This window comes from Tolypothrix sp. VBCCA 56010, from assembly GCF_050875635.1.
GTDB lineage: Bacteria > Cyanobacteriota > Cyanobacteriia > Cyanobacteriales > Nostocaceae > Hassallia.
The window spans coordinates 1-56,876 of the sequence record NZ_JBPAOH010000004.1; the positions used below are offsets into that span (position 1 = coordinate 1).

At 41.6% G+C, this 56,876-nt stretch carries 63 protein-coding genes and 1 pseudogene; 37 read left to right on the forward strand and 27 right to left on the reverse strand.

The window, feature by feature from the left end; all coding sequences use genetic code 11:
• The 4 genes from AABK37_RS02025 to AABK37_RS02040 form a co-directional block, all read right to left on the reverse strand.
• The coding region (locus AABK37_RS02025; protein WP_432549942.1) for a hypothetical protein at positions 1 to 378 on the reverse strand (378 nt) is incomplete at its 3' end.
• Positions 375 to 2,021 carry a tetratricopeptide repeat protein gene (locus tag AABK37_RS02030; protein ID WP_432549943.1) on the reverse strand — a complete coding sequence of 549 codons (1,647 nt, stop codon included), beginning with the start codon at positions 2,019 to 2,021 and terminating at the stop codon, positions 375 to 377. The genes AABK37_RS02025 and AABK37_RS02030, both read right to left, overlap by 4 nt.
• 522 nt (positions 2,022 to 2,543) lie before the next feature.
• Positions 2,544 to 3,362 (reverse strand): DUF4114 domain-containing protein, encoded by an 819-nt coding sequence (locus AABK37_RS02035; RefSeq protein ID WP_432549944.1) that lies wholly within the window; start codon positions 3,360 to 3,362, stop codon positions 2,544 to 2,546.
• Positions 3,363 to 3,487: 125 nt separating this feature from the next.
• A complete protein-coding gene (locus AABK37_RS02040) occupies positions 3,488 to 4,441 on the reverse strand; it encodes a stage II sporulation protein M (RefSeq protein WP_432549945.1) in 954 nt (317 codons plus the stop codon).
• A gap of 79 nt (positions 4,442 to 4,520) precedes the next feature.
• Here AABK37_RS02040 and AABK37_RS02045 point away from each other — a divergent pair, with 79 nt between their 5' ends.
• Positions 4,521 to 5,369 (forward strand): DUF975 domain-containing protein, encoded by an 849-nt coding sequence (locus AABK37_RS02045; RefSeq protein ID WP_432549946.1) that lies wholly within the window; start codon positions 4,521 to 4,523, stop codon positions 5,367 to 5,369.
• A 20-nt stretch (positions 5,370 to 5,389) separates the two neighbouring features.
• Positions 5,390 to 6,190 carry an RDD family protein gene (locus AABK37_RS02050; RefSeq protein ID WP_432549947.1) on the forward strand — a complete coding sequence of 267 codons (801 nt, stop codon included), beginning with the start codon at positions 5,390 to 5,392 and terminating at the stop codon, positions 6,188 to 6,190.
• Positions 6,191 to 6,344: 154 nt separating this feature from the next.
• Here the strand turns inward: AABK37_RS02050 and AABK37_RS02055 are convergent, their stop codons facing one another.
• Positions 6,345 to 9,218, reverse strand: coding sequence for a tetratricopeptide repeat protein (locus AABK37_RS02055; RefSeq protein WP_432549948.1), 2,874 nt, complete (start codon positions 9,216 to 9,218; stop codon positions 6,345 to 6,347).
• Positions 9,219 to 9,764: 546 nt separating this feature from the next.
• On the opposite strand from AABK37_RS02055, the gene AABK37_RS02060 reads away from it, so the two are divergent.
• A complete protein-coding gene (locus AABK37_RS02060; RefSeq protein WP_432549949.1) occupies positions 9,765 to 10,958 on the forward strand; it encodes a pyridoxal phosphate-dependent aminotransferase in 1,194 nt (397 codons plus the stop codon).
• Between the two features lie 110 nt (positions 10,959 to 11,068).
• Here the strand turns inward: AABK37_RS02060 and AABK37_RS02065 are convergent, their stop codons facing one another.
• Positions 11,069 to 11,563 carry a DUF2243 domain-containing protein gene (locus AABK37_RS02065; protein ID WP_432550066.1) on the reverse strand — a complete coding sequence of 165 codons (495 nt, stop codon included), beginning with the start codon at positions 11,561 to 11,563 and terminating at the stop codon, positions 11,069 to 11,071.
• 286 nt (positions 11,564 to 11,849) lie between these two features.
• Between AABK37_RS02065 and AABK37_RS02070 the strand changes: the two genes are divergently transcribed.
• Positions 11,850 to 12,320, forward strand: coding sequence for an NADAR family protein (locus tag AABK37_RS02070; protein WP_432549950.1), 471 nt, complete (start codon positions 11,850 to 11,852; stop codon positions 12,318 to 12,320).
• A gap of 259 nt (positions 12,321 to 12,579) precedes the next feature.
• Entirely contained in the window at positions 12,580 to 15,354 is a 2,775-nt protein-coding gene (locus AABK37_RS02075; RefSeq protein WP_432549951.1) for a GAF domain-containing sensor histidine kinase, read from the forward strand.
• A 211-nt stretch (positions 15,355 to 15,565) separates the two neighbouring features.
• Here the strand turns inward: AABK37_RS02075 and AABK37_RS02080 are convergent, their stop codons facing one another.
• From AABK37_RS02080 to AABK37_RS02125, 10 genes are all read right to left on the reverse strand, one after another.
• A complete protein-coding gene (locus AABK37_RS02080) occupies positions 15,566 to 17,917 on the reverse strand; it encodes an ATP-binding protein (protein WP_432549952.1) in 2,352 nt (783 codons plus the stop codon).
• A 28-nt stretch (positions 17,918 to 17,945) separates the two neighbouring features.
• Positions 17,946 to 18,479: a Rab family GTPase gene (locus tag AABK37_RS02085; RefSeq protein ID WP_432549953.1), complete on the reverse strand. Its 534-nt coding sequence runs from the start codon at positions 18,477 to 18,479 to the stop codon at positions 17,946 to 17,948.
• 81 nt (positions 18,480 to 18,560) lie between these two features.
• Positions 18,561 to 20,714: an OmpA family protein gene (locus tag AABK37_RS02090; RefSeq protein WP_432549954.1), complete on the reverse strand. Its 2,154-nt coding sequence runs from the start codon at positions 20,712 to 20,714 to the stop codon at positions 18,561 to 18,563.
• Positions 20,715 to 20,907: 193 nt separating this feature from the next.
• Complete coding sequence (locus tag AABK37_RS02095; RefSeq protein WP_432549955.1) at positions 20,908 to 21,552, reverse strand: hypothetical protein; 645 nt, start codon at positions 21,550 to 21,552, stop codon at positions 20,908 to 20,910.
• Positions 21,553 to 21,827: 275 nt separating this feature from the next.
• Positions 21,828 to 23,885, reverse strand: a complete 2,058-nt coding sequence (locus AABK37_RS02100; protein ID WP_432549956.1) for a hypothetical protein — start codon at positions 23,883 to 23,885, stop codon at positions 21,828 to 21,830.
• Positions 23,886 to 23,897: 12 nt separating this feature from the next.
• Entirely contained in the window at positions 23,898 to 24,122 is a 225-nt protein-coding gene (locus AABK37_RS02105; RefSeq protein WP_432549957.1) for a hypothetical protein, read from the reverse strand.
• 84 nt (positions 24,123 to 24,206) lie between these two features.
• Positions 24,207 to 24,659 carry an orange carotenoid protein N-terminal domain-containing protein gene (locus tag AABK37_RS02110; RefSeq protein ID WP_432549958.1) on the reverse strand — a complete coding sequence of 151 codons (453 nt, stop codon included), beginning with the start codon at positions 24,657 to 24,659 and terminating at the stop codon, positions 24,207 to 24,209.
• 113 nt (positions 24,660 to 24,772) lie between these two features.
• Entirely contained in the window at positions 24,773 to 25,279 is a 507-nt protein-coding gene (locus AABK37_RS02115) for an orange carotenoid protein N-terminal domain-containing protein (RefSeq protein WP_432549959.1), read from the reverse strand.
• Positions 25,280 to 25,773: 494 nt separating this feature from the next.
• Positions 25,774 to 26,265: an orange carotenoid protein N-terminal domain-containing protein gene (locus AABK37_RS02120; RefSeq protein WP_432549960.1), complete on the reverse strand. Its 492-nt coding sequence runs from the start codon at positions 26,263 to 26,265 to the stop codon at positions 25,774 to 25,776.
• 43 nt (positions 26,266 to 26,308) lie between these two features.
• On the reverse strand, positions 26,309 to 26,485 hold the full coding sequence (locus AABK37_RS02125) for a hypothetical protein (protein ID WP_432549961.1): 177 nt from the start codon (positions 26,483 to 26,485) through the stop codon (positions 26,309 to 26,311).
• On the opposite strand from AABK37_RS02125, the gene AABK37_RS02130 reads away from it, so the two are divergent.
• Positions 26,478 to 27,413, forward strand: coding sequence for an SDR family NAD(P)-dependent oxidoreductase (locus AABK37_RS02130; protein WP_432549962.1), 936 nt, complete (start codon positions 26,478 to 26,480; stop codon positions 27,411 to 27,413). The two genes, AABK37_RS02125 and AABK37_RS02130, sit on opposite strands and share 8 nt — an antisense overlap.
• Here AABK37_RS02130 and AABK37_RS02135 read toward each other — a convergent pair.
• Together AABK37_RS02135 and AABK37_RS02140 are read right to left on the reverse strand one after the other, a co-directional pair.
• Positions 27,398 to 27,532: a hypothetical protein gene (locus AABK37_RS02135; RefSeq protein WP_432549963.1), complete on the reverse strand. Its 135-nt coding sequence runs from the start codon at positions 27,530 to 27,532 to the stop codon at positions 27,398 to 27,400. The genes AABK37_RS02130 and AABK37_RS02135 overlap by 16 nt on opposite strands.
• Entirely contained in the window at positions 27,513 to 27,974 is a 462-nt protein-coding gene (locus AABK37_RS02140; protein ID WP_432549964.1) for a DUF6335 family protein, read from the reverse strand. The genes AABK37_RS02135 and AABK37_RS02140 overlap by 20 nt, the downstream gene beginning before the upstream one ends.
• A 311-nt stretch (positions 27,975 to 28,285) precedes the next feature.
• Here AABK37_RS02140 and AABK37_RS02145 point away from each other — a divergent pair, with 311 nt between their 5' ends.
• The 12 genes from AABK37_RS02145 to AABK37_RS02200 all read left to right on the forward strand — a co-directional run bounded on the left by AABK37_RS02145 (position 28,286) and on the right by AABK37_RS02200 (position 39,820).
• Entirely contained in the window at positions 28,286 to 28,684 is a 399-nt protein-coding gene (locus AABK37_RS02145; protein ID WP_432549965.1) for a DUF2267 domain-containing protein, read from the forward strand.
• An 81-nt stretch (positions 28,685 to 28,765) separates the two neighbouring features.
• Positions 28,766 to 29,848 (forward strand): DJ-1/PfpI/YhbO family deglycase/protease, encoded by a 1,083-nt coding sequence (locus AABK37_RS02150; protein ID WP_432549966.1) that lies wholly within the window; start codon positions 28,766 to 28,768, stop codon positions 29,846 to 29,848.
• 111 nt (positions 29,849 to 29,959) lie between these two features.
• The gene (locus AABK37_RS02155) at positions 29,960 to 30,658 is read left to right on the forward strand and encodes an SRPBCC family protein (protein WP_432549967.1); all 699 of its coding nucleotides are present in this window, start codon (positions 29,960 to 29,962) and stop codon (positions 30,656 to 30,658) included.
• A 159-nt stretch (positions 30,659 to 30,817) separates the two neighbouring features.
• The gene (locus AABK37_RS02160; protein ID WP_432549968.1) at positions 30,818 to 31,987 is read left to right on the forward strand and encodes a zinc-dependent alcohol dehydrogenase; all 1,170 of its coding nucleotides are present in this window, start codon (positions 30,818 to 30,820) and stop codon (positions 31,985 to 31,987) included.
• Between the two features lie 64 nt (positions 31,988 to 32,051).
• Positions 32,052 to 32,603 (forward strand): hypothetical protein, encoded by a 552-nt coding sequence (locus AABK37_RS02165; RefSeq protein ID WP_432549969.1) that lies wholly within the window; start codon positions 32,052 to 32,054, stop codon positions 32,601 to 32,603.
• Positions 32,604 to 32,803: 200 nt separating this feature from the next.
• Positions 32,804 to 33,130 carry a hypothetical protein gene (locus tag AABK37_RS02170; RefSeq protein WP_432549970.1) on the forward strand — a complete coding sequence of 109 codons (327 nt, stop codon included), beginning with the start codon at positions 32,804 to 32,806 and terminating at the stop codon, positions 33,128 to 33,130.
• Between the two features lie 187 nt (positions 33,131 to 33,317).
• Positions 33,318 to 34,487: a zinc-dependent alcohol dehydrogenase gene (locus AABK37_RS02175; protein ID WP_432549971.1), complete on the forward strand. Its 1,170-nt coding sequence runs from the start codon at positions 33,318 to 33,320 to the stop codon at positions 34,485 to 34,487.
• Positions 34,488 to 34,491: 4 nt separating this feature from the next.
• Positions 34,492 to 34,629 carry a histidine kinase gene (locus AABK37_RS02180; protein WP_432549972.1) on the forward strand — a complete coding sequence of 46 codons (138 nt, stop codon included), beginning with the start codon at positions 34,492 to 34,494 and terminating at the stop codon, positions 34,627 to 34,629.
• 7 nt (positions 34,630 to 34,636) lie between these two features.
• The gene (locus AABK37_RS02185) at positions 34,637 to 35,800 is read left to right on the forward strand and encodes a Gfo/Idh/MocA family protein (RefSeq protein ID WP_432550067.1); all 1,164 of its coding nucleotides are present in this window, start codon (positions 34,637 to 34,639) and stop codon (positions 35,798 to 35,800) included.
• Between the two features lie 76 nt (positions 35,801 to 35,876).
• Positions 35,877 to 36,218, forward strand: coding sequence for a cupin domain-containing protein (locus AABK37_RS02190; RefSeq protein WP_432549973.1), 342 nt, complete (start codon positions 35,877 to 35,879; stop codon positions 36,216 to 36,218).
• Positions 36,219 to 36,378: 160 nt separating this feature from the next.
• Entirely contained in the window at positions 36,379 to 38,550 is a 2,172-nt protein-coding gene (locus AABK37_RS02195; RefSeq protein WP_432549974.1) for a catalase, read from the forward strand.
• A 355-nt stretch (positions 38,551 to 38,905) separates the two neighbouring features.
• The gene (locus tag AABK37_RS02200) at positions 38,906 to 39,820 is read left to right on the forward strand and encodes a manganese catalase family protein (protein WP_432549975.1); all 915 of its coding nucleotides are present in this window, start codon (positions 38,906 to 38,908) and stop codon (positions 39,818 to 39,820) included.
• 79 nt (positions 39,821 to 39,899) lie between these two features.
• Here the strand turns inward: AABK37_RS02200 and AABK37_RS02205 are convergent, their stop codons facing one another.
• The 4 genes and pseudogenes from AABK37_RS02205 to AABK37_RS02220 form a co-directional block, all read right to left on the reverse strand.
• Positions 39,900 to 40,157, reverse strand: a complete 258-nt coding sequence (locus AABK37_RS02205; RefSeq protein WP_432549976.1) for a hypothetical protein — start codon at positions 40,155 to 40,157, stop codon at positions 39,900 to 39,902.
• A 12-nt stretch (positions 40,158 to 40,169) separates the two neighbouring features.
• The gene (locus tag AABK37_RS02210) at positions 40,170 to 40,334 is read right to left on the reverse strand and encodes a PEP-CTERM sorting domain-containing protein (protein WP_432550068.1); all 165 of its coding nucleotides are present in this window, start codon (positions 40,332 to 40,334) and stop codon (positions 40,170 to 40,172) included.
• Positions 40,320 to 40,556 (reverse strand): annotated as a pseudogene (locus AABK37_RS02215) (hypothetical protein); the annotation flags it as partial. The gene AABK37_RS02210 and the pseudogene AABK37_RS02215, both read right to left, overlap by 15 nt.
• A 254-nt stretch (positions 40,557 to 40,810) precedes the next feature.
• Entirely contained in the window at positions 40,811 to 41,011 is a 201-nt protein-coding gene (locus AABK37_RS02220) for a hypothetical protein (protein WP_432549977.1), read from the reverse strand.
• Between the two features lie 181 nt (positions 41,012 to 41,192).
• On the opposite strand from AABK37_RS02220, the gene ureE reads away from it, so the two are divergent.
• Genes ureE through ureG form a run of 3 tightly spaced genes read left to right on the forward strand, consistent with a single transcriptional unit; the run spans position 41,193 to position 42,943 of the window.
• The gene (ureE, locus tag AABK37_RS02225) at positions 41,193 to 41,630 is read left to right on the forward strand and encodes an urease accessory protein UreE (RefSeq protein WP_432549978.1); all 438 of its coding nucleotides are present in this window, start codon (positions 41,193 to 41,195) and stop codon (positions 41,628 to 41,630) included.
• Positions 41,614 to 42,294, forward strand: a complete 681-nt coding sequence (locus tag AABK37_RS02230; protein ID WP_432549979.1) for an urease accessory protein UreF — start codon at positions 41,614 to 41,616, stop codon at positions 42,292 to 42,294. The genes ureE and AABK37_RS02230 overlap by 17 nt, the downstream gene beginning before the upstream one ends.
• A gap of 52 nt (positions 42,295 to 42,346) precedes the next feature.
• Positions 42,347 to 42,943, forward strand: a complete 597-nt coding sequence (gene ureG / locus AABK37_RS02235; protein WP_432549980.1) for an urease accessory protein UreG — start codon at positions 42,347 to 42,349, stop codon at positions 42,941 to 42,943.
• Between the two features lie 145 nt (positions 42,944 to 43,088).
• On the opposite strand, the gene AABK37_RS02240 is transcribed toward ureG, so the two are convergent.
• Positions 43,089 to 43,592 carry a hypothetical protein gene (locus AABK37_RS02240; protein ID WP_432550069.1) on the reverse strand — a complete coding sequence of 168 codons (504 nt, stop codon included), beginning with the start codon at positions 43,590 to 43,592 and terminating at the stop codon, positions 43,089 to 43,091.
• Between the two features lie 281 nt (positions 43,593 to 43,873).
• Positions 43,874 to 44,110 carry a hypothetical protein gene (locus AABK37_RS02245; protein WP_432549981.1) on the reverse strand — a complete coding sequence of 79 codons (237 nt, stop codon included), beginning with the start codon at positions 44,108 to 44,110 and terminating at the stop codon, positions 43,874 to 43,876.
• Between the two features lie 221 nt (positions 44,111 to 44,331).
• Here AABK37_RS02245 and AABK37_RS02250 point away from each other — a divergent pair, with 221 nt between their 5' ends.
• From AABK37_RS02250 to AABK37_RS02280, 7 genes are all read left to right on the forward strand, one after another.
• Entirely contained in the window at positions 44,332 to 45,297 is a 966-nt protein-coding gene (locus tag AABK37_RS02250) for an acetamidase/formamidase family protein (RefSeq protein ID WP_432549982.1), read from the forward strand.
• A gap of 23 nt (positions 45,298 to 45,320) precedes the next feature.
• Positions 45,321 to 45,692, forward strand: coding sequence for a TSUP family transporter (locus AABK37_RS02255; RefSeq protein ID WP_432549983.1), 372 nt, complete (start codon positions 45,321 to 45,323; stop codon positions 45,690 to 45,692).
• A gap of 264 nt (positions 45,693 to 45,956) precedes the next feature.
• Positions 45,957 to 47,096, forward strand: coding sequence for a BMP family ABC transporter substrate-binding protein (locus tag AABK37_RS02260; RefSeq protein WP_432549984.1), 1,140 nt, complete (start codon positions 45,957 to 45,959; stop codon positions 47,094 to 47,096).
• Between the two features lie 58 nt (positions 47,097 to 47,154).
• The gene (locus AABK37_RS02265) at positions 47,155 to 47,295 is read left to right on the forward strand and encodes a hypothetical protein (RefSeq protein WP_432549985.1); all 141 of its coding nucleotides are present in this window, start codon (positions 47,155 to 47,157) and stop codon (positions 47,293 to 47,295) included.
• A 58-nt stretch (positions 47,296 to 47,353) separates the two neighbouring features.
• Positions 47,354 to 47,722 carry an ABC transporter permease subunit gene (locus tag AABK37_RS02270; RefSeq protein ID WP_432550070.1) on the forward strand — a complete coding sequence of 123 codons (369 nt, stop codon included), beginning with the start codon at positions 47,354 to 47,356 and terminating at the stop codon, positions 47,720 to 47,722.
• 81 nt (positions 47,723 to 47,803) lie between these two features.
• Positions 47,804 to 48,763, forward strand: a complete 960-nt coding sequence (locus tag AABK37_RS02275; RefSeq protein ID WP_432549986.1) for a polysaccharide deacetylase family protein — start codon at positions 47,804 to 47,806, stop codon at positions 48,761 to 48,763.
• A complete protein-coding gene (locus tag AABK37_RS02280) occupies positions 48,732 to 48,914 on the forward strand; it encodes an ABC transporter permease subunit (protein ID WP_432549987.1) in 183 nt (60 codons plus the stop codon). Before AABK37_RS02275 ends, AABK37_RS02280 begins: the two co-directional genes overlap by 32 nt.
• Position 48,915: 1 nt before the next feature.
• On the opposite strand, the gene AABK37_RS02285 is transcribed toward AABK37_RS02280, so the two are convergent.
• Together AABK37_RS02285 and AABK37_RS02290 are read right to left on the reverse strand one after the other, a co-directional pair.
• Positions 48,916 to 49,410, reverse strand: coding sequence for an ureidoglycolate lyase (locus AABK37_RS02285; protein WP_432549988.1), 495 nt, complete (start codon positions 49,408 to 49,410; stop codon positions 48,916 to 48,918).
• A gap of 64 nt (positions 49,411 to 49,474) precedes the next feature.
• A complete protein-coding gene (locus AABK37_RS02290; protein WP_432549989.1) occupies positions 49,475 to 49,924 on the reverse strand; it encodes a DoxX family protein in 450 nt (149 codons plus the stop codon).
• A 133-nt stretch (positions 49,925 to 50,057) separates the two neighbouring features.
• Here AABK37_RS02290 and AABK37_RS02295 point away from each other — a divergent pair, with 133 nt between their 5' ends.
• The 9 genes from AABK37_RS02295 (at position 50,058) to AABK37_RS02335 (ending at position 56,260) form a co-directional block, all read left to right on the forward strand.
• Complete coding sequence (locus AABK37_RS02295) at positions 50,058 to 51,104, forward strand: BMP family protein (RefSeq protein ID WP_432549990.1); 1,047 nt, start codon at positions 50,058 to 50,060, stop codon at positions 51,102 to 51,104.
• Positions 51,105 to 51,177: 73 nt separating this feature from the next.
• Positions 51,178 to 52,671, forward strand: a complete 1,494-nt coding sequence (locus tag AABK37_RS02300) for an ABC transporter ATP-binding protein (protein ID WP_432549991.1) — start codon at positions 51,178 to 51,180, stop codon at positions 52,669 to 52,671.
• A gap of 67 nt (positions 52,672 to 52,738) precedes the next feature.
• Positions 52,739 to 53,008 (forward strand): type II toxin-antitoxin system HicA family toxin, encoded by a 270-nt coding sequence (locus AABK37_RS02305; protein WP_432550071.1) that lies wholly within the window; start codon positions 52,739 to 52,741, stop codon positions 53,006 to 53,008.
• Positions 52,995 to 53,318, forward strand: a complete 324-nt coding sequence (locus AABK37_RS02310) for a type II toxin-antitoxin system HicB family antitoxin (protein ID WP_432549992.1) — start codon at positions 52,995 to 52,997, stop codon at positions 53,316 to 53,318. Before AABK37_RS02305 ends, AABK37_RS02310 begins: the two co-directional genes overlap by 14 nt.
• Before the next feature lie 84 nt (positions 53,319 to 53,402).
• On the forward strand, positions 53,403 to 53,783 hold the full coding sequence (locus tag AABK37_RS02315) for a zeta toxin family protein (protein ID WP_432549993.1): 381 nt from the start codon (positions 53,403 to 53,405) through the stop codon (positions 53,781 to 53,783).
• Complete coding sequence (locus tag AABK37_RS02320; protein ID WP_432549994.1) at positions 53,761 to 53,970, forward strand: hypothetical protein; 210 nt, start codon at positions 53,761 to 53,763, stop codon at positions 53,968 to 53,970. The genes AABK37_RS02315 and AABK37_RS02320 overlap by 23 nt, the downstream gene beginning before the upstream one ends.
• A 1-nt stretch (position 53,971) precedes the next feature.
• Entirely contained in the window at positions 53,972 to 54,163 is a 192-nt protein-coding gene (locus AABK37_RS02325) for a hypothetical protein (RefSeq protein ID WP_432549995.1), read from the forward strand.
• A gap of 36 nt (positions 54,164 to 54,199) precedes the next feature.
• Entirely contained in the window at positions 54,200 to 55,255 is a 1,056-nt protein-coding gene (locus AABK37_RS02330; RefSeq protein ID WP_432549996.1) for an ABC transporter permease, read from the forward strand.
• A gap of 72 nt (positions 55,256 to 55,327) precedes the next feature.
• Positions 55,328 to 56,260, forward strand: coding sequence for an ABC transporter permease (locus AABK37_RS02335; RefSeq protein WP_432550072.1), 933 nt, complete (start codon positions 55,328 to 55,330; stop codon positions 56,258 to 56,260).
• Between the two features lie 5 nt (positions 56,261 to 56,265).
• Here the strand turns inward: AABK37_RS02335 and AABK37_RS02340 are convergent, their stop codons facing one another.
• A complete protein-coding gene (locus AABK37_RS02340) occupies positions 56,266 to 56,670 on the reverse strand; it encodes a DUF2294 domain-containing protein (RefSeq protein WP_432549997.1) in 405 nt (134 codons plus the stop codon).
• Between the last annotated feature and the right edge of the window lie 206 nt (positions 56,671 to 56,876).

A 56,876-nucleotide genomic window follows, 5' to 3' on the forward strand; every position in this document is an offset into this window, starting at 1 on the left:
AAATGTTGCAAAAAAAATTTGTAGGTTGAGGGTAAGTAACTGTAACTTAATATCTAACCAAATCTCCCATTTATCCTCATATTTGGGTAATCCAACACCAAGAACCTGTCGTTTATTGAATTCGGGCAGTCGTTTATCGAATTCGGGCAGTCGTTTATCGAATTCGGGCAGTCGTTTATCGAATTCGGGCAGTCGTTTATCAAATTCGGGCAGTCGTTTATCGAATTCGGGCAGTCGTTTATCGAATTCGGGCAGTCGTTTATCGAATTCGGGCAGTCGTTTATTGAATTCGGGCAGTCGTTTATTGAATTCGGGCAAGCACGGATAATGCACGCATTTAGCCAAGCCACACCCTACAAAGCTAAAAGCTAATTTCATTGATTTAACGAAATCCCCCAACTACGCAATTGTTCTACCACAATATCCATGCTGTAAGCAAAACCAAATCCCCCGGTCGCGGAAATTGGCGGTTGATTTGTACTGGCTTGTTCCTTAAAATTTTGACTGGGGTCGCTAATTTGCACCATCAAACCGACAACCTGGTTTTGCGAGTCGATTACAGGTCCACCGGAATTACCTTGTGCGAGGGTTGCTTGTATTTGCAACTTCCGGTCTTGGGAGAGGAAATTGCTAACTTGCCCGGAAACAACAGTCCAGTCAGCACCATTGCTGGGATGACCAATGACCCGCACCTGGGTAGTAAGGGGAACTCGACCAGAAGCAATTGGCAAGGTTTTGATATCATCGGGGATGCCAGTAACTTCGAGTAAGGCTAAATCTAAGGGGTTGTTGGTATCGGTGATATTAACAATTTTGGCTGCGTAACGAGGTTTAAATTTACCAGGAGGTGGTTCGCTATAAAATTCCAACTCGATTTTTTTGCTTTGTTGTCCGCTTGTTTCAGATGTCACCACATGACGGTTTGTGACTATCCAGGCTTTATTTCCCTCGCGTTTGACTACCCAACCAGCACCAACACTATTACCAGTGGGGATTTGGGCAATAACCCTTACCACAGAACGGAATACATCAACTAATGATTGCTGTTGGGTAATGGGTGGTACCCATTTGCGATCGCCTTCCACTTTGTGTGGGAGAGGGCCTTTTCGTATTGCTAAGAGTCGTCGTGCTTCCTTGAAATTGTTTTGGGCAGTAGCATATTTGGGGTCTAGTTTGATTGCTTGCTGATATTCTTGGATTGCTTCTTCATACTTGCCTTGTTGTTGTAATACTAAGCCTAAATTATTGTGAGCTAAAGTATGAAAGCTTGCAGGAGTAAAAGAATTATCTTCCGGCAATTGTAGGGCTTTGCGGTATACTGCGATCGCTTCCTCTAGTTTATTCTCTCCTCTCAGCGCAAAACCCAAATTGTAGTAAGCAAGTGCATAGTTGGGGTTGAGTTGGATGGCTTCGCGGTATGCTGCGAACGCTTCCTCTAATTTATTCTGGTAATAGAGCGCATTGCCTAAATTGTTGTAAGCAAGTGCATAGTTGGGGTTGAGTTGGATGGCTTCGCGGTATGCTGCGATCGCTTCCTCTAATTTATTCTGGTAATAGAGCACATTACCCAGAGGAACGTAAGCATCAGCATCGTTGGGGTTGAGTTGGATGGCTTTGCGGTATACTGCGATCACTTTATCTAAGTAAGTCGGTATTCTGTCGGATGCGTAAAACGGTATTCTGTGGGATGCTGGTGGGATCGCTACCTCTAATGATTTTTTCTGGTCATCCAGCGCAATACCCAAACCAACAACATAAGCCTTGGCAAGCCCGCGGGGCGGCAGTATAAGAAACTCCTCCCTGTAGCGATACGCTTGCCCTAATGTACTATTGTAATAGAGCACATTGCCCAAATTCTTGTAAGCAGTGGCATTGTTAGGGTCTTTTTTAATTATCCTGCGCCAGATATTTTCAGCCTCCCAGTAGTCTCCAGCTTCTTGGGCTGCATTACCCTGTTGAAATAACTGTTCGATACTTTGGGCAACTGCCACCAAAGGTGTTGCTGCCAGAGATAGACTCAAAAATAAAGCAACAAATTTTAAACACCGCATGTCTCTTATAAAAATGGGGAGCTGGGAATGGAAAGACCTCAGAACCCCAACTTTTTCAAAAAGTCGGGGATATTCTTCTTTAAATCTCTAACTTTTGATAGATGCGAATAATATAAATTAAGTAATTTTTCATAAAACTCAGATTTCAAACTCCTTGTCAGTTAAAAGAAAGAAAGCTTTCTGCTCTATTGTGGTTGCAGGATAGAAGTTGGTTTTGAAAGCATTAGTAAAAAGCAATCATTTTGACGATTATGCTGAAAAATAGTTCTTTCTGAATACACATATTCTACAAACATAAGTAGCCAACAAGTTCCTGCATACAGCAGGACAGATTAAAATTTCTTTTTCTCTTTCCCCTTGTCCCCTTGTCCCCTTGTCCCCTTGTCTCTTTCTTCACTGGGCACAGGCGTAAAAAAGAATGTAGAGACGTAGCAGTGCTACGTCTCTACAAAGGTTTATGGATAAGGTATATTTAAATTCGGTCGATGTATCTTACCGAACAGCTTGACGGCGACGAGTTTTCATTAAGCCCAATGCGGCGATCGCAAACATTGCCGCAGCCGCAGAAGGTTCTGGTACTGCTGCACGAACATTCGCTTTACCAATATCAATCGCAAACACTGTATCGTTATAATCTTGATCGCCACCGCCCCATAAATCCTCGAAACCTAACACCACATAGTCCTTGTAGTAGTAAGCTATAACGTGTTGTAAATTATCTGGGTTGAGATCTTGATCTAAACCAAAGATACCTTTAACTCCATTTTCGTAGATACCGCCGTTAATATCGTTAGGAACTAACTGGAAATCCAATTTTGTACCAGCTTTAAACGAGCCTAAATTCACCCAGTCACCGACATTCAAAGGTTTATAGGGTGCAACTTTGCCTGGTAGCGCCTCGTTCGGGTTTGGGCAAAACTGGCTAAAATTAGGGAAACTGCTATCACCAGTATTACAAGAGGTATCGCCGAAAATTATTTGACCTGTCTCGACTTGAGAGCCGGTAGTAGCTTTGAAATCTAAGCGATCGCGATATAAGTCAGCCGTTTCGCCGATAAAGAATACTTTGGGATCGTAGTCAAATTTCAACGTTAGGTCAGACAAATTAACCTGTTTTGCCTGAATGGTGTCAGGAGACAAATAGCGACGTTCTTCGCCAACAAAAGCTCTAAAGTCTTGAAGAATATTTTTGAAATCAGCAGGAGCTTCATCTCGGCTTTTGATTTCAAAAGCGCTTGCAGGTGCAGCGATTGATAATAAACCAGTTCCTAAAGCAGCAGCAAGTAAGCTAGAAAAAAATTTCTTTTTCATAATTCCCTTTATTTCACTAACGTGTCAATTTTGTTCGCTAAATACATTTATAGTTTCCAATCTAATTTTTTATGCATAGTCAAACGAGGTGAAAGTGAATCTGGCTATTTTTCAAATGTAAATACTTAGCCCCGCTTGCGATTAGAATACACTAGCAAAACCACAAACAAACTCATCCCCAGGAGATATTTAAAAGTACTTGATACACTAGGATTGGGAGAAAAAAATCCTTCGATAGTACCAGCAATTATCAACATTGGGATAATGCCAAATAGTAACTGCACCGCCAGAGAACCGTAAAATTTGAGTGCGTCACGACGGTTGTATTTTCCGGGAAATAAAATTGCCCTGGCGAGTAAAAAACCCGCACCACCAGCAAAAAAGATGGCGGGTAATTCTAGGGAACCGTGCGGAAATACAAACGCCCAAAAGGGATAAGCAAGATTATTTTGACTGACTAAGGTGGCAAGGGCACCAATTAATAAACCATTGAACCATAACAAAAATGTGGTGTAAATTCCCCCTGTCATGCCACCTGCGATCGCTCCAAACGATACTGATAAATTATTAATCGTAATATTGCTCGATGCTAAAGGTTCAATTCCGACTATTGACCCCATCCACAATTCATGCTCATCTCGTACCTGGGTAATTAAGCTTTCCGGGACGAGAAGTGATATAAAAGTCGGATCTTGCCACGCATACCACCAAGCAATTAATGCCCCCAGCAGAAATGTCGCAGTAGCGGCAGCGATGTATAAAAATGTTTGCTGCACCACTGCTGGTAATCCCCAACTATAAAATTCCATCACCGCTTGCCATTCTTGTCGTCTTGAACCTTGATAAATCTGCGTATAAGCGCGAGTTGTCAATAATTGTAAACTTTGTGTCAAAGTATTGCCTACTTTCTGAGTTTGAGCGCGGGCTAAATCTGCTGCTACTGAACGGTATAAACTCGCTAACTCTCTAATTTCCGTTGCTTGCAGTGACTTGATTCCTTTTTTTTCTACTTGTCTTAATAAAGCATCTAAACGTTGCCAGTTTGGTTCTCGTCGAGAAATCCAACGTTGAATATTCATAAACTTTGGGAATACTTAACTGAAGTTATCTTAAGATAGCCTCAAATCTAGAACTTACTTTACAAGAGAATTTGACATTATGTCTTTTAATCAGAGTTCTCCCAGCCCAATACAACCACTTAGCCTCGGTAATGTCGTCAGTGCCGGAATCCGGCTATATCGTTCTCACCTCAAGTCTTATCTTAAACTGGCATTTAATGCTTATTTGTGGATATTTATACCAGTTTATGGTTGGGCAAAATGTGGAGCAATTTTAGCTTTAATATCCCGGTTAGCCTTCGGGGAATTGGTGGATCAACCGGAATCTGTTGAAGGAGGTCGCAGAATCGTAAATTCGCGCATGTGGCAGTTTTTCATTATGGGTTTGTTAATGTTTGGAATCGGTCTGGCTTTAATGCTTCCGTTTGCTATTTATATCGGGATTGTTACCGCTTTTTTTGTTGGAAGTATCGCCACCGGTGGAAGTCTAAATCCTGCTATTATTCTGGCTGTTTCTTTATTAACATTCATTTTGATCCCAGTTTTATTCGTTGCTTTTCTGTGGGTACAAGCTCGCTTTTTTGTTGTGGAACTTCCGCTGGCTGTTGAAGACAATATTGATGGAACCTCAACAATTGGTCGCAGTTGGAAATTAACAAAAGGACACGCTTGGCGAATTGTCGCGATTTTATTTGTAGCTTATTTAATTACGATACCGATACAAATTCCCTTTACTATTATTAGCACTATTCTTCAGGCAATTTTAGCATCTTTAGCTGAAGAAAATTCGGGTTACGCTTTTCTTTCGCAACTGTTGAACCTAATTCTTACTCTAATAAGTGCCGCGTTGGTTGTACCGTTTTGGCAGTCAATCAAAGCAGTAGTTTATTATGACTTGCGGAGTCGTCGGGAAGGTATGGGATTGAAGTTACGAGACCGGGATATTTAAATATTAGTACAAAAACTGCTATGCACTTATTCAACAAAATTAAATTCCGCACACCAGAAAGTGTAGAACTAGAATTTACTCTTGCCGGCATCGGTAATCGCGCTTGGGCATTGTTAATTGATTATCACGTTTTGGCTGCGATAATGACGGTGTTTGTTGTTGTCTGGGTAACTGTTGCTGTGCAGTTGGCGGATTTGTGGACACGGATTTTTGGCAAGCAGGTGAGTTTGTGGTTAATAGCGATCGCTTTCATCACTGGCTTTGCTATTTACGCAGGTTACTTTGTCTTCTTTGAAACTTTATGGCATGGTCAAACCCCCGGCAAACGCTTTGCGAAAATTCGCGTTGTTCGAGATGATGGTAGACCTGTTGGTTTGCAACAAGCAACATTACGCGCTTTGCTTAGACCGATTGATGAGTTTTTCTATGTTGGGGCTTTATTTATCATCTTTAATAATAGCGAAAAGCGCCTAGGCGATTTAGCCGCCGGCACAATTGTCATTCAAGCCCAAAGACCGCTTGCATCAACGACTTTGACAATTTCCGAACAGGCAAAGCCGATATATGAACATTTGCTGCAAGTTGCCGATTTATCAACATTATTGCCCGATGACTTTGCTGTTATTCGCGAATATTTACTCAGACGGAGTGTCATGTCAACAAAAGCAAGAATGAATCTGGCTTTAGAGTTGACTCAGCAGGTTCAAGACATTATCGATTTAGAAAAGCTACCAGAAGCCGTTGTCCCCGATGTCTTTTTGGAAGCTGTTTATTTGGCTTATAAAGAGACTGGGGAGTGGGGAGTGGGGAGTGGGGAGTAGGGGAGGGGGGGAGGGGGAGAGGGGGGGAGAGGGAGTGGGGAGTAGGGGAGGGGGGGAGGGTTTTGAATAATTTTACTTTTCTTTACATATTTCGGTTTTTTGTGCCTACTTACTTACAAATTCTTTTTCCTCCTCTCAAGAACAGCTTCCCCCTCTATCTCCAATCACCTTGCAAAGTGAAAGCTGCCCAATAGTAAGGATTTTGCCACTGCTTCTGCTGCCACAGTTGCAGTTGTGCATCCCGCAAAGCAGATGTGGGAGACTCTCCTTGCAAAATCGCTTTATAAAATAATGGCATCAATTGCGATGTGCCTTCATCGTCAACCTGCCACAAAGACACTACAGCCCGCTTTGAACCAGCATACATCAATCCTCTTGTCAACCCCATCAACCCTTCACCTTTGACATTTTTACCCAAACCGGTTTCGCAGGCACTCAAAACGACTAACTCGGCACCCAAATCTAAGTTGAAGATGTCACCCAAACGCAGATAACCTTTTTCAACTGGTTTACCTTGTTTATCGATTTGCGAGAGGACAATTCCCGATAACTCAGGGTTGGTAGTATCGACAATACCGTGGGTAGCGAATTGCAAGAACCGATATTGTTTGAGTTCTGGGTTGGTTGCGAAGTTGTAATTGGCATCAAAATCATAGGCATGTATGCTTTGGGAAGGTGATACAAGTTTGAGGATTTCTTCGGCTTCTGTGCGTGTATTTGGTAGGGACATTAATCCGTTACGTTTGAGGTTTTTCATCGCACGTTGCAAACTCGAACGGTCAAGGTTGAGGTTGGGTGCTATGGCAGGTTCTTTGCCTGTGACTCGCTTATCGTCAGCGGCAAATACGGGGTCGGCAAGGACTGCAAGGGTTTTGGGTGCGGGTTGGCGTTTGTTTAGTTGTTGTCGCTGGGTAGCGATCGCAGTCACGGAGGGTAGATTGACGATTTGGTGGTTAACTAAAAGAGGCTGATAAGCAATCGATGTTGTAGTTAATGTAGCGGATGGGTCTGCTAATGCTGCAAAGGGAATGTTTTGCAAAACTCCATCAGCAACAATTACTAATCGCTTTTTCCCTAATTTGTTAGCGACGGGTGCGAGAATTATTTGGGTGAGTTGGGAAGCAGGCTTATTTATTGCATCGGGATTACTTTTGCCGTAAGGTGTACCACCTTCAAGTATGACTTCTCGGAAATTATTTGCAGCATCCTCGATTTGTTTCTGTCCGGGGAGTTCGTAGGAGTCGAGAGAATCGGGTGTGACTGCCCAAAGATAGCTGCGGTCTTCTCCTAATGAATATTGCAACAGCACAGTGTCTTTATCGAGTTGTTGCTGAATTTGCGACAGTGTTAAAGGTTCTGGATACTTGAGTGCAGCATATTCTGGGTTGGTGGTGCGAATTTTGGTTTGCAGTTCGCGGTATTGGTCGAGGAGATTTTCGCGTTCTTTCTTGCGTTGTTCGATAGAATTTTTCAGGATAAGGTCTTTCTGGCTTTGTGACTCTAAGTTTTTTACTAGTTTCTCTGTAGCTTCAATTCGTTGTAATAAGCTAGTTTCCTGTTCTAGTAGTTGGGGGTTTGCACCTTTGCGGATCTTGGCATTTGCTTCGGTTAACAGTTCGATTAGTACCCTAGCACGCGATCGCTCGTTGGTATCAAGAGCCAAAGCATCGTATCTTTTGGATCGGTCTTTTTTATGGAGTTGCATCAACAGGTCAATTTTGAATTGGTAATAACCCTGTACTGATGCAAAATAGGAAGTGCGTAAATCTTGACTATCGATTTTGGTGCGTAAATCTTCAATGATATTGATGGCTGTTTCGATATGGGTGAGTGCTGGTTGTAAGTTGTTTTTGCTGCGCTCTAGGTAAGCTAGATTGAAGAGGGTAGTAGCTTCACCACCTTTGTCCCCCACTTGACGACGCAACGGCAGTGCTTGGTCGTAATATGTGAGGGCTTTCTGTTTCTCTCCTAAATCGTTGTAAACTAGCCCGATATTAGTGAGGGTACTAGCTTCAACACCTTTGTCCCCCACTTGACGAAGCAACGGCAGTGCTTGGTCGTAATACGAAAGCGCTTTCTGTTTTTCCCCTAAATCGTTGTAAACTCCCCCGATATTATTGACGGTAGTAGCTTCAACACCTTTGTTCCCGACTTGACGAAGCAACGGCAGTGCTTGGTCGTAATATGACAGTGCCTTCTGTTTTTCTCCTAAATCGTCGTAAACTGCCCCGATATTATTGAGGGTAACAGCTTCACCACCTTTGTCCCCGACTTGACGACGCAACGGCAGTGCTTGGTCGAAATATGTGAGCGCTTTCTGTTTTTCCCCTAAAGCTGAGAAAACTCTCCCGATATTATTGAGGGTAGTAGCTTCACCAGCTTTGTCCGGCACTTGACGAATCAACGGCAGTACTTGATCGTAATACGAAAGTGCTTTCTGTTTTTCTCCTAAATCTGAGTAAACTAGTCCGATATTATTGAGGGTAGTAGCTTCACCACCTTTGTCCCCCACTTGACGATACAACGGCAGTGCTTGGTTGTAATACGAAAGTGCTTTCTGTTTTTCTCCTAAATTAGAGTAAACTAGCCCAATATTATTGAGGGTACTAGCTTCACCACCTTTGTCCTCCACTTGACGATACAACGGCAGTGCTTGGTCGTAAGATGTGAGCGCTTTCTGTTTTTCTCCTAAATCGTCGTAAACTTTCCCGATACCGAGGAATGTAAGAGCTTCCGACTTCTTATCATTTATCTGTCGATACAGTTTGAGCGCTTCTTCCCATTTCCCAATTGCCTGCCGTAAAGATTCTGCTGTCCCTTGCTGATATAGTTTGAATCCCTCATCAAATACTCGTTTTGCTGCTGCGCTGGTTTCTTGTTGTGATTGGGGTTGCTGCTGCGCTTTCACTTCGTGGCGTCCAGCAGCTATTCCCACATCAGACAGCAACAGCAGACTGATAAATACAGCAAAGGTTCGATGGGTAAAAACTTGGATATTCCAATGTTGGTTTTTTATTTGTTTACCCATAACTGATTCCCCTCTGTTCGCTGTAATTATTAAAACCTACAATTACACTTATAGGACTTACGCAAAAACTCTCCTAAACTCTTATTTCTCTGTGTCCTCTGCGTCCTCTGCGGTTCGTTATCCGATTATTCGTGCGTAAGTCCTAACTTATTTCTAACGCTTTCTTGCTTATGCACTCAAGGTATTTTTGCACACGCCGACACCCTGGAAGGGTGCGGCTATACGTACAAAGGCTGCCTCCGCAGCCTAAAATCTCTTCAGCCCACGCAGGTGGGCTTTGTTCGTATACCTGACACCCTAGAAGGGTGCGGCTATACGTACAAAGGCTGCCTTCGCAGCCTAAAATCTCTTCAGCCCACGCAGGTGGGCTTTGTTCGTATAGCCCCAGGCTTCTAGCCTGTAGGGTATTAACGATGCCCCCTGCCCAATGCCCAATGCCCAATGCCCCATGCCCATTCCCCATAAAGAAGGAATTGTTAAGAGAAAAATCTCGCGGGGGATTGTGGGATATTCTTATATAGGTGAGAATGTGCCGAAAGAAGTAAGATGAAGCTGGCAGCAAGAGTAAGTCAAGTATCCCCTTCGTTAACCTTAGCGATCGCAGCCAAGGCTAAGGCAATGAAGGCTGAAGGTATCGATGTTTGTAGTTTTAGCGCTGGAGAACCGGATTTTGACACACCGGCTCACATTAAAGCGGCAGCGGTAAAAGCTTTAGATGAAGGCAAAACCAAGTATGGTGCTGCCTCTGGTGAACCAAAGTTACGAGAAGCGATCGCTCACAAGTTAAAAACTGACAATCATCTTGATTACAAAGCAGAAAATGTCATCGTCACTAACGGCGGTAAGCATTCTCTCTACAATTTAATTGTCGCGCTGATCGAACCTGGTGATGAGGTAATTATCCCCGCTCCCTATTGGCTAAGTTATCCAGAAATGGTGACGCTGGGAGGTGGTGTTCCCGTGATTGTACATACAGATGCTTCCACGGGCTATAAAATTACACCGGAAAAACTGCGAGAAACAATTACGCCGAAAACAAAGTTATTTGTCCTCAATTCCCCATCCAACCCCACGGGGATGGTATATACCCCGGAAGAAATCAAAGCTTTAGCAGAGATAATAGTTGAGAAAGATATACTTGTAGTCTCCGACGAGATTTATGAAAAAATACTCTACGACGGTGCAGAACATTTGTGCATCGGTTCGTTAGGAAAGGAGATTTTCGACCGGACTATTGTCAGTAACGGCTTTGCGAAAGCTTACTCAATGACAGGATGGCGGATTGGTTATCTTGCAGGACCAACAGAAATAATTAAAGCCACAATCACCATCCAAAGTCATAGTACATCAAATGTGTGTACCTTTGCTCAATATGGGGCGATCGCTGCCTTAGAATCTTCACAAGACTGTGTAGAAGAAATGCGTCAAGCTTTCGCCAAACGGCGGCAAGTAATGTTTGATAGACTTAACGCTATTCCCGGTTTAACTTGTGAAAAGCCAGATGGTGCGTTTTACATGTTTCCCGACATCAGCAAACTCGGTGTCAAATCTTTAGAATTTTGTGACGCTTTGCTAGAAAAAGAGCAAGTCGCAGTCATTCCCGGAATCGCTTTTGGTGCTGATGACAATATTCGTCTTTCTTACGCTACCGATATGGCAACAATTGAGAAAGGAATGGATAGATTAGAGAAATTTGTGCGATCTGCCCTTGGCAGCAGCGCTTCGCGATCGCGTATTTAGTCAGGAGGCGCAAAGTTGTAGAGACGTTCCACACTCCCACGTCTGTACGAGGAGGCGCAAAGTTCTAGAGACGTTCCACACTCCCACGTCTCTACCGCGCCTCCTAACTTTTAACTTTTAACTTTCAACTCTTGCTTGTTTTGTTGTATCATTATCGAGCCGATGGCAACAAGAAGCGCACCAAGGGCAAGAAATCCCAAATCCCAGGCTAACTGATTTGGACCTGGTTTTACATGATGAATACCGAGAATTTGATGATCGATTAATCCTTCAACAACGTCGAATAACCCAGAACCGATGAGCAAAGATGCGAAGAAGGTTTTTGATGACCAACGAACATCATCGCGTCCTCCCGCACGCCATAGCAATACTATTCCAATGACAGTCATCACCCAGTCGAATGCGTGAAACAATCCGTCCCAAACCATGTTTAAATCTATATTGGAGGTTGTTGTCAGCGGTCGAACATTACTGAGCATGTGATGCCACTGAAGAATCTGATGTAGGACGATGCCATCAAAAAATCCTCCCAGACCGATACCAAGGACAATCCCGGCTGTAATGACAGGTGATTGTCGGTTGCTTGTCTCACTATGAGCCACAATATCAAACCTTATAGACAGACTTGGTTACACAATATAACTGTCTTTAGATAGATTTCCTCTGCCCAGAGGCAAGTACTGCTCTTTAATTTAAATTAAGTACCTGAAATGCATCTACAGGCATGATGGAAATTGATAGAAGGGATTGGGGATTGGGGAATGGGGACTAGGGATTTGGAAGAATAAGAGTACAAACAACGCACGTTTTGTGGGCAGATTTCTTACCCAGTACCCAGTACCCAGTCCCCAGTACCTAGTACCCTTGATACATAATCATAGCAATTTTGAAATGACTATTTACTTTTACAAGGTTTGGGAGCCTTACGGCTGCTTTTCTAACTTTTCTCCCCACGGAATCGAAATCCGGGGTACTTACTGGTCAACGGTGGAGCATTATTATCAAGCGCAAAAGTTTGTCGGCAGCGTGGATGCAGCGATCATACCTTCAATTTCTGCCGCCGAAACGCCAGAACAAGCTGCTGCCTTGGGACGGTGTAGCACGCGTCAACTTCGTTGTGATTGGGATGCAGTCAAAACTCAAGTTATGCGCGAAGCTGTACTCAAAAAGTTTCTCACTCATGCCGAAATTAGAGATACTCTGCTGGCTACAGGCGATAATTTACTTGTAGAAAACTCGCCTAACGATTATTTTTGGGGCTGTGGTGCAGATAAAACTGGTGAAAACTGTCTTGGTAAAATCCTCATGAGTGTGCGTGAAGAAATCCGCAATTTAATGTCGTTATCAGTAATTTCCGATTAGCTAAATCATACTTTTTCACAAAAATATAAGTAACTTAATTGTTAGAGGGGAATGGTAACTTTACCCTGTTAATATTTGAGAAGATTAGTTATATTTACGGCTTTTTTGCTTCTCTTAAAATGTATGTTCAGTAAATCTTTATACAAATATATTTTTTTTAAGAAGAATAAGAAAAAATAATCGTATTCTGGACTACATTTAAATTTTACACAATACAATTAAAAATATTTTAATATTTTTGAATGGGTGTATATAAGCAATGTCATATACGGATAAATCCACTAATTTACAGCAAAATTTTGACCAAGAAAATTTACTGCACCGGATGACAAACCGGATTAGGCGATCGCTCGATCTGCAAGAGGTACTAGCAACTGCGGTTGAAGAAGTTCGTTCATTTTTAGGAACAGACCGAGTAAAAATGTATCGATTTGATGCTGATGGCAACGGTGAAGTTATTGCCGAATCGATACACGAGCAGCGCTTGCCCTCGCTATTGGGTTTACACTTTCCCGCAAGTGATATTCCAGCAGAGGCAAGAGAATTGTTTTTGTTAGCGCGACAACGTTCGATTGTCGATGTGGCGAGGGGGAAAATTGGGCTATCGCCGCTACAATCATCTCCTACTGGCAAATCCCTAGAAAGCGAGAATATCTACTATCGACGGGTAGATCCCTGCCATATTCAATACTTAATGGCAATGGGCGTGCAGTCTTCGCTGGTACTACCAATCATACATGAAGACTTAACACAATTAGCAAAGCCGCAACTGTGGGGCTTGTTGGTATCGCACCACAGTACACCGCGAACAATTTTGAAGCGGGAGTTGAAAGTATTACAGCAAGTTGCCGATCAGGTTGCGATCGCGATCGCCCAAAGTAACTTACTCACGCAGACTCGTGCCAAACAACAGCGAGAAGCGATGGTGAATCAAGTTACCACCTTGTTGCATACACTACCCACCATCCAAGTACAGGCAGCGCTAGAAGCCGTCATTACTACCTTTGAGGGGGCAGGTGGCAGACTTTACATTGAGCAGAGTGAAGAATTATACACTTGGGGCGACCAGCCACAACTGTTTAACAAATTAGAAAACAGCTTGCTCGAACAGCATCCCGTCTGGCAAAATTGGCTAAATAAATCCAAAAACGGCGAAATATTGGCAATTAGCGACATTTACAAAGTATCGGGTTTGCGAGTTTTATCTGCTGCCTTTCGCTCTACTCAGATTCGCGGACTCTTAGTAATTCCCCTGCGTTATCGGCAAAACTTTATCGGTGTCTTAAGTATTTTTCGCAATGAATTTGATACAGAAATTCTTTGGGCAGGACACCGCGACCAAAACCAGCAACAATTGCTACCTCAGATTTCCTTTGATGTTTGGCGAGAGCAAAAAAGAGGGCAAGCACCTGAGTGGAAAGATGAAGAAATCGAATTAGCGCAAGCTTTATCTCATCAGTTTTCAATGGCAATTCAGCAGCAGCAAACCTACCAACAAGTGCAATCGCTGAATATTAACTTGAAACAAAAAGTGCAACAACAAACTGCTGAATTGCAAAAATCATTGCAACTTGCCAAAGCACTCAAGCAGATTACAGACCAAATCCGTGCCACACTCGACTTCAAGACAATTCTGCAAACCATCGTCCGGGAAGTCCGCAAGCTGCTAGTTACAGACCGGGTGCTGATTTATCAGCTTTTAGATAATAATAGCGGTACGATAATTGTAGAAGATGTCAACGATATTTGGCAGTCTGTTTTGAATGTAGAAATGCCATCAGAATGCTTTCCTGATGAGTATGCCCATCTTTACTTGCGGGGAAGAGTAAGAGCAATTAACAATGTCTCAACAGCTTCCTTGAGTGCTTGCCATCAAGAATTTTTGCAGTGTATGCAAGTGCAAGCAAACTTAATTGTACCAATTAAGATGGGTACGCAACTTTGGGGTTTACTCGTTGCCCATCAGTGTAATACTCCGAGAAATTGGCAGGATGCAGAAATAGAACTATTGCAACAACTGGCAGATCAAGCAGCGATCGCCATTGGGCAAGCACAACTTTATGAACAAAGCCGTCGCGCCGAAGCTAAAGCCAGAGCTAAAGCTGTAGAGTTAGAGCAGACATTAGATGAACTGAAACACACCCAGACACAACTAATTCAAACCGAAAAAATGTCTAGTTTAGGGCAATTAGTAGCGGGTGTAGCACACGAAATTAACAACCCTGTTAACTTTATCTTTGGCAATCTTGCTCATGCCACCGAATATACTACAGACTTGCTCGAACTGATAAGTTTGTATCAGTTGCACTATCCTCAAATTAACAAACAAATTGATTCTAAAGCCGAAGAGATGGATTTAGAATTTCTGGCAGAAGACCTACCGAAAATTATGTCATCAATGCAAGTAGGCGCAGAACGCATCCGCTCAATAGTGCTGTCTTTACGCAATTTTTCGCGTCTAGACCATTCGGAAATGAAGCCGGTTAATTTGCATGAAGGCATAGATAGTACTTTATTAATTTTGCAACATAGATTGAAAGCAAATGCTGACTTTTCGGGGATTGAGGTCATCAAAAATTATCAGGAATTGCCACTAGTAGAATGCTATGCCGGACAGATGAATCAAGTCTTCATGAATATTATCAGCAATGCCATTGATGCTTTAGTAGACAAGAATAGAGAATCAAGAGAAATGCAAGTAGAAGAAATCTCCGCTCTCAAGTTCGGGGAAATAGAACATAAAAATAATTCACCAATTCCAAGTAACACGATTTGCATTTCTACTCAACTTTTGCCAGAGAAATGTCATGTAGTAATTCGCATTAGCGACAATGGTTTAGGAATGAGTGAAGATGTAAAAAAGCGGATTTTTGACCCATTTTTCACAACCAAGCCTGTAGGTAAGGGTACGGGATTAGGACTAGCAATCAGTTACCAGATTGTTGTTGAAAAGCATGGTGGTGTGATGAAGTGTATTTCAGAACCAGGCAAAGGCACAGAATTCTGGATTGAAATTCCCCTTCAACAAACTTGATGAAATACTCCTTTAGTTCGTAGTGAGCGGTTTACCGCTCAAAGCAAGGATTTTAACGGCTGAAGCCGTTATAGCAATTCTCGGTTACGTGAGGTACACCCGTAGGGGCACGGCACTGCCGTGCCCCTACACGCGACGATATAATGTTGTACCGCATCTGAATGGGAACTGCTATACTACGTTAAGGAGCGCACATTTAGGATGCTGCCAATTATCTGGGATTTTGATATTTTTGCCGCTCGTTCTCTAAAGCAATTTTAACTTGTTGATATTCTTCTTCAATCAGATAAATTTGCCCTGCTGCTTTTATGAATTCTTCATTTGCCATCATTATTTCTAATTTTGTACATAACGTTGCTAAATTAACTGCACCTAATGTAGCGCTAGTAGAAGAAAGTGTATGAGCAGCTCGCCGAAGTGCTTTATAATTAGCTTGGTCTAGATAAAGATGAATATCTTGCAAAAGTCTAGTGGTATCTTCGAGATAACAATCAATAGTTTCAAAGAGAAATTCCAGTCCATCAATAGATGAATTGAAACTTGCTATTTGTAAAATTTCATATAAAGCAGCAGGATGAATCGGATTGTTGATTGTTTCTTGGTTCTCTAGTTCTTTCATTATCTTTTTCTCAGAAATAAGTGGTTGACATTTTTTTAGTACCTGCATCAGTTCTTGAATGCGGATTGGTTTGGTAAGATAATCATCCATACCAGATGCCAAACAGCGATCGCGTTCTCCCGACATTGCACTTGCTGTAAGTGCGATAATTCGAGGACGGGTATCCGGTGTCCACTCCTGGTATATAATTTCAGTAGCTGTTAAACCATCCATCTCTGGCATTTGCACATCCATTAATACCACGTCATAAAGTTGATGACGCAGCGCGGAAAGTGCTGTCTTACCATTGTTTGCAACATCTGGCTGATAGCCCATTCTTTGCAACATCATCTTTATCATCCTTTGATTAATAACGTGGTCTTCTACTAACAGTATTCTCAAAGGATGTTCCTCTGCCATGCAAGTATTAATTAGGGCATCAGTTGCTACATTTTTGTTATTTTCCACTTTTTCTTCAACAGCAGTAGCAATAATCGTAAAGTAAAATTTACTACCTAAATTTTGCTCACTTTCTACCCAAATTCTGCCACCCATTAACTCACACAGTTGTTTGCAAACCGCAAGTCCTAAACCGGTACCACCGTACTGACGGGTGATTGAAGCATTAACTTGACTGAATGCTTGAAACAAACGCTCAAGGCGATCGCGCTGTATTCCCATTCCTGTATCTGTGACAGCAAACTGAATTTCATAAGTATTTTTAGCAAGTAATTTACGAGTTATTACTGAAATTTTTACGCTCCCAGCTTCGGTAAATTTAATCGCATTGTTAAGTAAATTAATCAGGATTTGCCGCACTCTCGTAATGTCTCCGACAATTATTTGAGGAAGCTCAGGATTATCTATAAAAATGAGTTTTAAGCCTTTTTCTTGAGCTTTATACCAAAGTAAAGAAACAGCCTCATTAATGCAACTTCGCAGATTGAAAGGTTGCTCCTCTAGTTCTAGTTTGCCTGATTCAATTTTAGAAAAATCAAGGATATCGTTAATAATTTTAAGTAAAGCTTCACCACTACTGTAAATAGTTTTAACAAACTCTTGCTGTTGTGCCGTTAATTCGCTATTTAGTAACAAACTAGCCATCCCAGTAACTGATGTAATGGGAGTGCGAATTTCATGGCTAATCATGGCTAAGAATTTCTGTTTAGCAAGTTCTGCTTGCTTGCGTTCGGTCATGTCTCGAATAATGTAAACATAACCCTGGAAATGCTCAACTTCTGTCTGAACTATTGAGTAAGAAAAGGCAACAGGAATTGTTTTTCCACTCTTGGTTTGACAAACAGTTTCTACCTCTTTCATTAAAGGAGTAGGTAGTACGGCATTACAAATATTTGATTCTTCCTCTATTTGTAAATTAAAATCATTAACTAATTTAATCACATTGAAGATAGGTTGACCGATAAGTTCAGCTTCGGAATATTCCAACAAAGCTTGTGCGGCAAGATTAATTTTTTTGATGTTGCCTGATAGTGTTGTTACTAACAAAGCATCTGCCATTGATGTAACAATTTGGTCAATATATTGCTTAGAAGCTTTTAAGGTACGTAATAAAAGGTTTGCCTCATTAGTACCTTGTGTTAAAGATTGTTCCAAAACCATTCGTTCTGTGACATCTTCGACAATAATCATTAACTTATTGTCAGAATATTCTTGTATATTCATAATAGAAATATTAATATATAAAGGATGGTCATGCTGTAGCGATCGCCTGATTCCTTTTAATTCAAAATTATTTTGCTTTCCTTGTATAATCGCTTCAAAAACATCTTCAAGTCCCTCTAGTTCCGGAAAAGCAAGCCGAATATCCTTACCTAACTGCACTTCCTCGTAAATATCAACAAAACGATTTACTCCCAAAGACATCTCTAAAATCTTTAATTTCTGGTCAATAATCAAATATTCAATACGACGCAGAGACAGCAGATTTGTCAACAATGAATTCATAAACACCTCGCGATAGCATTAAGTTATTTCAATTTCCTTGCATTAAAGCTTGAGCCAAAAGTTTAAAAATTTCATCAACATTATCGCCAGTTTTAGCAGAAGTTAAATAGGTGGCTATTACATATTTTGGTTCGCTAAATTGATATAGTTGTCGGAGACTTTCTCGATACTCGATTTCAATTAAATCTGATTTATTCAAGGCAATGATAATATAGCTTTTCGGACTTACAGCTAAAAAGTTTTTAATATGTTCAGAGAGATGATTGAGCGTTTCTTGTACTGTTGCATCACCAACTATCACTGCTCCTTTAGCTCCCTGAAAATAACTTGGAGCAATTGCCTTAAATTTATTACTACCTTCAATATCCCAGATAATCAGTTGTAATTTTTGCGTATTTTCTGCGGTTTTGTCCGAAAAATCAATTAATTTACGAGATATTTTGACTCCGACAGTCGAAAGATACTTATCGCTGAACTGTCCTTCTACAAATCGGCGAATCAGGCTAGTTTTGCCTACACCAAAATCACCTATTAGACAGATTTTTTTAGCTATTGTGGACATATTTTTACCAAACTCAAAATAGAATATATCTTACAGGAATAAAAACTACTATAAATCAAATCTTCAATTTTAAATCTAAAGTTACTTGTCTATCGGTTCTAAAGCAACACAGCGATTTAGCCAAGAGGGTTGAGTCATATCAATTCCTGGTGGTAAATTTGTGGTTGCCACAACTTGTAAACGAGATGGTTCAACACCTTGATTAATTAATGCTTGTTGTACAGCTTTTGCTCGTGCTAGTGCTAATTGTTGGGCTTGAATAGTATTAGTAACTGAATAACTATAACCGATAATTTTCAAATGCTTCATCGGATGTTGTTCTAAGAAAAATTTGACTTGCTTAACCTTGTTTTCTAAATCCGCAGGTATTACAGTTGCTGAATTTAGCTCAAAATAAAATCGAACTGCAACCCGCACTTTTTCTATTTGCACTGCACTAGATACAAAATTGATACCAGGGATTTGCTCAAATGCCTGAGTAATGATTTTTGCATCTGCAATTTGGTTGACAGTACCCTCCACAGAAACTTTACCAGCGAGGTATTGAGCAGAAATTGTTGTACCGTCTATTTGATTTAAAACTGCGGTGACTCGTTTCACTTCAGCAGCAGCTAATACAGGATCGGGTGGTACTTTTACTGAGATAATTTGATTGTCAATCGACCATTTGGGAGCAGTTGCTTTAGTAATTTGTTCGGCTTTACCCCGCAAAACTTGATTGGGTAATCTTCCAGTTAGCTTTAGTTTACCGTGATTCTCTTTTACTGTTAAACGGTAGACGGCTAATTCTGGTGTCGAAGCTAAAGCCAAGGAAGTTTTATTTTCAATAGAGCGAATTACTTGATTATGATATTGCCAAATGCCCCAAGGAATAAAAATGGCGCTGATAATTGATAAGCTTAATATAAGTAGAGACGATGGTTTCTTTTTTTTATTTTTACCCTGATAATCATCTTTTAGCGTTGACAAAGTTGTATGAATCTGGCTAGGAATTGTATCTGAATCGCCGTCAAATTGTTCTATTAGTTTTCCGTAATTTGTAACTAGTTTCGTGAGACTTTCTCGCATTTTCCAGATAAATTCTTGAGTTGCTTCTCCCTGTATAACAATTGCCAAATAACAATATCCAGCAACTTCTAAAATAATCTTGGATGTACCGTAGTTAATTGCATCTAGTTCGGAAACGCTTCCAGATTGGGTGATACAATCATTGGCAAAGGTACGAATCGCTGTCAGCATTCCTGCTACCATGTCTGACTCTAACCTTTGTCCATCTTTAGGTTGAATATCTGAGATAACCAAACCGGATTCTTTATGAATCAAAAAAATTGCTTGAACAGTAAACGGTAGCGCTTCTTTGAGGATTAATTCTGCTTCAGAAACTCCCTGTAATTTGGCAAGAATTTTACGTTTTATTCCTTCAACGCTAAGAGTTTCTTCAACTTGTTGATTAATGGCGTGAATTGTCTCCGCCATATATTTAGATATGGTACTACCAATAATTGGGTAAAGTGCATCGACAACGACATTTTCTTCAATTTCGATTTGCTTCTTTATCGCTCGTCCCATTGTCGGAGCAAATGCGTCTGAAACTTCCTCTGGTGCAATCATAATCTGCTGGGTAATAGCGATAGGAACAGCCGAAGCTAAAGCTGAACCCATACTATTTTTATCCTCCTCACTCCGACTGCGAATAGCTTGATCGACGATTGGGGCAATTATTTGTGCTATTTCCTCTTTTGATTCGGTAATTTTCAGCCTCAAAAGCTCAGAAATCGATGGAAGCAGCAGATTAATTAACTCTTTGGGGTCATAAATTTGATGTTCTAGCTTAGTTAAATTTTGCTGAATGCTCGCTGCAATATTGTTTAAATCTGTTAATTCTGTCCCGACTAAAAGCTCTTGTAATTTTTGCCAAGCATCAATTGTGTCTTGGGAGTTATTTTGATTCGTTTCGTTTAAATGTGGCTCCAAATTTGCGATTAGTGGAGTATTTTTTTCCAATTCATTATCCAAATGTGGTTGCTCGAATGAATTAGGATGCTCAAGAGTTGCTTCTAAATAAATAACAGAAGATTCTGATTCGGCTTCGCATTCTTCTAATTCAACAGTTGCGGGTAGTAATTTAGAATAACTTGACTCATGTGGATCGATGATATTAAGCTCAACAAGCAAATTCAGAAAGTTATCAAGCTGTACAGCTTCATCTTGAGTCATCGATTCCACCTGAGTCATGTTTGTAAATTTTGCCTTCTGTGTGTTATTTACTCCCTTCCCGCTCGAAAATACCTATTTAACGAACCGCAAAGACACGAAGTACACAAAGGAAGAAGAGAAAGAAGATAGGTAATCTTGTAGCGGGAAGGGAGTAAGCAATTTGGAATAACACAGATTTTGCATCAAGCTATAGCTTGATTGAAGGTTGAAATTAGGAATGTATTTCCACATTACCGTTGGAGTGAGTTAACACTTTTGACAGTTTTGTAGTTTCTAATAGTGGAATTGAGGGATACTCGCTCTTTTCTTCCACTGCTTCTTGTAGCTTGGGAATAAATTCTGTTCCCTTCAATCGCATTCCCAAAGCAAACAAAGTTTCAGCCATATCATCACGAGAAACTTTGTTGTCTCTCAAATCTGAAAAGCGTCGTTCTAGTTCTTCTAAAATTAAATCTCGCAAAGCTGAGATATCATCTTGAAGTAAGTCTTTGGTTTGAGAAAGTTCTTCTCGAATTGAGGTAGTTTGACTATCTAGCGTTTCGTCAAGAGATTGAACGCTACCGGAAAATTTTTTGTTTAAGCGATCTATTAATTGTCGCAAGTCAGCAGCTTCTTCTTGGGTGGTAAGACTAAGTGACTTGTGCTTTTTATCTAGTGACTCAACTGCCGCTTTTAACTCTGCTGTAAAGTGAGATTTCAGTTGCTCGACATGGGTACGCATCTCTTTTTGAAACAACTGTATGTCTGACTCCATCTTGCTAAATCGATTGTCGTAGTCTCTGATTTGCGATCCAAAAATAATGTCGCGGATTTGATCGACGTTTCCAAGTCTTTCACGCACATCGTCTCTACTCATCTGACTCATCGGGAATACCTCAATCTCTGTAATATTAACTAAAAAAAGTGATTTGTTTTACTGATGTTTTGGAGATTTCCAAATCTCAGACGCTACAAACGCACTAAGCCTAGTTTTTTAAGACAGATTTATTATTCCCAGCTTTGTTAGGTTTCTATCAGATTCTGGAGTAGTTTTTTCCGCAGTCGTAGAGACGTTCCGCCGGAACGTCTGTACTATATAATAAACCCACAGGTTTTTAGGCTGTGGGCTACTTTTAAGGGTATTTTGTTTGTCTAGCGACTTTGAGGTGGAATAATTTCGGGATTGTCGTCTAGTGAGAGAAGAAATTCTATCAAGTCGGTTTGGTCTTGAATATCAAAACCAGCCTGTTTATCAACCCAGTAATTGTGTCCGCTACCGTCTGCGTTGGACTTTTGCAAGTTGGAATTAGCATGATTGGCTAAAACTACTTGCCTACGCAAGTTACGATCTACAAGCACGCGCAAACTTGCACTTGGATCTGGGGCAATGTTTTTTAAGGAAGTCCCTGTAAGTCCCAATTGCTCGGAATTAACGATTTTATAGCCGTTTTTATCTACTTGCAGTGCTTCTTTTCCTGCTGCAACACCACCATCATGCAAATATGGTGCGGTGACGGCTAATCCTATCAAGCTAGGCACTTTGTAACCACCGGCGTTACCAATGGCAAATGCTAGTTTGAAGTCTTCTTGGGATATGATATTGGGAACATTCAGCACTAAAGGATTTTCTGGCAAGGGAACCCGGACGTTGCTGGGGTAAGTCTGCGGTTCTGTGAAGTTGCCGACGAAAGCTGCTTGTGCTTTAGCGCGTGAAGGTTGAGATTTGATTTCTGATTCTGCGATCGCATGATTGTTGGTGAAATACCTGCCGCTATGACACTCAACGCACCCGGCTTTTGTGAAAATCGCTGCCCCTCGCTTGACTGCTTCTGAGTTGGTAGAATGATTTGGCGGTGGTGCGAGGGAGTTTTGAAACGCTGACATGCCGTTAAGTTGTGCTGCAACTGGCAAACCAGGTGAATTTGCCATCAATCCATCAAGCATGAATGGTGAACCTTTGGGAAATCCTGGCATTTTAATTACTTCGTTCATTGCCGGTGTGCCGGGAGTCGGATCGATTTTCTCAAAGAATTCTGATGGTTTGGCGTTTTGTGGTAATCTGAAGGCTGGATTGGCGGAGTTTTGCAAAATCACGCCTAAGTAGGTTTCTTTGTCAATACCTAATAACTTTTGACTAGCATCAGCACCGGTTGTCAAATCTGAGTTTGTGGCGTGAACGTTGCTGTTAAGTGTGGTGAGTCCGTGAAACCAGCCAATTGCCGCGTTACCACTCCAGCCGTAAGGATATGCGGCAAAAGTATAGGAAGATGGATTTTGCGAGGGATTATTAACATTGTCGCCGGTTGAGTCAAAGTTGCCGGGAGACCAAGTTAATAATTCTGCATCAACGGCGTTTTCTAAGGCTTTGATATCCGGTAGACGGTATCGCCTGCCATCCGCTTTCATATAAGTAGTTTCACCACGGCGCATTGTCTGCGGATTTACACCAGTTTGTCGAAACCAAGCGGCTGAATTACTCGCTAATGCGAGAATTAAACCGGTATCAAGGTCGTTATTTGGTGCGCCTTCTAAAATGCGTCCGGTGACGTTATCAACAGCCGCATGACACGCAGCACAAGTAACACCAACGCGAATTTTACCTTGATTGATATGAGTAACAATTCCTAAGGGAAAGAGAGAATTTGCGGGTACGTCAAGTCCGGTGTTGAGGATATCACCTTTTTTGAAAGTGCGATCGCCTACTTGCATATCTCGATCCATCGTCACTTGCAGATTTGTGGTATGCTTGCCACCAAGAGAGGCGATCGCATAAGCTAAATTCCCAACATTCAACGGTCCATTCAAAACACCAGTTACATCAGTAAAAAAAACCTCATTTCCAAAGGTTTCTGTATAAAAAGCTTTGCGACCAAGTTTAATCAAATCTTCAGTAATAATTACAGCACCATTATCTGCTGATAGTTGCTGTTTGCCTTCATCTGTTTTCAGCAAACTTGCAGCTTCATTTTTACTGACAACTTTACCCAACACATCATAAGAATTTATTTCTTGTGCTGTGGGTTGGGTAATCGGTGTATATGTATTGTTAATACTTGGTGTTCCGGGAATAGCGATATCAATTTGATATGCGAAAAAACTAATAAAGACAATCAAAGCTAGCAGTATACTAACCCGACGTAGCCCTAAATTTTGCCTTTGCGCTTTTAGGTTTTCATCTGCGCTTTTCGTCTGTTCGGGAGAATATACCATAATTCACTTTCGTTAAAATCTGGAACCGCAAATTTCATCAACAATTGCTGCTGGTTTATTGCTATTTTGTTCTCGACAAATCAAAGTCCGAGCTAAGTTTTGCTGATAATAAAATCGATGAGCAAACCAGCCGATAGGTGTACCCAAGATGATACCGATTACTAAACCAGTTATCAGACTGGAAACCAAATGCTTTCTTTTAATATTTTCTCGTTCAATAGTTTTTGTTTGCACCATAATCTTTTACTGTGTATTTAATTAAATTATTTTATGAGTGCATTCCCAGTCTCTGACTGGGAACGAGGATATGAGAACTTAAGCTTATGAAAGTACTTGCTGCATAAAAGACATTATTTCTTCGGTACTAGCCGTTTCAAATAAATCTAATACTTCTGCTGCTGGTTCGGAAGGAATGTAATCATGTGGTAGACCAACAACTGAACCGCCTAAATTTTGGGCTAAGTGATACCAAAAAGCCAATTTACATTCAGCATCCATTGAAGTATAACTATCAGTAGAAATTGCTGTTTCTCCGCCTTCACTTTGGTTTTGCAACTGACGCAAAGCTACTATTTGTTCTGGGTGGGATACTTTTTGAATTTCTGCTACCAAATCTGCTGTACCGTCATTCGGCATACAACTGATAGCGCTAGCAGGAACTTCTTCAGAAACTTTACTAAAAAGTAATGCAAGTACAGCGAGGCGATCGTCTGCATTTAAATTTTTAAATTTTGATACAGCTATTTCGATAAAATCGATATTCGTAGAAGTCATAAACACCTCAAGTTAGTTAACTAGAATTTTGAAAAATGGTCTTCAAAAGCGTATTATATTATTATTTGTAGAGGTGGGCAATACCCACCCTACACTTCAGTTAAAACTTCGGACTACAGCACTTTCTTGAGGAAAGATACTAAATCGTCAGTATTGAATGACTTCAGAGAGTTCAACACTTCTGTTGCTTGTTGAGAAGGTTGAGATTGATTTGATACCATGAATACGGTTCTTAATCTTTCTGCTACTAGATACCAGAAAGCTAATTTACCTTCAGGTTGCATGTTACCATATTCACCAGTAGAAATTTTATTTCCACCATGAGCGAGTTCAGCCATCGCTTTGCTGGGATTTGGATCGAGCATTACTTCGTCCTGGTCGCGTCTGTCTGCTGGTAGCAAGTCACGCAAAGCGAATAGCTGTTCTTCTGAGGACAGTTTTTGAACTTGTGCTACTAACTCCGCAGCCTTTTCTCTTGGCAAGGAATTTGTAACATTTGCAGGTATTTTATCAGCAAAAGAGGTTAAAAGTGACCCCAGTACTGCTAGGCGATCGTCTATCTTCAATCGCTGAAATGCTGATACAGCTTGTTGTGATGGATTAACATTTGTAGAAGTCATAGACCCTCCGAGCTTGTTAGTGATGCATCTGTGGTTGTTGTAATTTGGTTGTGTATTTGGAAAAAAACTTTAACCAAATCTACAACGTATATTTGCAACTTCTCAGTTATGCTTCTATACAGGTTAAAAATTAATTCCTAGTTATTTCCCTATTAAAAGGTAGAAACGTAATTAGAGATTATTATTTATAATCCAGCCATAAGAGAGAGGTAACTTTTTGTCAAACCTCACCGATAATATTGAACACCAACTAAAGGGCAAGACCGTTGTCAAATGCGAATACGAAACTGAAAATCATAGATAAACATCGAGTGTTTATTATCTGTGGTTTGACGTTTAATTTGGTCTACTTACGAGGAACGCAGAATTAGGTATGTTGCCTCAAAGGAAAAGTCCGAGCGGCTTAAGTTGCCGCTCGAAACTAGGGGGGAATTAAACCTTGTCTGAAACTTGTTAGGTAGCGCTAAGGGCTACCAATCAAAAATATCAAAGCTTTAAACTTCTGCGCCACCTTTGGCTTCAGCACCGAATGGGGCAACGTAATCACGGAAAAGAGTGATTTGCTGCTCAAAACCAAGTTGCTTAATTTTATCCAACAGTTGTTGGGGTCCAGAAGAAAGCTTATAGCTAGCAGGCATAGGAATGATAGTAGCGTTTTCCATGCCTTGAGCTAACCGATACCAAAATAACAACTTGGTAGTTTCACCCAAAGAGCCATATTCACGAGTTAATTGCTTATCTACACCATTAATCAAGTCACGCTGAAGTTGTAGTTGTTCTTCGTGGGATAATTCTTTAACTTGATTAAACAAACCTTCGGCAATTTCTGGAGAAACGGTGCTTGCTCCGGGTGCTGCTGGGGTGATTGAGCTACCCATTTCTTTGTAAACGAACCAGAACAAAGCAAGCTGATCGTCTACGTCTAAGGCTTGCCATGCTTGGACATGTTCGCGAATTGTTGGATCGTTGGTTTGGGTATATGTCATAACAAACTCCGATTGCGATTAAATGATTGCTATTGCAACCCTATCAAAGGTACATCGAGCGTTTAACCCTACTGAAGACAGATGTATCTAAATCAAAGAGAAGAATAATTGGGAATGGGCAATGGGCAATGGGCATGGGGCATGGGGCATGGGGCATGGGGCAAGCGGGCATGGGGCTGAGATCGAAATTTGGCTTTATTCGAGCGTGCCCATTGCCCATTGCCCATTGCCCATTGCCCATTCCCTATTCCCTAGTTTTAGGAGGTATATCGATGGATAGACGTTTAGAGGGTAAGGTTGCGATAGTAACTGGTGCTGGTACTGGTATTGGAGAAGCGATCGCTCACAAATTTGCAAAAGTTGGTGCTTCAGTGGTTGTCAACGGATTACAAGACGATCCGATTGAAGATGTAGTGCAGTCGATTAAACATTATGGGGGGAAAGCGATCGCTTACGCGGGAGACGTTTCCCAAGAGTTTCACGCTAAAAATTGCGTGCAAACTGCAATCAATGCTTACGGCAAGTTAGATATCTTAATCAACAACGCTGGAGTTTTTCTGGTTACAGCGGAAACAGAAGATTACCCCATCGATGTATTTGATGACACAATTCGCATGAACCTTCGTTCAGCGTTTTTGATGACAAAATTCTCACTTCCCCACCTTCAGAAAACGCGGGGAAACATCGTCTCAGCAGGTTCCGAAGCCGGCTTCAACGGCTTACCATACAACACAACATACGGTGGTACCAAAGGCTGGATGCATTCATTTATGCAAGGTGTAGCCGTCGAACAAGCCAAACATGGTATCCGTGCTAATTGTGTCTGTCCCGGTGCAATTGATACTGCCTGGACGCACAAAGAAACAGGTCCAATGGACGCGAAGATGGAAAAATCCCTAATTGATGGTACACCATTAGCGCGACGCGGTACACCAGAAGAAATGGCAAATGTCTACGCCTTCATCGCTTCCGACGAAGCCAGCTACGTCACCGGCGCACTCTGGCTAGCTGATGGTGGCGTTACCGTCGCCAAAGGATCTGCCGGTTCAGAAACTCCATTGTGGATGCGCTTTGCACCCAAAGGCGAATTGCGGCTCGATCACTCTAAAGAAGGATTAGAAAATAAAGAAACTCAGACGCTGAAGTAGAAAGTGGGGAGTGGGGGAGATGGGGGGATGGGGAGAAAAAATTGTCCCCTTGTCTCCCTTGTCCCCCTTGTCTCCCTTGTCCCCCTCTCTCCCTGTCCTCTACTCTCTCCTGTCTCCATAATCTTCAGAAGACTTGGGATCTAACTCCCATCGTCCATCGTCCCGCTGTTCTAACATTTCGCTTGTCCGCAGAAACGCGGCGTCATCCATTTCTATTCCTACAGCAGCCCCAATTTCGTCTACAATATCTTGATCGGGAGTGGAAGCAGTACCACCAATAGCTTCATCACCATCCATAGCTGCTTGTTGCCAACCGGCATCAACATCCCCTCCACTTAGTTCTGGACTGGTGTATGTAGCATACTCATCCAACTCTTCTTCCATTTCTCGCCCGCCGACATTGTAGCCCGGTGATTCTTTGACACCAGTACCATAGGATTCAGTAATTTCCTGTGGTAGGTCGGAAATTTCTTCTGGTAAATTATCTTCGGATTGAAGTTCTTTATCTGGATCTACACGGTTGACTTGAGCTTCTAAATCTACTTGTTGTTGATCCGCCATAATTCTAAATATTTCTGCTTCTCCAAAATAGCGCTTTCCCTCATTTGGCTTGTCTCCCTAGGGATGTATTACTTGAGATGGAAAAAAATCTATCCCTTTGGAGTGAAGTGAAGATAACTGTTGCTGCATACTATTAAAAATGTGAATTTATGCTCAAGTGATTGAAAATTAAATAATTAATCAGGGAAATTAGATTTTTTGACAAAATAAAATCGAGCTTCTTAGCTGAGAATTGTGAATGGTAAGCAAATATTTTAAAGAATTAAAAACTCCAAAAAGCATTGATTATTTTTTAGAAGCGGAGGAAGCAAGTGAAATACGACCAGTTTATTAAACATGTCCAAAGCGTTGCTCAATTAGATTCTCGTGAAGAGGCAGAACGTGCTACTCGTGCTACGTTGGAAACTATTCGAGAACGGATTGTGGGTGATGAAGGTAAGGATTTGGCTTCACAGTTGCCGAAAGAATTAGGTGAATTTTTGCGCGGTCGCGAAGGCGAAAATGGTCAGCATTTTGGCTTGGAAGAATTTATCAAAATGGTGAGTGAAAAGGAAAATGTAGAACCCACTGCCGCTGTAATTCATGTCCGGGCTGTTTTTACTGTGTTGCAAAGTGCTGTAAGTCCGGGTGAGTTTGCAGATTTGCAAGCAAATTTTTCCCCAGATTATGCGGAAATATTTCCAGCGGGTTCAACTGTAGTTTCGCAGTGAAGATTTGAGAAGATTTGAGAAGATTTGAGAAGATTTGAGCGCTGAAGCGCTCACTACGTAAGTAAATTAAGAGGTGATTTAATGGCATTTAATAATGGCAATAAAAAAGTCGCTATCCTGATTGAGAATGGGGTAGAGGATGCGGAATTTCAAGTTCCTTATAACGGGCTAAAACAAGCGGGGATGGAGGTAGTTGTCCTCGGTGCCAGGATGAATGAAAAGTATAAGGGCAAACAAGGCAAAGTTTCTCAGCAAGCTGATGGGACTACTACTGAAGCGATCGCCTCGGAATTTGATGCGGTGGTAATTCCTGGTGGAATGGCACCCGACCACATGCGACGCAACCCGAACACTGTACGCTTTGTCCAACAAGCGATGCAGCAAGGTAAATTAATCGCGGCAGTTTGTCACGGACCGCAAGTTTTAATTGAAGGGGATTTGCTCAAAGATAAACAAGCTACAGGTTTCAGCGCTATTCGCAAGGACATGATCAATGCGGGTGCAAAATATGCTGACGAACCTTTGGTAGTTGATGGTAATTTGATTACCTCGCGTCAACCGGGAGATTTGGCAATCTTCACCACAGCTATCTTGAGTCGTTTGGGTTACGGTGGCAAGGATGCTGCATTACCTCAAGAGAATGATACAAGCGCGGAATGGTGGAAGCTAGCTGATGCTTGGGGTGGTTCAACTAAGGGTGATATTGTCAAGGGTGTAAATACTGCTCTTGCTGGTGAGCGTTATTCGTTGGAAGCTTTGGAGAAGTATTTTGAGAAAGAGTCAGATGCTCAAGTTAAGGCGTTGTTTCAAGAGATAATTACTAATAAACAACGTCACATCCTCAAGCTGGAAACTTATCTTGACAGGTTGGGTGAGAAGCCTTCTTTAGCCGCTAATATCGCGAATCAATACGCGAAGGTGAAAACGGCTATGACCGGAAGTGATGATACGTTTCAATTGCGATCGGCTTTGGGCGATGTGCAAACTGGTATCGGTGATATTGGCAATTTGTGTCCTATGTATACTGACCCGGTAGCTACTGCGCTGTTTACGGATATTTACAATGATTTGTTGGTTTCTGAACAGCGATTGGCGGAACTGTATCAACAGCGGATGGGGCTGGATGTGAAGCCTGCGAAGCCGACGACGGGTGCGGCTGTGTAGATGTAGGTTTTTATTAAACGAACCGCAAAGGCGCGAAGAGCGCTAAGGAAGAAGTTATAGAGGGTTTTTGCGTCTTTGTGGTTATTTTTACGGAGAGAGGGAGATAAAAAGATGGCTTCGAGTTCGGGGAATGAGTTGAGTAAGGGTCAAGGCGCTGAGGCGGGTGAAACTGAGCGTTGGGCGTCTCTTTTGGGTGGTGGGGCGATGGTGCTGATGGGTTTGAGTCAGCGTTCTTTGCGCGGGGTGCTGATGGCTGTAGCTGGGGGCGGTTTGGTGTATCAAGGTGTAACTAAGCAAAGCACGATTCAGCAAGCACAGGAGGCGATTGGTATAAGTAAATCTATTAAGGTTGAAAAGACGGTAACGATAAATAAGCCTGCGGATGAACTTTATCGCTTTTGGCACGATTTTGAGAATTTGCCTCGGTTTATGAAGCATCTCAAATCTGTGAGTGTGCAAAATGATAAAAGGTCGCATTGGATTGCGAATGCACCTTTGGATAGTAGTGTGGAATGGGATGCAGATATATTGGAAGACCGAGAAAATGAGTTTATTTCTTGGGCTTCGGTGGAAGGTGCAGATGTGGAAAATTCTGGTTTTATTCGCTTTAAGAAAGCACCAGGCGATCGCGGTACTGAAGTAAAGGTTGTTCTTGAATATAGCCCGCCAGGTGGAGCGATCGCATCTGTATTTGCTAAACTTTTTGGTGAAGAACCAGAACAACAAATTGGTGATGATTTACGCCGTTTCAAAATGCTAATGGAAGCTGGCGAAATTGCCACTACTGAAGGACAACCAAAGGGTGGTTAGTAGTTGGTTGTTAGTGGTTAGTAGTTAGTTGGGAATTACTACTAGCTACTAACCCTTCGGGTTCGGCAGTCGCTCATGGGGGAAACCCCCAAGACCGCGCTGCCTCACCAGTAACAATTAACTACTAACAATCCAAAATCTAAAATCCCAAATATATATATGAAAGCAGTCTGCTGGCATGGTGCTAATGATGTGCGGGTGGAAACGGTGCCAGACCCGAAAATTATCAACCCGCGTGATGCTATTGTCAAAATTACTTCAACGGCAATTTGCGGTAGTGATTTGCATATTTATGGTGGCTACATTCCCACTGTGCAATCAGGTGACATTATCGGTCACGAATTCATGGGGGAAGTGGTTGATGTTGGCAGTAGTATAAGTAATTTAAAAATAGGCGATCGCGTTGTCGTTCCTTCGATGATCGGTTGCGGTAACTGTCATTATTGCCAGCGTGATATGTGGTCGTTGTGCGACAATTCCAACCAAAACGGTTGGATGGAAGAAAAGTTGTTTGGCAGTATCACTTCAGCAATTTACGGCTACTCGCACACCTTCGGTGGTTATGCCGGCGGACAAGCAGAATATGTCCGCGTACCTTTTGCCGATGTCGGTGTGGTAAAAGTCCCCAAAGATATACCCGATGAAAAGTTACTTTTTATCTCCGATGCCATCCCCACCGGCTATATGGGTGCAGAATTATGCGATATTAAACCTGGTGATATTGTAGCCGTTTGGGGTTGCGGTGCTGTCGGACAATTCGCCATGATTAGCGCTTACATGATGGGTGCTGAAAAAGTTATCGGCATTGACCGCTTTCCAGAACGCTTAGAAATGGCAAAAAATTTCGCCAAAGCCGAAATTATCAACTATGAAGAAGTTGATGCCGGCGAAGCTTTAAAAGAAATGACCGGCGGTCGCGGTCCTGATGCATGTATCGACGCTGTGGGATTAGAAGCGCACGGTGTCGGTTTTGAAGACTTTTACGACCAGACAAAGCAAAAGTTGCGGTTAGAAACAGACCGTCCCCACGTACTGCGGCAAATGATGCTTGCTTGTCGTAAAGGAGGCACCCTTTCAATTATGGGTGTTTACGGTGGTTTTGTTGATAAAATTCCGTTTGGTGCAGCCTTTAACAAAGCCTTGACTTTCCGGATGGGACAAATGCATGGTCAAAAATACATGCACAAGTTGCTAGAGCTAGTTTTAGATGGAAAATTAGATCCATCTGTGGTTGTTAGCCATCAATTACCCCTGGAACAAGCACCTCACGGCTACCACATTTTTCAACAAAAAGAGGATAACTGCATCAAAGTTGTTCTCAAACCATGAAATCGGTAGGGATGGAGTTTCCCTACCCATATTGTTCAATTAAATAATTCAATCGGAGGCTTTCGTGAAACAATTTTTGCACAGAGTTTTAACAGTTGTTTTCGCTGCATTTATATTTATTGGCGCTCAAGCTTTTGGTTACGGCAATGCATTGCAAGCGTTTGCTGATGATACCGTCGAATCACCAATCGGTATTTATTACAAAGGAACCCCAGATGAATCGGCGCCAAACAAAACCAACTCAACAGTAGAAGGTGGCAAGAATAAGCTAAAAAGTACTGTTGATAATCTTCGCGGAACTGCTAAAGATGCTGTGAAGTCAACCAAGAAAGGAATTGATGACGCTGCAAAATCAACAGGTGAAACTGTCAAATCACGACTCGGCACTTATTATAAAGGTACACCGCACTCATCTGCATTAGAGACAGACACCAAGTCGGTTGATACAGGTAAAAATCCTTTGCAAAAAATCGCTGAGAATGTTCGCGAAAAACTCAATCTTGATGAACCACTTCCAGAAAGTACAAAAGAGTTTTTGGGTGAAACAGAGAAGAGAGTTGAAAAGGCTGTTAAACCAATAACTGGAACTAAAGAAGGTTATCACCAAGTCAGATAATCAGTTTGAGAGGATTTATCCTTTCTGATTTAGGAATGAGCGCTTTCCTCAAGTCTTGTAGTGGCAATTCATGAATTGCCCCTACGTAAATTCAATTGGTAAGACGACATGAGTGCGTAAGTCCTATGATTAAAAAAAGAGTTATGAGTTGGAATCTAACTCATAACTCTTAGAATAAAAATTGGATAAAAAGGTATTTTATGAAAGTGATTTATTCACATAAAAATTTCCGATTACATCAGATTTTCAAAGCTATTTTGGTAGTATTTGCAATATTGTTTTTGCAATGTTTTGGTGACATTAATGTATTGCCAGCGCTGGCTGATACCGCGAAAACACCAGAAGCTAAATATTACAATGCACAACCGACTGAAAAAGATAAACAGTTAATTGACAATGCCAAAAAGAACTTAAAAGGCATTGGTGAAAATGTTCGCGATAAGCTCAATCTTGATGAACCTTTACCCCAAAGTACCAAAGAGTTTTTGAATTCAACTAAAGAAAAAGCTGACCAGATTACCAAATAAACCAAGCGATACTACTCAAAAAAATACTTGTTAGTGGTTAGGGGTTAGTGGGAGCGTTGTTGATGGTTAACAATCAACTATCAACTAACCAGTTTTAAACTTTAGTCAGCAGTTATCAACTATCCACTATCAACTAACCACTACCCACTACCCACTAACAACTAACAACCAACAACTAACAACTATTATGAAAGCAGTATGCTGGCACGGCGCCACTGATGTAAGAGTTGATACAGTGCCAGATCCAAAAATTCTTAACCCGCGTGATGCTATTGTCAAAATAACATCAACGGCAATTTGCGGTTCTGATTTGCATCTTTTCAATGGCTACATCCCGACGATGGAAAAAGGTGATATCCTTGGTCATGAATTCATGGGGGAAGTAGTTGAACTTGGTAGCGCAGTTAATAATGTCAAAGTAGGCGATCGCGTCGTCGTTCCCTTTACAATAGCCTGTGGTAACTGCTTTTTCTGCAATACTGATTTATGGTCGCTGTGCGATAACTCCAACCCCAACGGTTGGCTAGCAGAAAAAATCATGGGTCATTCTCCCTCTGGTCTATTTGGCTACTCTCATATTTTCGGGGGTTACGCAGGCGGTCAGGCAGAATATGCCCGCGTACCCTTTGCTGATGTGGGTTTATTCAAAATCCCTGATGGGTTAACAGACGATCAAGTATTATTTTTAACTGACATTTTCCCCACCGGTTACATGGCTGCGGAGAACTGCCACATTAAACCCGGTGATATCGTCGCCGTTTGGGGTTGCGGACCAGTTGGACAATTCGCCATCAGAAGCGCTTTTATGTTCGGTGCAGAACGTGTCATCGCCATCGATCGCGTTCCCGAACGCTTGCAAATGGCGAAAGAATATGGTAAGGCAGAAGTCCTTAACTACGAAGAAGTTGATGTTGGGGAAGTCCTCAAAGAAATGACCGGCGGTCGCGGTCCCGACGCTGTGATTGATGCAGTCGGACTCGAAGCACACGGCAATGACTTGATGGGCTTATACGACAGAGTAAAACAAGAGTTGCGTCTAGAACCAGACAGACCAACCGCATTAAGAAACGCGATCGTTGCTTGTGGCAAAGGTGGTCACGTATCAGTTGCAGGTGCTTACGGTGGCTTCCTCGACAAATTCCCGATGGGTGCAGCCATGAACAAAGCCTTAACCTTCAAGATGGGACAAACTCACGTCCACAGATACTTGCGTCCTTTACTTGAGCGCATCCAAAACGGCGAAATCGATCCATCGTTTATTATCACCCACCGCCTTCCGCTAGAACAAGCACCCCACGCCTACGAGATTTTCAAACATAAAAAAGACAACTGCATCAAAGTTGTACTCAAACCGTAAGGGAATGGGGAATGGGGAATGGGGAATGGGGAGACAAGGAGACAAGGGGACAAGGAGACAAGGGGAGATGCCCAATGCCCAATGCCCAATGCCCAATGCCCAATTACCAATTACCCATTACCCATTACCAATTAGCAATTGAAAATTTTATGTTTGACTTACTAAAATCAGAACTTAGCCGTCGTACTCTTTTATCTAAAGCCGGTTTTGGGTTAATTACACTCGGCATTGTTCCAACAATTTTAAAACCCAGCCGTAGTTTAGCTCAAGCCGCAAAAGAGCCACCGATGCCGCCAGAAAAAAAGTTAGGATGGGCAGTTGTGGGTTTGGGAAAGTTTGCTACCCAACAAATTATTCCTTCGTTTGCTGAGTGTAAGCGTTCAAAGTTGGTAGCATTGGTGAGTGGCGATCGCCCTAAAGCTGAACAGTATGCACGGCAATACGGCGTTAATCCCAAAAATATTTACAACTATCAAAATTACGACACTATCCGCAATAACCCAGAGGTAGATGTTATTTATATCATCTTACCCAACGCTTTACACGCAGAATACACCATTCGCGGCGCACAAGCTGCCAAGCACATCATGTGTGAAAAGCCGATGGCAATCACCGTCGCCGAATGTCAAGCGATGATTGATGCTGCGAAAAAAGCAGGGCGCAAATTGATGATTGCCTACCGCGCTCAATATGAACCATTCAACCTTGCCACGATTCAATTAGCACAAAGCGGTAAACTTGGCAAGTTGAAATCTATCGTCTCTGACCACGGACGCAACCTCGACCCTAAAGAACCATCAGACCGTTGGCGTGCCAATAAAAAACTCGCTGGTGGCGGTTCTCTTTATGACATCGGTATTTACAGCTTGAATGCCACAAGATACATCACAGGCGAGGAACCCGTAGAAATCAGCGCCATGATGTACAGCACCCCCAACGACCCCCGCTTTCGGGAAGTTGAGGAAAATGTCAACTTCACTTTGCGTTTTCCTAGTGGCGTGCTTGCCAATTGTACCTCTAGTTATGGTTACTCAGACACCAAACGCATCCAAGTTTTTGGATCTGACGCTACCTTGGAGTTAGACCCAGCTACCGATTACTACAAACACCGCTTGACTGTTAAAAGCAAAAGCGGCAACGAGGAGCGAAATATCCAAGAACAGAATCAATTCGCTTTGGAGATGGATCACCTTTCTGAGTCCATCATGAATAACAAACAGCCGAAAACCCCCGGCGAAGAAGGTTTGCAAGATGTCAAACTGATGCAGCTAATTTATGAAGCCGCTCGCACAGGTAGAACAATCAAGGTTTAAAAGTGTTTCGTAGTAAGCGCTTCAGCGCTTAATTAAGCGCTGAAGCGCTTACTACAGTAAAAAAAGGAAAGAAAATATGACTGATACTAGCGTTCAAAAAATAGACTCTGCCAATTCTCCCAAAGGTCAGCTCGGTCAGAAATATCTTGCATCTGGTAAAACTGTATCGATGCGCTTGTGGGAAAATGAGCAACCGGGCGAACCTAAAGAACCAGCAGCACGAGAATATGAAACTGTTGGTTATGTAATCAACGGTCGTGCTGAGTTACACCTTGAAGGTCAAGTAGTTGTGCTTGAACCTGGTAACTCTTGGGTAGTGCCAAAAGGCGCATCCCACACTTACAAAATCCTCGAATCATTCACCGCAGTTGAAGCAACCAGTCCGCCGGCTCAAGTCCACGGGCGCGATGAAGATTAGTTTTTCCTTAATCTTACCACCCTGAGAATCTGTGAAAAACTTCACACCTCAACCCCATAACTTTTTTCACAGCAAAAAAGATATGACTCAGGGTTGAGGTTTTATAGTTTTTTTTGAGTCTATTTTCATATAGAGAACTACTCCTCAAGTAACACACAGCATGACTGAACCCAACATCAACGAGCAAAGCAAAAACGAAAGTTTAGAACAGTTTCGCGAAGAACCTGGTGAGTACATGACGACGAACCAAGGGATACGTGTAAACAATACGGACAATTCGCTTCATGCTGGGCAGCGTGGACCGACCTTAATGGAAGACTTCCACCTGCGCGAAAAGATGACGCACTTCGACCGCGAACGCATCCCGGAGCGAGTCGTTCATGCCCGTGGATCTGCCGCGCACGGCTACTTTCAGCCTTACGAATCGCTGGCTGAATATACTAAGGCAAAATTCTTACAAGACCCTTCTGTAAAAACACCAGTATTTGCCCGTTTTTCTACTGTAGCTGGGTTTCGGGGATCGGCAGATACAGTACGGGATGTACGCGGCTTCTCGGTGAAGTTTTACACTGAAGATGGTAATTATGATTTCGTGGGCAATAATATTCCTGTCTTCTTTATCCAAGATGGAATTAAGTTCCCGGATCTTGTTCACGCCCTGAAGCCGGAACCGGACAACGAAATGCCGCAAGCCGGAACAGCACACGATAACTTCTGGGACTTCATCTCGCTGATGCCCGAATCGATGCACATGATCATGTGGATACTTTCTGACCGTACTGTGCCCAGAAGCTACCGCATGATACAGGGTTTTGGTGTCCACACCTTCCGCTTTGTGAATGAGCAGGGCAAAGCACGCTTCGTCAAGTTCCACTGGAAGCCACTGCTTGGTGTCCACTCCTTTGTATGGGATGAGGCACAGAAGATCGCAGGCAAAGACCCGGACTTCCATCGGCGCGATTTGTGGGAATCAATTGAGATGGGCGACTTCCCAGAGTACGAGTTGGGTGTACAAATTGTTGAGGAAGAAGACGAATTTAAGTTTGACTTCGATATTCTCGACGCAACTAAAGTCATCCCAGAGGAACTTGTTCCCGTCCGACCGATTGGAAAAATGGTCTTGAACCGCAACCCAGACAACTTCTTCGCCGAAACCGAGCAAGTTGCTTTCCAACCATCACATGTTGTCCCTGGTATTGACTACAGTAACGATCCACTTTTGCAAGCGCGACTGCTTTCATATCACGACACACAAATTCATCGACTCGGTAGCGCCAACTTCGAGTCACTGCCAATCAATCGTGCAGTATGCCCCGTGCATAATAACGATCGCGATGGCATTATGCAAATGAAAATCAACAAGGGTAAAACTAATTACTTCCCCAATTCCCTTGGTGGTGGCTGTCCGATGATGTCTCCTGAGTCGATGGGTGGATATGCCCACTACATGCAAAAAGTTGAAGGGCACAAAATTCGCCAACGTAGCGATAGCTTTAGTGACCACTTCAGCCAAGCAACTTTGTTCTGGAACAGCTTATCGAAGCCAGAGAAGGAACACCTAGTAAAAGCCGCTCAATTCGAGTTGGGTAAGGTGGAAACTAAAGAAGTTCAGCAACGCATGGTTGAACTTTTCAATAACGTGGATCACGAGTTAGCAAAACTTGTCGCAATGGGCATCGGTGTTGCTGCTCCTACACAAGCAGTTACGCAAAACCACGGTCGCACCTCCCCAGCTTTGAGTATTGAAAATAATCCTAATCAGCCGGAAAAGACTATTAAGGGTCGGCGCATCGCCATTTTAGCGGCTGACGGGTTCGACGGTTCCCAATTGATGGAAATCAAGCAGGCGTTAAAGAGTGGTGGAGCGCAAGCGGAGATTGTATCAAAGTTTAAGGGGATGATTAAGAGTGCTGACGGTAAAGAAGTTGAGGTAAAGAAGACTTTCCTCACTGCTGCATCGGTAATGTATGATGCTGTTTACATTCCTGGTGGCAAGGAAAGCATCGAAACGCTGAAGAAGGAAGGAGACGTTGTTGAGTTTATCAATGACACTCTCAAGCATTATAAGGCGATCGCTGCAACCGGTGAGGCAGTCGATCTGCTAATGATGGCACCTGAAAGCAAAGCGATGGCGTTGGATAAGGCACAATCAAATGGACACGTCACATCTGATAATGGTGTAATCGCCAGCCGAAATGCTGACAACATCAAGAACGTTGCTCAAGAGTTTGTTCAGGCGATCGCTCAACATCGTCATTGGACTAGAACAATCAACGAAATCAAACCACCAGTACAAGATGCGATTGGCGATCGTCTAACTATGGCTAACTAAATTTATACACGCTAAAGAGGGCATGATAACTAATATCATGTCGCCAAATCCACAACCATTACTGTAGAGACGTTCCAGTGGAACGTCTCTACGATTTTTGTACCCAAGATTGCTGATTATCAGAATGCACTAACAATCTCAGTCGCAAGAATTAAACAACCACAGTCAATATACTTATTTTTTAAGTATTTTTTATGTGACCTGAGAATGATGTACACAACAGATTAAATAGGTTTCCTATAAGTATAGGCGACGAGCAGCCACCGGATACCAGCCGAAGCGGCTGCACGCTCTAAATATCAGAAAAATCTGAATTTGTATCGCCTGCTCCACATGCAATAAATGAGGAACACTTATGTTTTACCATAAAAAGCAACTACAATACTTCAAACCGCCACAAAAACCCGATGCAGTGTACGCGATGAAAATTCAAGAACTCATCGGTGGCACCTTTGGGGAAATGACTGTGATGATGCAGTATTTATTTCAGGGCTGGAATTGTCGCGGACCTGCGAAATACCGTGATATGTTGCTAGATATCGGTACTGAAGAAATCGGTCATGTCGAGATGTTGGCAACGATGATTGCCCATCTGCTGGATAAAGCGCCGGTCAAAGTGCAAGAAGAAGGTGCTTTAGACCAAGTAGTGGGTGCGGTGATGGGTGGTAGTAACCCACGAGATGTAATTACGGCGGCAGCAATGAACCCGCAACACGCCATTGTCTCCGGTTTGGGCGCTACGCCATCTGATAGCGTTGGCTTTCCCTGGAACGGTCGCTTCATCGTTGCCAGCGGTAACTTGTTGGCAGATTTCCGCTCAAATCTCCACGCTGAATCTCAAGGACGCTTGCAAGCAGTACGCATGTACGAGATGTCTGATGATCCAGGCGTGAAAGATACTCTTTCGTTCATGATTGCTCGTGATACGATGCACCAAAATCAGTGGTTGGCAGCAATTGAACAGCTAAAAGAAGATGGACTGGAAGATACTCCAGTTCCCAGTTCCTTCCCGCAGAGCTTAGAGAAAGGCGAGTATGCGTATCAGTTCTGGAATCACTCTGAAGGCACTGAAAGTGCTGAAGGACGCTGGGCAAAAGGTCCTTCAATGGACGGCAAAGGCGAATTCGAGTATGTGGCAAATCCCCAGCCGCTAGGACCCGAACCCACACCACCGCAACCCGATCCACGACTCCACGGCACACCAAAAACCCAACAGATGCAAGGTACGGGTAATGGCACTGTAATTGAGCGTAGAGAAATCCGCAGCTAATATCGATGCCCCTAATCCCCAACAGAAAATGACACCCAATTAGCTGGCAGGTACTCAAAGTATCTGCCAGTTTTCTTATCTACGGCATTGGGGGAAGAGAATTTAAAAATGTCGAAAACAATTTTTTCCCCTTAACAGCCATCAAACCACAACCAACTGTAAATAATAGAATCCAGGCAATGCTGAATATAGTCGCTGTTTTTGTCCATCCAAGAGTAAAGCAGGTAATGTATAACCAATAAACGAGTGCGATCGCTCCTCCCATGATTGCACCAATGCTAAAACGAGTCAGCAATTCTCTCTTACCTGGTTTTTTAATTGATTGTTCGTCTGTCATAACTTCTCACTTTTAAGTAATAATACGCTTGCGCTTCAGTACAATTACTGCCGCACCCAACATTATTAAGCCTGCGATCGCACTTGGTTCTGGTACAGGCTTAGACTGTTCTTTAAGCAAAGTCTTGAGTATGGGAGAGAGGATATCGCTTGTGGGCTGCTGGTTTTGCAAATCCACATAGGTAATACCCAAGTCGGGAAAGTACCACCATTGAGAGTCATATCCAGTCACATCGCCATTGTGTCCCCACGCCCTACCGATGCCTTCAAATTCACGACTAGTCAAGCCTAACCCGTACTTCAAGCTATCCCCAACTCCTATATCCTGAAAATCAAGCATTTGCTTGAGACTGTCATCTGAAAGCAACTCACCCCCAAACAGCGCAGTTGCAAAACGTGTTAAATCTTGCGTGAGTTAGTGATGCAGCCGTTTGATATAAATAGCGCATATTCATTATTATTTGTGAAGTTAGTTTCAGTTTGGCAAAAATAGCGATCGCATTCCAGAGCAAAAATCTATCAAAAAGCTCTCAATTTACTGTCAAGTTAGGAGTTAGTGGATAGTGGAATCAACTATCAACTAACAACCAACAACTAACAACTATCAACCAACAACTACCAACTAACAACTAACAACTAACAACTAACAACTCTTCACTCTTCACATTGCATTTCCTGATGCCATAAAATCTCGGTTACTCGTGTAATCCCGGCTTTTAAATGGCGATGAAAGGTAGCAATCGAAACATCTAATATCTCTGCGGCTTTTTCTTGCGTGCTTGCGGGATGCAAGTAAGAGTGATACAAAGCGCGATAAAATTTGGCTTCGCGGGGTGATTTTTGCAACGATTCCATCGCCTCTTGCAATATTAGTTGTAAAGTAGCAATGCGCTCAGATGTTTGAGTTAGTAGGACTTACACAAGTTAACGCACTCGTACGCCAAGGTTCGGGAGAGTTTGAGAGAGTTTTTGCGCTGATGACTGATAATATGGAGATTGTGATTTTGTATTTTAGATTTGAAATTTTTAATTGCTCATGCTCACTTGTACGCAACGCAAACCGCCAAACAGTAATGCAGCAGTCACTCTAACTCTTGCACTCACAGCAGAAGAACGCACTCGCAGTCGTCATCGCTTTGAAACGAAAGATGGAGAAGTTGTATTTTTGCGTTTACCGAGAGGAACGGTGTTACATGATGGCGATATTCTCGAAGATGAAACAAATAGCAATTTAATTAGAATTTCTGCCAAACCAGAACCTGTTTTAACTGCACTTGCGGAAACACCGTTATTATTATTACGGGCGGCATATCATTTGGGAAATCGTCATGTACCATGTGAAATTACTGCAAGTTATTTACGTTTTTTGCCCGATTCGGTTTTACGCTCAATGTTGTCACAATTGGGGCTAGAAATTAAAGAGGAAGTTTTACCTTTTCAGCCAGAAATGGGCGCTTATGGACACACTCACTGAGAGCAATCTTTTATGTCTTTTACAGTTAGCGAGTCCGGCTTTACCTGTGGGAGCATATAGTTATTCTGAAGGATTGGAAACGCTGGTAGAAAATAACGTTATTAATAATCAAGAAAGTTTACAGTATTGGTTGAAAGCAGAATTGCGTTATGGGGCGATTCGCCTAGAAGCGGCGGTGATGGTAAGAGCTTATAATTGTATGATTAGGAATGATTTAGAAGCGCTGTGTCGTTGGAATATGTGGTTAACTGCGGCAAGGGAAACCGAGGAATTACGTAATTCTAGTTTACAAATGGGGCGATCGCTTATTCAATTATTTGCTAAACTACAACCACAAATCAAGCCTTTAGCTTATGCTGTGGGTAATTGTAATTATGCGATCGCTTTTGGCATTGCTGTTGCTTACTGGGATATAAATATACAAGCCGCAATGTTAGGATATCTGCATAGCTGGATAAGTAATTTAATTACTGCTGGCGTGAAACTTATACCTTTAGGACAAACAGCAGGACAGTTGTTATTGCTGAATTTACAATCATTAATAAGCGATGCAACAGCGTCCATTCTCGCCTTAGAAGATGATAACCTTAGTTGTTGTAGTTGGGGTCTATCTTTAGCAAGCATGGCGCATGAAACCCAGTATACAAGATTATTTCGCAGTTAAATATGTAGGGGCGGGGTTTCCCCGCCCGACCCTAACCAACAATTAACAAATCATGAATACATTTCGCGTCGGTGTAGCCGGTCCAGTAGGATCGGGAAAGACAGCTTTGGTCGATGCTTTGTGTAAGGCGATGCGTGAAAAATATAATATTGCCGTTGTGACGAATGATATCTATACTCAGGAGGATGCACAATTTTTGGTGCGTTCTCAGGCTTTGAGTGGCGATCGCATTTTGGGTGTAGAAACTGGCGGTTGTCCTCACACAGCTATTCGCGAAGATGCTTCGATGAATTTAGCAGCAATTGAACAGTTAGAAGTGCGTTTTCCTGATTTAGATTTGGTATTTTTAGAAAGTGGCGGTGATAATTTGGCAGCTACTTTTAGCCCAGAATTAGTTGATTTAACTATTTACGTTATTGATGTTGCAGCAGGCGATAAAATTCCTCGCAAAGGTGGTCCCGGAATTACGAAATCTGATTTATTAGTGATAAATAAAATTGATTTAGCGCCCTATGTTGGTGCAGATTTAAATGTAATGGAACGGGATGCTAAAAAAATGCGTGGCGAGAAACCGTTTCTTTTTACGAATTTGAAAAGTCAACAAGGATTAAAAGAAGTAATTGAATTTGTAGCTGAAAATGTTTGTTAATTTATAATTATGAATAGCATTAATAGATAAAATGGTAGGCATTGCCCATTATATATTAATCATATCACGTCGGGTGTTGGAACACGTATTGTAGAGACGTTCGGTGTGGAACGTCTCTACGACGTTTGCGGCGTTTGTGTGAAAATCAGTCAGTTCCACCCCAACTCCAAGTAGGATTTCCAGCAGTGACACCTTTTTTTGTAATTACAGGAAAGAAGTTATTAGCATCTTTTAAACCCGTCATATCCAAAATTAAAAATACTTTACCACCAGTAAACCGCACGCGGAGATGGAAGTCAGAATTTTTATCTTCACTACCAGATTTGACGATACTACCAGCAGCGATACATTTACTAAATGCAGGCTTGAGATTTGCTACCCAAGTTACGCTAAAAGGGTCAGTATTAGAGATGGTAAAAGGTTCAGCGAAAGAACTTAATTTTGCTGAACCGTTAATAGTGTATCCTCCTTCGTAGTAGGGTGCGTTTTGTTCTGTTACAATCACCTTTTGCGGACAGTTTGCTGCTGGTGTATTTGATGATTTGTAAACGCTAAGTTCAACTTGGGCGGCGTTAGCTGATAATGCTGGGAAAAGAGCAATACCTGCGATACACGAGTAGGCGATACTCCTTTGGAGTCGCTTTGCGATGGGCAAAGCCCCGCCTTTGGCGATACTCCTTTGGAGTCGCTTTGCGAACGCGCTTCTTAAACGAAGGATAAAATACTTATTTGTCATTTTTGTTGTTTTTATTCATTTATTAATTAACCAAAGGCAAAATTATACAGAACTACAAAGTTAACTATCGGAATAATCATCAACAAAATTAACCACGGATTCTTGCCAAGCTTTTTCACAATATTCACAAATGCTATGATAAGGAAAATCAAAGCAACAAAATTCACCAAAGGAATGAAAATTGCAATAGTCCACTAAGGTGACTGACCTCCTGCTTTGTACATAATCCAGTTATTTAAAATCGGAACCCAAGCAAACCAAGCGTTTGGTTCTCCTAGCTTCTGGTAGATTTTGTAGAAGCAGTAAGAACCGAAAATATAAGCAGCAAGCCCAAAAATAAAGCTAAAGAAACTTCCCGCAGTACTACCAGAACTTTGGTTACTTTGAGCAATAAAATAGACGGAACTCCAATCAAATGTTAGAAAAAGCATTTTTACCCTGAGAAAAAATCAAAATGAATAATTTGTATCTTTTTAACTTTAGATTGACTGTTAATGTGATAATTTAAACAAAAATTAGCTTTTGTGTAACTAAAATGATACATTTTTGGTAGTTTGAGCTACAAATTAACCAACCACGATAAAAAATGAGTTGGTAGATGTTAAACCCGCTATCCTAAGCAATAATACTGAGCAAGCACCCAAGCGCAGCGATGACTCACCACATTTTAAAAGCCACCAAGAAAACCGTTCATCTGGGTGGTTTCTCTCAACAGCTAGAACCAGCACTGACTGTAGATTCTGGCGATACGGTTGACGTGGAAACTTATACTGGTTACTACATTTACGACAAAGCACCATCAGAATTTCTGACACCAGAATTTATTGACATTTGCGAAAATCTTCCGCCAGAACGCAAAGTTGGTGGGGGACCGCATTTACTCACCGGACCAATTTATGTGCGGGGTGCGGAACCTGGGGATGTTTTGGAGGTAAAATTAAAGGCAATTAAACCGAGTTTACCTGTTGGTTTCAATGCAATTCGTACAGGTTGGGGAGTTTTACCACACCAGTTTACTCAACCTGTTCTTAGATTCATTCCTCTCGATTTAGAAAATAATATCGCTGAATTTCCTACAGGTAGTAAGATTAAAATTCCCCTCAAACCCTTTTTTGGTATTCTTGGTGTGGCAACTCCCGAAACATCCCCAAATTCAATTCCTCCTGGTTGTTATGGCGGTAATATTGATAACCGCGAATTGCAAACAGATTCTAGAGTATTTTTGCCAATTTTTGTGACTGGTGGATTATTTTCGATTGGTGATGGACATTCCGCACAAGGAGACGGTGAAGTTAATGTTACCGCGATTGAAACTTCAATGAACGGTACAATAGAACTGAAACTTCGCAAAGATTTGCAACTAACAACACCCATCGCCGAAACTGCTACCGATATCATTACAATGGGGTTTGGTCAAACTTTAGATGAAGCTTTAGAATTTGCTGTAAAAAATATGATTAATTTTCTGGAACGCTTTGCAAATTTGTCGCCAGAAGATGCTTATGTATTATGTAGTATATCTGTGAATTTCCGCATTACTCAAGTTGTGAACAGTCCCCAAAAAGGCGTTCACGGAATGCTACCAAAGTCAATATTTACAAAGCAAATTAGTTTATAATTAACAATTTACCAACGTTTTTTATGTCTAACATAATCATTCAAATGCTGCTGATTGGTTTAGTCGCTGGCGTTGCTGGCGGTATGTTTGGTATCGGTGGCGGTGCAATTATGGTGCCTGCAATGGTCTTACTAATTGGTATGGATCAGAAGTTTGCTACTGGCACTTCAGTTGCTGCTCAAATATTGCCAATCGGCATTTTAGCAGCAATTGTTTATTATCGCAACGGGAATGTCAATATTCAGTATGCTGTATTTATTGCAGTTGGTCTAATAGTTGGTAATTTATTTGGAGCGCTGTTTGCCAATCAGCCGTTTATTAGCAGTGAATTGATGAAGAAGCTATACGGTATCTTTTTATTAGCGATTGGTTGTAGATATTTGTTTTTCCGATAAGTGGTATTATTACCACTTTTTTTGTAGGTAAGGTTATTTACTTTACCTACATTTTTTGAGTTGTTAGCTAGGCGATCGCTTATTTTTCAATATTAATGTAATTTGCAAAACTTAGTATCGCAATATCACCAAAATTTAGTATAATCGAAATCATTATTATGACAATTTATAAGTAAGTTGCCGACCACAGCAAACAAGCAAAATCACAGCAAATAGATGATTGTATATTTCTGTTGCTACTACCAATAAAAAATCTTTTTCAATATGGATCGTCGTAACTTTCTCAAGTATGCCACTTTATCAGGGGCTGGCTTTACCTTTGCTGGCTGTACCGCGAGAAAATCCAATCAACAAAGTGAAGTGTCTGCCACAGCCTCGCCTTTAGCGGCAAATGAACCTCTCAAGGTAGGATTTATATATGTTGGACCTGTAAACGATTTTGGCTGGACTTATGCCCATGATTTAGGTCGTAGAGAATTGCAGGCTAATTTACAGGAGAAAGTGAAAACTACTTTTGTAGAAAATGTCAGCGAAGGTGCTGATGCTGAAAGGGTAATTCGTCAACTAGCTTTAGACGGAAACAAGTTGATTTTTACAACTTATTTTGGCTTCATGAACCCGACAATCAAAGTCGCAAAAGACTTTCCGAAAGTTTTCTTTGAACATTGTACTGGTTACAAACGCGCTGTCAATGTCGGCACTTATTTAGGACGTTTTGAAGAACCGCGATATTTAACTGGAATGATTGCCGGCAAGATGACAAAATCTAATATCATCGGTTTTGTCGGTGCATATCCAATTCCGGAAGTAATTCGCGGAATAGGTGCTTTCACTCAAGGAGTACGGTCAACAAATCCCAAAGCACAAGTTAAAGTAATTTGGGTACAAAGTTGGTTTGAACCGACGAAAGAACGAGACGCAGCGCAAGCTTTGGTAAATTTAGGTGCGGATGTTTTATCACAGCATACTGATTCGGCTGCTGCAATTCAACTAGCAGAAGAAAAGGGTATTTATGCTTTTGGTTACAATACTGATATGAGTAAGTTTGGAAATAAAGCGCATTTAACGTCAGCAATTAATAAGTGGGGCAAGTTTTATACTGATAAAGCTTTGTCTGTGATTAATGGAACTTGGAAATCTCAAGATGTTTGGGATGGTATTAGTCAAGAAATGGTAGATATTTCGCCGATGAATCAAGTGATTCCTGGCGATGTTCAGCAATTGGTGAATGCAAAGCGCGATGAGTTTATTAAGGGTACGGCACATCCTTTTGATGGTCCGGTGAAAGACCAACAAGGTGTGGTGCGAGTTCCACAGGGTAAGGTGTTGGATGATAAGGGACAATTGGCTATGGATTGGTATGTTGAAGGTGTTGAGGGAACGCTTCCGAAGCCGAAATATTAATATCATTTTGGATACTCTTGACCAATAATTGCTGAATACAATAAGGATAAATGAAAAGATGACCCGTACTTTTAATCATAAATTTTCTGGTCAATTACTAGCCAAGTATCAGCCAAAAACAATTACCACAGAACAAGAGAACGAGCAAGCGATGTCACAGACAAGCCGCTCCGCGTCTACGCTCTCGCTCAATATTTAGAACATCGTCCTAATCGAACCCCGGAAGAGGAAACGCTTTTATAACTTTTGGTAACACTATATGTTTTCAAGCTAAGGTGTGGAATATTGGTGCAGAAGGACAATTGACGATTGGGGCGATTTCTAGTAGTATTGTCGCGTTGGCATTTCCTGATGTGAATAATTATGGAATACTCTTACTTAGTTTGATTGCTGGCGTTTTGGGTGGTGCGATTTGGGGCAGTATTCCCGCTTTTTTGAAGGTGCGATTTAATGCCAACGAAATACTCACCAGCTTGATGTTAAATTATGTTGCAATTTCTATTTTAAATTACTTGGTGCGCGGACAGCTAAAAGACCCTCAAGGATTTAACTTTCCGGAATCTGCGCCTTTCGGTGAATTTGCCAGTTTACCATTATTAAAGTTAGTGGAAGTGGTTGGTAATTAGTGGTTAATGGGAACTTTTGACAACTATCAACCATCAACCAACAACTATCCACTATCAACCATCAACTGTGAGGAGATTTAAGTGTCCGCTAATAAATTATCTAAAATTGTACTAATAGGAACAATTACTTCAGTTGCAGCTGCTGGAAGTTTTGCTTTAAGTTTAATTGTACCGACAAGCGTAATCAATCATCAATTGGCAATTCAAACGCCGGAAAACACAAGTTTAAAAAATCCCAAACATCAACACATTGCGAATTTGGGCAAAGTGATGAGTACATCGGCGCAAGCCGTCGCCCCAAGGACGAATGTGATTTCTGATGTGCCAAAATTATTTCAGGGAACAACTATTTCTCAAGCGAAACTGAAACCAACTGATAAAGTTGTTGCCCTCACTTTTGATGATGGACCTGGACCAAAAAATACGGCACAGGTATTAGAAATTTTGAAGAAAAATAATATCAAAGCTACATTTTTCATGATTGGGGAAATGGTGCAAGCGTTTCCCAAGATTGCTAAACAAGTAGCAGATGACGGTCATGTAATTGGCAATCATACATGGCATCATTGGTATCGTCGCATGGATACAGCAACGGCGGCTAAAGAAATTGACCGCACTGCTGATATTATTTACAAAACTACAGGTGAGAAAACTACTCTATTTCGTCCACCTGGAGGCTTTTTGCATAATGGATTAGTTGACTACGCCAAAAATCACCATTATGCTGTGATGATGTGGTCTGGTGAGTCAGGTGACGCTGAACGCCGTTCTCCTCAAGTGCCGGGAATGGTGAAAAATGTGATAAAAAGTACTAAACCGGGAGCAATTATACTCATGCATGATGGTGGTGGCAACCGTTCCAAGACTGTCAAAGCATTACCACAAATGATTGCCGATTTGAAGGCGGAAGGTTATCGATTTGTAACGATACCTGAATTGTTGCAAATACAAGATAAAGAAGAACATTTAGCAACAGCACCTTCACCGAGAGTAACACCTGCGGTTACAGATGAACATCCAAACCCTCAGCCTAATAATTAGTGATACTCTGCGGGCAGCTACACCTCTGATTTTAGCGGCACTAGGCGAATTAGTAACCGAAAAATCAGGGGTGTTAAACCTTGGTGTTGAGGGGATGATGTTGATTGGGGCTGTAGCTGGTTTTGGTGAACCTTTTTGTCCTACTCATTAAACTAGACCATCTCAAACTCTAACTGATGACTCTTAACAAAATCATGAGTGAAATGATCCACCACATTCGTATCACTCAATTCTAAATTATAAAAATCGACAAACTCATGCTCAAAATATGGTCCTGCGTGCCAAGTTCCCACCTCTAACTTAATAAAACAATTTCCCGGAATGCGAAAAGCTGCAATCTCTTCTAAAGCTGGTTCATCAACATTATTATCAGGAGGACAAACCACAATTAACCAATCCTTTCCTGACAAAGAACCCAAACATTGAGTGCATTGCAAATGCCGAGTGATTTTGTAAAACTTTCCCCCTCGGCGTTGCAAGCGGATAATATAAAAGCGGGGAATTCCATTTTGCAGGTTTAACTGGGCATCTTCGACACCGTAAGCTTTGCCATCTTTACTTGCAAAAATAACTTGTCCATAACGGCGAAAATTTTCTGGTGTTACCCATTCTGCCTGTAATTGTTGTACTGTATTTGCTGTACTCATATCAAATAAAGTATGAAGTATGAAAGCTAAAAGTGTTTTATAACATCATACTTCAAACTTTGGTTTATACTTCAGTTTCTAGTTCTTTAGGAATAAGAAATTTGGGAATAATTGAAGCTTGTTTTTCTCTATTGCTCGGTTTTGTATACCACCAAGCCCATGCAATTAAAACCGCTTGTAAGGGCAGTCTTATCGCTTGCAGTAAGTTTGAATCTGGTACATGGTCTATTTTAATGTGATTAACCGCCATGTTGATATTAGCCGGGTAAACAGCAATAAAAAGAGCAATTAAACCCCAAGCAGCAGGTTGACTTAGAGGGGGAACTAATAAACCGATACCACCCAAAATTTCATAAAAGCCACTCAGATAAACTAATCCTAAAGGATTGGGCAGTTGCGGCGGTACAATTCTTACATATTGATCGGCAACGGTAAAGTGCGTTATTCCAACTATGATGATACATACTGCAAGAATGACACGTAAAAGTTCTTTGTTCTTTTTTATGTATTGCATTTGGTATATGTTTGAGTTTACTCTTTCAGTTTGCTTGCTGTATGTCACAATGTCTTCAGTCAAGAGTCGGAAAATTCGCGTTTGCCTGCTTTGGACTTTCACGTTGATTAACTAACAATCTCAGGGCTAGTGTATGGCGGTATTGAATCGGCGTCAATTTCTATATAGTTCAGTTGCCTTTAGCACCAGTTTACTGCTAAAAGCTTGCAGTAGCAATCAAACAACGACACCCACGGCAGGTGGTGGTGAAAAATTTAAGATAGCGATCGCACTTCCTGGTACCATCACTGACAAAGCCTGGAATCAATCTGGTTACGAAGGTGTCAACCTTGCCAAACAAAAGCTGGGGGCAGAAGTTAACTTTGTCGAAAAAGTCGCGCAAGCAGACCAAGCCGAAACTTTAGGTGATTTCGCTCGTAGGGGCTACAATATAATATTCGCCCACGGCGGACAATTTGACGCTTCTGTAGAACAAATCGCTGCCCAATTTCCCAACACGTTTTTTGTCTGCGTCAATGGTAATCTTAAAAAAGAAAATATTGCCGCTTTGCGAATAGATCATCTGCAAGTCAGCTATTTGTGTGGAATTATTGGCGCTTCCCTAACCAAATCTAATAAAATGGCTTACATTGCTGGCGAGAAATTCCCCGCTACTGAAGATGAATTACGCGGATTTGAATTAGGGGCAAAATCAGTTAAACCAAATATACAAATTATCCCTACTTTTACAGGTGATTGGAATGATGTTGCTAAAGGCAAAGAAGCTACTTTAGCATTGATTTCTGCTGGCGCTGATGTCATCTATCAATGGTTAGATAATTCCTCACCTGCCGTGTTACAAACAGCAGCCGACAAAGGTGTTTATGCTTTTGGTAATACCAAAGACCAATTAGAAGTAGCCCCAAAAGCCGTTTTAACCAGTGCAGTGAAGCGAATGGATTTAGCGATCGCATATTTAGCAGAATTAGCAAAACAGAAACAATTAAAAGGGCAAATATATACAATTGGTTTAGAAAGACCAGATATTTTAAACTTAGGAAATTTTAACGAAATTGTTCCAGCAGCAATTAAACAAAAGGCATTAAATACAAAACAAGAAATTGTTGATAAAAAAATCACCTTTGAAAATTGCAAAGATAATAATAAAGATACGCGGTGTGCCAAAAAAGCGACAGCTTAAAAATTAAAGCCTCACGCAAAGTTTTTCTCTGCGATGCCTCTCTGCGTGAAATTTAACACAACTACAACACGCAATGTCATATTTACGTTTAGAAAAAATCACCAAACGCTTTGGTTCATTTATTGCTAACGATAACATTAGCCTAAGTATTGAACCTGGGATTCATGCAATTTTAGGTGAAAATGGTGCAGGTAAAACTACTTTAATGAACATCATTAGTGGTTTATATCAACCTGACGAAGGTCAAATTTATCTCCAAGAAAAAGCAGTAAATTTTGCATCTTCAAAAGACGCAATTAATCAAGGTATCGGCATGATTCACCAACACTTCATGCTTGTACCTCAGTTAACCGTCACCGAAAATATCATTCTGGGAACTGAGAAAAGCTGGCGTTTAAATCTGCGGCAAAAACAAGAAGAAATAGCTGCTTTATCCCAAGCTTATAAATTAGAAATTGACCCCAGTATGAGAGTAGCAGATTTACCAGTAGGAGCGCAACAGCGAGTAGAAATTCTCAAAGTTCTTTACCGCCAAGCAAAATTGTTAATTCTCGATGAACCGACAGCAGTATTAACACCACCAGAAGTGAAATCTTTAATTGCTATTCTCCGCCAACTTGCAGCAGCTGGAAACACAATTATTTTTATCAGTCACAAGCTTGAGGAAGTGATGAATCTCTGCGATACAGTAACGGTGTTGCGACGGGGAAAGGTAGTAGCAAATACAAATACTCAACAAGCTACACCTCAACAATTAGCAGAATTAATGGTAGGACGTGAAGTTGTTTTACAGTTAAATAAATCAGCCGTTTCACCAGGTAAAATTATCTTATCGGTGCAGAATTTGCAAGTAGCGGATGAGCGAAATATTACTGCTGTACGTGATGTTTCATTTCAACTTCGGGCAGGAGAAATTTTAGGAATCGCGGGTGTTGATGGCAACGGACAGCGAGAATTAGCTGATGCCATAACAAATTTACAAACTGTTAAAAGCGGTAAAATAGAGTTTGCTGAAAAAAGTATTGGTTACATTCCCGAAGATAGGCAAAAAATGGGTTTGGTATTGCAATTTAGTATTGCCCAAAACCTGATTTTGAAGACGTTTAAAAAGTTGCCTTTTTGTCGTCGCTTTTTATTGCAGAAAGAAGCAATTAAAAATCACGCTAAGTCTGCAATGCAAGAGTTTGATATTCGGGCAACGGGGGAAGATGTGAAGGTAAATCAGTTGTCGGGAGGAAATCAACAAAAGGTGGTGTTAGCGCGAGAATTGACGGGGGAACCGCTGTTAATTGTCGCAATGCAACCGACGCGGGGATTAGATGTGGGGGCAACTCAAGCAGTGCATTCTCGCTTGTTGGCAGAAAGAAAACGCGGTGCGGCAATTTTGTATATTTCTACTGAGTTAGAGGAAGTGATGGCAATGAGCGATCGCATTGCCGTAATCTACAGAGGTGAGTTTCTCGATATTTTAGATGCAGCGAGTGCGACGGTGGAGGAAATTGGTTTGTTGATGGCAGGGGGAAGAGGAGGGGGAGAGGGGGGGAGAGAGGGACGACTTGGGGAGTAATAACTCCTAAGCCTATAATTTTATGACTAATATGGTGTAAAGTAGTATCATATAGTGATACTGTATGATGGGACTTAACAGCAAACACCAAAAAACGTTCAATGCTATTTTTGAGAACCCAGTCAAATCCAATATCCCTTGGAATGATGTTGAGACTATGTTAATTGCTCTTGGTGCTGAAGTATCAGAGGGTGCGGGGTCAAGAGTAAAGGTTGTTCTTAATGAAATAAGAGCGGTTTTTCACAGACCACATCCGGAGAAAGAAACAGATAAAGGTGCGGTTAAATCGCTACGACGGTTTTTGACAGAAGCGGGAGTGACAAATGATGAATTATAAAGGTTATGAAGCAATTGTAGAATTTGATGATGACGCAGAAATTTTTCATGGTGAAGTAATTAATCTTAGAGATGTAATAACTTTTCAAGGCAACACCGTAGCAGAATTGAAGCAAGCATTTCATGATTCTGTAGATGTTTATTTGGACTTTTGCAAAGAACGTGGTGAGGAACCTGAAAAACCATTTTCAGGTAAGTTTTTAGTCAGAATCAATCCGAGTTTACATAAACAAATTGCAATCAAAGCAAAGAAAGAAGGACAAAGTTTGAATTCTTGGATAGAAAAACGGTTATCTGAGTCTAAAAATTGATTGCTAGCAAGTCTGGAGTAATAACTCCTAACTTTTGTACAGACGTTCGGTGTGGAACGTCTCTACCTAACTTTTATAATCAGTATGCCGAGTATATACGTTATTGGTGGTGCAAATGGTTCAGGTAAAACGACTGTTTCTATGAGTTTGCTGCCGAATTTTCTCGACTGCTTTGAATATGTGAATGCAGATGCGATCGCAGCTGGACTTTCTCCATTCAATCCAGAGTCTATGGCTATTGATGCAGGACGTTTGATGATTCAGCGACTGCGGACATTATCTAATTTGAGAAGTGATTTTGCTTTTGAAACCACACTAGCAGCTAGAACATTTGCGCCATTTATAATTGATTGTAAAGCAAAAGGTTACACGATTAACTTAATTTATTTCTGGCTGCAAAGCGCTGATTTGGCAGTTGAAAGGGTAGCCAGACGGGTTGCTAGTGGGGGACACTCTATTCGGTGAAGAGGTGATTCGTAGACGCTATGAAAGGGGACGAAGAAATCTGATTGATTTGTATTTACCCATAAGCGATCGCTGGATCGTTTACGATAATTCTAGTGTAGATGCTAAATTAGTTGCAGAATATCGTATTGGTCAGCAAATAGTTGTCTACGAAGGTGAAATTTTTAATTTACTTAGAGGAGAGTAGTATGGCTGAAAAAAAATTGGAACTTCTGTCTGACAAAATTAATGCTGGAGTAAAAGCAGCAATTGCAGAAGCGATTGAACGACATCGCAAGCTTGGTCAATCTATTAGTATTATGCAAGATGGGAAAATCGTCACTTTAACTGCTGAGGAAATACCAACGATTCAGTCACAACACCTTGAAAACAAAAGCTAATGAGTGCGATCGCATTGCCCTAATCTATGTCCCATAATGACTGCAACTAACCGTATCCAATTGCTACCAATTCTCTCACCGCTAATTGCGATCGCCTCTTCTCTCATTGTCGGTGCAATTCTCATCATACTCGCCGGCGCTAACCCAATCGCTGCATACACTGCTTTATTTCAAGAATCTCTCTCAACTTACTTTGGCTTTGGTAACACGCTTACCAAAATGGCACCGCTATTATTAACTAGTTTAGGCGTACTAGTCGCGTTGCGTGCCGGTCAATTTAATATTGGTGGAGAAGGACAAATTTATCTCGGTGCTTTGGGAAGTGCTTTAATAGGGTTATACGTGCAAAATTTACCCGCATTCATTCACATACCTTTAGCGCTTTTGGCAGGGTTTATTTTTGGTGCAATTTGGGGTTGGATTCCCGGTTATCTGAAAGCAGTGCGCGGAGTGAATGAGGTAATTACTACCTTACTGCTAAACTACATTGCCATCAACTTGGTTAGCTATCTGGTGCAGAATCCGTTGAAAGCAGCAAACGCGCCTAGTCCATATTCGCCATTAATAGCCAAATCTGCACAGTTACCGATTATTTTACCAGGAAGTCTGGCACATGCAGGAATTTTGCTGGGATTAATCGCGGCAGGGATATTGTGGGCATTGTTGATGCGATCGCCTTTAGGATACCAAATCACCGCCGTCGGATTCAACGCCATCGCTGCCCGTTATGCTGGTATTTCCGTCCAACGCACGATTATGTTAGTAATGGCGTTAGCGGGTGGTTTAGCTGGTTTAGCGGGTGCGTCTGAGGTGATGGGGTTGAAATATCGCTTGTTTGAACAAGTATCATCAGGTTATGGATTTGATGCGATCGCGATCGCCTTCCTCAGTCGCGGTAGTGTTTTCGGTGTAATATTAACTTCTCTATTTTTCGCAGCTTTACGTAGTGGTGCAAATGTTATGCAACGTAGCGCAGGTGTCCCCGTGACTGTGGTTTATGCTATTCAAGGTTTAACTGTGTTGTTTATTGCCATTAGTCTAGCGATGGAAAAAAAGATAAAAGTAATTAAACCGCCCATAAACGCTGATTAACGCAGATAATGAACTTTGAAGTACGTATAGCCCCACCCTTCCAGGGTGAGGGCATCCAAATACCCATGCCCTATGCCCAATGCCCTCTTCTCAGATTACCTTGTTGCTACCCTGCGTTTAGCCGTCCCCCTCGCATTCGCTGCTTTGGGAGGACTTTATTCTGAACGTTCAGGAGTGCTAAATATTGGCTTAGAAGGAATGTTGCTTACAGGTGCTTTCACCAGTGCTGCTGCCACCTTTTACACAGATAATCCGTGGATTGGTGTTATCGCTGCCTTGATTGCTGGGGGAATCGTCGGTTTACTTCATGCTTTTTTATGTGTAACTTTGCGCGTCGATCAGTTGGTATCTGGGTTAGCAATTAATCTTGTCGCAGCTGGGTTAACATCTTTTTTAGGGCGGCTAATATTTAGTGGTGGTATAGCTCAACAATTGCCCGGAATTGCAGCAATTATTATTCCCGGTTTTGCCAATATTCCCCTAATTGGCGCTTTGTTACAACAAGATATTTTGGTATATTTATTATTAATAATAATTGCTTTAACTACATACATTTTGTTTTATACTAGCTTTGGTCTAACTTTGCGAGCTGTAGGAGAATATCCACAAGCAGCGGATACGGCTGGTGTTTCGGTGCAAACTGTGCGTTACATTGCTGTGATAATCAGTGGATGTCTTGCCAGTTTGGGAGGAGCTTATTTAACTTTAGTACAGATAAAGTTTTTTGCGGAAGGGATGAGTGCTGGCAAAGGATTTATTGCGATCGCTGCTTTAATTTTTGGTAGATGGCATCCTGTAAGTACAGTCTTAGCTTGTTTGTTGTTTGGGGCAACGGAAGCTTTACAATTAAGAATACAGGCATTGGGTGCGAATATTCCCTATCAATTTTTGGTAATGTTACCTTACGCGATCGCCTTATTTGCCCTCGTTAGCAAAAAAGGAAAATCCACACCACCAGCAGCTTTGGGTATCGCTTATTTTCCCGAAAATCGCCAGCGTCAGTAAATATCTCAATCGCTTACACTATTCAAGTCAACTTTAGGAATAGCTTCCGGATTGCGAACCGCAGGGGACTGTTCCAAAATAGCAATGATACCAGTCCGATTAGTTGCTAAACTGGAATTGCTAATTATATCTATCACATTTCTGTTAATAATTTCCTCAATCAAAGCTTTAATTTGTGGCTTAATTATTTTATTTAAACTCACTCTAACTTCTTCAGCTAATTTCCTATAATTACCATCAACAAGAGTTTGCTCAACTAGAGTAACAGAATCTTCTAAAGTAACGACAATTTCTTTATCAAAGCAATGACAAAGAACTTTGCTAGGACGTAGCCCAAGTTGAGTATTATATAAAGAACCAATACGCTGTGATATTTCTCGTTCTAATTGTCCAATAGTTGGTTTAGCCATAAAGAATTTCTTAATTTTAGATAACTCTATTGAAAAAGATAAAGTTATTTTTTTCTTAATGATGTATTTGCTATCAATTCAGATGAAGTCTCAGAAAAATTTTCACCTGTGATATATTGCATTCAGGTAATTCAAGTCACACTCACATTCATAAAAACCACATGTAGGTTTAAAAATTATTGGTTTATTGAAGTCGTTATTTACTA

Coding starts and splice junctions, on each gene's coding strand:
- AABK37_RS02200 (WP_432549975.1), top strand. CDS start 38,906: ATGTTTTACCATAAAAAGCAACTACAATACTTCAAACCGCCACAAAAA.
- AABK37_RS02150 (WP_432549966.1), top strand. CDS start 28,766: ATGGCATTTAATAATGGCAATAAAAAAGTCGCTATCCTGATTGAGAAT.
- AABK37_RS02205 (WP_432549976.1), bottom strand. CDS start 40,157: ATGACAGACGAACAATCAATTAAAAAACCAGGTAAGAGAGAATTGCTG.
- AABK37_RS02115 (WP_432549959.1), bottom strand. CDS start 25,279: ATGACTTCTACAAATGTTAATCCATCACAACAAGCTGTATCAGCATTT.
- AABK37_RS02180 (WP_432549972.1), top strand. CDS start 34,492: ATGGGGAATGGGGAATGGGGAATGGGGAGACAAGGAGACAAGGGGACA.
- AABK37_RS02135 (WP_432549963.1), bottom strand. CDS start 27,532: ATGGAGACAGGAGAGAGTAGAGGACAGGGAGAGAGGGGGACAAGGGAG.
- AABK37_RS02265 (WP_432549985.1), top strand. CDS start 47,155: ATGACCCGTACTTTTAATCATAAATTTTCTGGTCAATTACTAGCCAAG.
- AABK37_RS02250 (WP_432549982.1), top strand. CDS start 44,332: ATGACTCACCACATTTTAAAAGCCACCAAGAAAACCGTTCATCTGGGT.
- AABK37_RS02095 (WP_432549955.1), bottom strand. CDS start 21,552: ATGAGTAGAGACGATGTGCGTGAAAGACTTGGAAACGTCGATCAAATC.
- AABK37_RS02070 (WP_432549950.1), top strand. CDS start 11,850: ATGACTATTTACTTTTACAAGGTTTGGGAGCCTTACGGCTGCTTTTCT.
- AABK37_RS02075 (WP_432549951.1), top strand. CDS start 12,580: ATGTCATATACGGATAAATCCACTAATTTACAGCAAAATTTTGACCAA.
- AABK37_RS02305 (WP_432550071.1), top strand. CDS start 52,739: ATGGGACTTAACAGCAAACACCAAAAAACGTTCAATGCTATTTTTGAG.
- AABK37_RS02310 (WP_432549992.1), top strand. CDS start 52,995: ATGATGAATTATAAAGGTTATGAAGCAATTGTAGAATTTGATGATGAC.
- AABK37_RS02160 (WP_432549968.1), top strand. CDS start 30,818: ATGAAAGCAGTCTGCTGGCATGGTGCTAATGATGTGCGGGTGGAAACG.
- AABK37_RS02170 (WP_432549970.1), top strand. CDS start 32,804: ATGAAAGTGATTTATTCACATAAAAATTTCCGATTACATCAGATTTTC.
- AABK37_RS02155 (WP_432549967.1), top strand. CDS start 29,960: ATGGCTTCGAGTTCGGGGAATGAGTTGAGTAAGGGTCAAGGCGCTGAG.
- AABK37_RS02125 (WP_432549961.1), bottom strand. CDS start 26,485: ATGGGCAATGGGCACGCTCGAATAAAGCCAAATTTCGATCTCAGCCCC.
- AABK37_RS02280 (WP_432549987.1), top strand. CDS start 48,732: ATGAACATCCAAACCCTCAGCCTAATAATTAGTGATACTCTGCGGGCA.
- AABK37_RS02330 (WP_432549996.1), top strand. CDS start 54,200: ATGACTGCAACTAACCGTATCCAATTGCTACCAATTCTCTCACCGCTA.
- AABK37_RS02090 (WP_432549954.1), bottom strand. CDS start 20,714: ATGACTCAGGTGGAATCGATGACTCAAGATGAAGCTGTACAGCTTGAT.
- AABK37_RS02140 (WP_432549964.1), bottom strand. CDS start 27,974: ATGGCGGATCAACAACAAGTAGATTTAGAAGCTCAAGTCAACCGTGTA.
- AABK37_RS02080 (WP_432549952.1), bottom strand. CDS start 17,917: ATGAATTCATTGTTGACAAATCTGCTGTCTCTGCGTCGTATTGAATAT.
- AABK37_RS02295 (WP_432549990.1), top strand. CDS start 50,058: ATGGCGGTATTGAATCGGCGTCAATTTCTATATAGTTCAGTTGCCTTT.
- AABK37_RS02335 (WP_432550072.1), top strand. CDS start 55,328: ATGCCCAATGCCCTCTTCTCAGATTACCTTGTTGCTACCCTGCGTTTA.
- AABK37_RS02185 (WP_432550067.1), top strand. CDS start 34,637: ATGTTTGACTTACTAAAATCAGAACTTAGCCGTCGTACTCTTTTATCT.
- AABK37_RS02315 (WP_432549993.1), top strand. CDS start 53,403: ATGCCGAGTATATACGTTATTGGTGGTGCAAATGGTTCAGGTAAAACG.
- AABK37_RS02290 (WP_432549989.1), bottom strand. CDS start 49,924: ATGCAATACATAAAAAAGAACAAAGAACTTTTACGTGTCATTCTTGCA.
- AABK37_RS02040 (WP_432549945.1), bottom strand. CDS start 4,441: ATGAATATTCAACGTTGGATTTCTCGACGAGAACCAAACTGGCAACGT.
- AABK37_RS02175 (WP_432549971.1), top strand. CDS start 33,318: ATGAAAGCAGTATGCTGGCACGGCGCCACTGATGTAAGAGTTGATACA.
- AABK37_RS02220 (WP_432549977.1), bottom strand. CDS start 41,011: ATGGAATCGTTGCAAAAATCACCCCGCGAAGCCAAATTTTATCGCGCT.
- AABK37_RS02035 (WP_432549944.1), bottom strand. CDS start 3,362: ATGAAAAAGAAATTTTTTTCTAGCTTACTTGCTGCTGCTTTAGGAACT.
- AABK37_RS02340 (WP_432549997.1), bottom strand. CDS start 56,670: ATGGCTAAACCAACTATTGGACAATTAGAACGAGAAATATCACAGCGT.
- AABK37_RS02245 (WP_432549981.1), bottom strand. CDS start 44,110: ATGCTTTTTCTAACATTTGATTGGAGTTCCGTCTATTTTATTGCTCAA.
- AABK37_RS02050 (WP_432549947.1), top strand. CDS start 5,390: ATGCACTTATTCAACAAAATTAAATTCCGCACACCAGAAAGTGTAGAA.
- AABK37_RS02230 (WP_432549979.1), top strand. CDS start 41,614: ATGGACACACTCACTGAGAGCAATCTTTTATGTCTTTTACAGTTAGCG.
- ureG (WP_432549980.1), top strand. CDS start 42,347: ATGAATACATTTCGCGTCGGTGTAGCCGGTCCAGTAGGATCGGGAAAG.
- AABK37_RS02105 (WP_432549957.1), bottom strand. CDS start 24,122: ATGGTGCAAACAAAAACTATTGAACGAGAAAATATTAAAAGAAAGCAT.
- AABK37_RS02055 (WP_432549948.1), bottom strand. CDS start 9,218: ATGGGTAAACAAATAAAAAACCAACATTGGAATATCCAAGTTTTTACC.
- ureE (WP_432549978.1), top strand. CDS start 41,193: ATGCTCACTTGTACGCAACGCAAACCGCCAAACAGTAATGCAGCAGTC.
- AABK37_RS02285 (WP_432549988.1), bottom strand. CDS start 49,410: ATGAGTACAGCAAATACAGTACAACAATTACAGGCAGAATGGGTAACA.
- AABK37_RS02120 (WP_432549960.1), bottom strand. CDS start 26,265: ATGACATATACCCAAACCAACGATCCAACAATTCGCGAACATGTCCAA.
- AABK37_RS02085 (WP_432549953.1), bottom strand. CDS start 18,479: ATGTCCACAATAGCTAAAAAAATCTGTCTAATAGGTGATTTTGGTGTA.
- AABK37_RS02260 (WP_432549984.1), top strand. CDS start 45,957: ATGGATCGTCGTAACTTTCTCAAGTATGCCACTTTATCAGGGGCTGGC.
- AABK37_RS02100 (WP_432549956.1), bottom strand. CDS start 23,885: ATGGTATATTCTCCCGAACAGACGAAAAGCGCAGATGAAAACCTAAAA.
- AABK37_RS02325 (WP_432549995.1), top strand. CDS start 53,972: ATGGCTGAAAAAAAATTGGAACTTCTGTCTGACAAAATTAATGCTGGA.
- AABK37_RS02060 (WP_432549949.1), top strand. CDS start 9,765: ATGAAGCTGGCAGCAAGAGTAAGTCAAGTATCCCCTTCGTTAACCTTA.
- AABK37_RS02110 (WP_432549958.1), bottom strand. CDS start 24,659: ATGACTTCTACGAATATCGATTTTATCGAAATAGCTGTATCAAAATTT.
- AABK37_RS02190 (WP_432549973.1), top strand. CDS start 35,877: ATGACTGATACTAGCGTTCAAAAAATAGACTCTGCCAATTCTCCCAAA.
- AABK37_RS02195 (WP_432549974.1), top strand. CDS start 36,379: ATGACTGAACCCAACATCAACGAGCAAAGCAAAAACGAAAGTTTAGAA.
- AABK37_RS02045 (WP_432549946.1), top strand. CDS start 4,521: ATGTCTTTTAATCAGAGTTCTCCCAGCCCAATACAACCACTTAGCCTC.
- AABK37_RS02255 (WP_432549983.1), top strand. CDS start 45,321: ATGTCTAACATAATCATTCAAATGCTGCTGATTGGTTTAGTCGCTGGC.
- AABK37_RS02300 (WP_432549991.1), top strand. CDS start 51,178: ATGTCATATTTACGTTTAGAAAAAATCACCAAACGCTTTGGTTCATTT.